Genomic DNA, 57,225 nt, shown 5'->3' with positions numbered 1-57,225 from the left:
GTCGCTGAGGCGCCAAAGATGTCTGCATTTAGCAAGTTCATGATGAAGGATTCAACCTTCATTCTGCTGGTTATGGGAGCTGCGGCGGCGATTTTCGCTGGCACCTTCATGTACCTCAAGTTCCACACTGGAGCCTTCAACGAGGTGTCGATTGTTGCCATGCTCCAGGGCGGTATCGACACCGGTGACTTCACAGCCGCTGCAGGCTTTGCCGCAGGATTTCTAATCGCCCGCATCCTTGAGGGCCCGCTGGTCGGCCTGATGGATATCGGTGGCTCGCTCATGACAGGCGTAGGCATCGGTCTTCCAGGTCTCTTCCTCTCTATGGGATGGGAGTTTCCGTTCTCGAACTTCTTTATTGCCCTGATTACCGGTGCGATTATCGGTGCTGCGATTGGCGCCGTGGTCATTCTGATTCGTAAGTTCATGCCTGAGGGAGTTGCGGTTGGTGGAACCGGAATCATGATGGGCGCAGGCAACACAACCGGTCGTTACCTCGCTCCCCTCATCATGATCTCTGCTGCTTCTTACAACGTGTATGCGGGCATTGGCGCAATTATTGGTGCTGCAATCTTCTACAAGATGGGCAAGGAAATGACCGGTGGTGCCATTCTCGGTGCGATGATTCTGGGCGCTTTGCTCGGTTAGGAGGTTTGATTTGGGAATCTACCAGGACCTCGGTCTTAGGCGCGTTGTCAACGCGTCCGGCAGGGTGACGGTGCTCGGTGTCTCGGCCTTCAGTGACCGGGTCGCCGAGGCAGCAAAGGAGGGTGGCCAGTCCTACGTGGTCATCGAGGACCTTATGAAGCGCGCCGGCGAGTTCATATCCCGGCATACCGGCGCGGAGGATTCCTGTCCCACGTCATGTGCCTCGGCCGCGATAGCACTAACGGTCGCAGCGCTCGTTACGCGCGGCCGTTGGTCGGACATGATGCGCCTGCCCGATTCGTCGGGCCTACCAAACGAGGTCATCCTCCAGAAGGGCCACTCAATCAACTACGGCGCCCCCATGACGACGATGATCAGGCTCGGTGGAGGCGTGCCCGTGGAGGCTGGCCAGGCCAATGAGGTGAGGCCGGAGGACATAGAGGAGGCCATCTGCGAAAGGACCGTGGCGCTCCTCTACGTGAAGAGCCACCACTGTGTGCAGAAGGGCATGGTTGCCCCTGAGGTCATGCGTGACATCGCCCACGCCCACGGACTCCCTTTCGTGATGGACTGCGCCGCAGAGGAGGACCTCCGGAAGTACATCGCACTCGGGGCGGACGCCGTGACGTACAGCGGCGCCAAGGCCATCGAGGCGACGACGTCCGGATTCGTGACCGGGCGGGCAGACATCATGGCCAACGTCCGGAAGCAGTACACGGGCATCGGTCGCGCGATGAAGGTCGGCAAGGAGCAGATTGTCGGCCTCCTCGCAGCCCTCGACCAGTACGACGCCCGTGACCACGAGACAGAGGCTGCAGCCAATGAGGAGAAGGTAGACTGGCTTGTCAGCGCGGTCAACGGGATTCCCGGCCTGAGGGCCGAGAAGGTTCGGGACGAGGCGGGCCGAGCGATTTACCGCTGCCGCGTGTCCCTCGGAGAGGGGGCTCCCGCCGGGATCACCATGCAGGCGGTCAACGAGAAGTTGCGTGCGGGGGACCCGATCGTCTGGGCGCGCACCGAGTTCCTCAACCTCGGGCTCCTGGACCTCGACCCGCGCCCGATGCTCGAAGGCGACAAGGAGCTTGTTGCGGAGCGACTGAGAGAGATCATGGAGGGATAAATCATGGCAATCAACTACTATAACGACCGCGTCTGCCTGAACGTCCTGGGCGGGAGCCTGGAGAATGCTCGGGAGATATACGAGGCCGCGGAGCACCACGTTGAGGTCGGTGTGCTCACCGCGGACTACCCGGACGTCCCCACGTGCGTCGAGGACATGGGGCGCTATATGGAGGTTCTCGATGGCAACCTCTCGGTAGGCCTAGGTGGCGGCAACCCCAAGCAGTGCTACATGGTCGCCGAGGTCGCGAAGAGCGTCAAGGCGAACCACTTCAACCAGGCGTTCTGTCAGGTCAGCGCGACCCGCACGAACGTTGGAAATGACGAGTGCCATATCAATGCGATGTGCGCGCCGTCTGGCGTCCCCGGCCTCGTGAAGGTCTCGACAGGCCCCATCTCCAAGGACTCCAAGGCGCCGGCACTCGTTCCCGCCGACACGGCCATTGACATCGTCCGCGAGATGGGCGGCAACTCCATCAAATTCTTCCCGATGGGCGGTCTCCGCTGCGAGGACGAGCTGAGGGCGCTCGCGGAGGCATGCGCGCGGAAGGACTTCGTGCTCGAGCCCACGGGTGGTATAACCCTTGACAACTTCGACGAGATCATGCACGTCGTGTTGGATGCCGGCGTGAGGAGGGTCATCCCTCACGTCTACAGCTCGATCATCGACAAGGAGACCGGCCTCACCAGGACCGACGACGTCCGCGCCCTGCTTGGGAAGGTCAAGGCGCTGGTGTAGGAAGCTCTAGATTTCGTTACGAGCATTCATAGAGCGCGGGAGGGGGTGAGGCCATTGCGGCCTCGCCCCCCCGCGCGCGATATTGGCACCTGGAACGCGTCTCCTACGCCCCGGCCTCAAGCTCCTCGCGAATGGCGAGGATGAAGTCGCGCGTGTTGAGTTTGGTGGGGTTCTCAAGCGTAGTGATGCGCGCAAGGTCGCCCGTCATGCGGCCATCCTCGATGGTCTTGACGGTTGCGCGCTCCAGGCGCTTCGCGAAGTCCACGAGCTCAGGGGTTCCGTCCAGCTCGCCGCGCTTCGCGAGCGCGCCGGTCCACGCGAAGATTGTGGCCACCGAGTTGGTCGACGTCTCCTCACCGCGCAGGTACTTGTAGTAGTGGCGCTGAACGGTGCCGTGCGCGGCCTCGTACTCGTACTGGCCGTGGGGCGAGACCAGCACCGAGGTCATCATGGCGAGCGATCCAAACGCCGATGAGAGCATGTCGCTCATCACGTCGCCGTCGTAGTTCTTGCATGCCCAGATAAAGCCACCCTCGCTCTTCATGATGCGCGCCACGGCATCATCGATGAGGGTGTAGAAGTAGGTGAGGCCGGCAGCCTCGAAACGCTCGCGGTACTCTGCCTCGTACATGTCGGCAAAGATGTCCTTGAAGCGGTGGTCGTAGATCTTCGAGATGGTGTCCTTCGAGGCAAACCACAGGTCCTGGTGCGTGGAGAGCGCGTACTCGAAGCAGCTGCGCGCAAAGCCCTCGATGGAGGAGTCGATGTTGTGCATGCCCTGGATGACGCCGGGCTGGTCGAAGTCGTGGATCAGGCGGCGCTCCTCGTGGCCCTCGCCGTCGGTGAAGACCAGCTCCGCCTTGCCGGCGCCCGGCACGCGGTACTCGACGTTCTTGTAGACGTCGCCGTATCCGTGACGCGCGATGGTGATGGGGCGCTTCCAGCACTTCACGACGGGCTCGATGCCTTTGACCACGATTGGCGCGCGGAAGATGGTGCCGTCGAGCATCGAGCGAATGGTGCCGTTGGGGCTCTTCCACATCTGGTGCAGGTGGTACTCCTCCACGCGCTGAGCGTTGGGGGTGATGGTTGCGCACTTGACCGCTACCCCCAGGCGCTTGGTGGCCTCGGCGGAGTCGATGGTCACCTGGTCGCCCGTCTCGTCCCTGTGCTTGAGGCCCAGGTCAAAGTACTCGGTCTTGAGGTCGACATACGGGCAGATGAGCTCGTCCTTGATGATCTGCCAGATGATGCGGGTCATCTCGTCGCCGTCCATCTCGACGAGCGGGGTCTTCATTTCGATCTTCGACATGCATACCTCCAGCGGGGTGTCGTTGCGAACCTTCGGTACTCTGTGGCTCCAGTCTAGCCGTCCAAGGCTACAGGACGGTTTCGGGGGAGAGCCACGCGGGCTGGTCACGGCTCACCACGCGCGCACAGGCATACGCGCGAGACAGCGAGAGGACTGCCGCCCCGCGGTACGCGCCCGACGGCATGAGCTCGAGCGACACGGCGCAATCGGCCACACCATCGTCTACCAGGCAGAGCGGGAGTAGGAGCCGCATCGTGCCGGTGGCTGGATCATATGCTGGCACCACCATGCGATAGCTTGCCCGTGCAAGGTGAAGCGAGAGGGACGTTGCATCCTGGAGCGCCCTTGCCATGCGCCGATAGAGGCTGGGATCCGCCTTGATGGCGCGCGCCAGGTTCCTGCAAGCATTGCGTCCCAGGCGACCATCGCCGGCGTTCATGCCACCACGAAGCAGGCGCGATGCCTCGGGGTTGTCGGCCAGCTGCTCGGCGAGAAACGCCCGTGGCAGGCGGCCGACCTTCTCCCCAAGAAGCGCCTCGGTGTCGAGGATGAGCATGCGTCCCGGCTGGCAGGCAACGTCCTCGACGCGCTTGAGGTAGCTCGCGGGTTCCGGCAGCTCGGGGAGCGTTGCCACAAGTCGGGCGCCAAGCTCGCCCGAGCCAGCGGCGGCAAAGCCGTCGAGCTTCCAGGGGATGTCGCCTGCGTTGGGCGAGAAGATCGCGTAGACGTCCTCGCCAAAGGGGGTGAGCAGCCCCGTGTTGAAGGCTGCCAGCGTGCCGTCTGCCGAGATGGTGACACGTCCCTGCTCAACGGCTCTGTGGAAGGTCACGGTGAGGTACTCGCGCAGGATGCCGTAGCGAGAGGGGCTGCCAACGCCCTCGCCAGGGAAGTTCCAGCGCTCCGGCGCCGCCATTGTGGCAAGCGTTCCCAGCACGCGCTCCCAAGAACCGATGACCGCAAACTGGGCGAACTCGCGGAGGGGGCTTACGGTTGGGGCTCCCGCGTTCTGCAGCGGAGTGCCGGCAAGGTCGCTCCAGGCGCCCTCGTCTGCGGCCGGCAGGCCCTCGAGGCCAACCTGCTCGTGGACCGCCCCGGTCCCGTCATCGCCGTCCACCAGCGCGAGGCTCCACTGCTTGCCGGACGAAGGCCGCGACGTGCGACGAATCGTGACTTCGACCGGGCCGGAGCCGTCCTCGTGAAGGTAGCGAAGCGGGAAGGTGACGCGGCTTCTTGTGCCCGAGAGGGCGCCCGTCGAGCGGGCCACGCGCCAATCCTCGTCAAGCGTGCGCGTGACGTCGGCGTCGATGGGAAGCTTCTGGTAGAGCAGGCGGAGAAGCTCGTCCTTGCAGTGGACTTCTGCCGAGAAGAGTTCGGGGAGGTTTTGATGGGCGAGGGGCTGTGGAGCCGGGGCAGGTGCCGGTGCGGGCGTCGCGGCGGGCTCCGGTGCCGGTGACACGGCGGGCGTTGGCGCGTTGGGTTGCGGCTGGGCAGCCGCCGCAAGGTCCGCCTCCATGTCCGCGTAGGGGTCGTAGGTGATGGTGAGACTGATGCCAGGGTTGGCGGTTGTCTCGGGCTTCTCAGCTTCCTCGGCTTCTACCTGCGGTGTATTGGCCTTATCGGATGATTCGTCGGCAGGTGCGGGCTCGGGCTCGGGTGCGACCTCGGCCTCAACCTCGGGCTCGGCTGCCGGTGTGGGCGCGGGCTCAGGTGCCGATTCCTGCTCAGCTACGGTTTCCGCCTCCACCACGGGCGACGGCACCGGCGTGGACTGCTCAACATGACGCGGCTTAGTTGGCTTGGGGTCGTGCGAGCCCTTACGACGCTTCCACGGCTTCCCCTTACCGCCCTTCTCAGCTGTGTTGTCGGAGCTAGACTGGCCCGCGCGCTCGAGGTAGCCGTCGTACTCCTCGTTGGGCATCACCGTCGCGTAGACGCGCCCCTTCTTGAAGACGGTGAGCCTCACGAACTCGGGGAGCGCCTCCATAAGACTTTGGACGTCGTTCTGCCCAAGGTCCTGCGGCGCGATGCCGTCCTCCTCGAGAACCTCTTCGACGTGCGAGAGCAGCGCCTGACGGTTGGTGCCAAGGGTGGACGAGAGAAGCCTGTACAGGTAAAGCCTGTTTCCTGGTGTGATTTTGGGCATCGTTTGTGGCCTTCCTTTTGCGAGTCCCGCAGTGGGGTCCCTCTGCTGCAGGGCTGAGTTTGCAAGCTTCTACAGTATCACCCGCTGGCGTCCGGTGGATTCGGCGCTAAGGGTAGCGTGCCAGTGCTGCCTTCTCGCCCGACTCGCTGCTCCACCGTTGCATCCCAAGCCGCCTGCCAGACCGCCGACGGCCAACGCCGCTATCAGCCACGGCCCCGGCTAGCATCAAGGATGCATGGCAGCACCGGCGCGAGGAGGAACCCCGTGAAACTCAATGTGCGCAGGACCGTCCTTATAGGCTTCGCGTTCTTCTCCATCTGCGCGTTTTGGCAGATGTACAACAGCGTGGTCCCCCTCATGCTCACGAACACGTTCCATCTGGACGAGACGTTCTCGGGCATGATAATGGCCGCCGACAACGTCCTCGCCCTCTTCCTCCTGCCGTTCTTCGGCTCGCTCTCGGACCGGTGTCACAGCCGCCTTGGCCGTCGCATGCCCTTCATCCTAGTGGGCACGGCGCTTGCCGTGGTGGGCATGATCTTCCTGCCTATCATTGACAACGCATACTACGCGGACGGCTCAGGTGCACTCCTCGCAGCGTTCATTGGCGTGCTGCTCTTTGTGCTCGTCGCCATGGGCACGTACCGCAGCCCGGCCGTGGCGCTCATGCCGGACTGCACGCCCAAGCCGCTGCGCTCACCCGCAAACGCGATCATCAACCTCATGGGCGCCGTGGGCGGCATCATCTACCTGGGAATCGCCTCCGTGCTCTACAACAAGAGCCGCACCGCCGGCCTCGACCACGTAGACTACCTGCCGCTCTTTGTGATCGTGGCGGCCATCATGGTGGCTTCGGTGGCCATCGTGTTTCTCACCGTGAAGGAGCCCAAGCTCGAGGCCGAGGTCGCGGCCTACGAGGCCAAGCACCCCGAGGAGAACCTCGTCGAGACGGACGCCTCCACGGGCAAGGAGGTGCTCCCCGCGCCGGTCAGGCGCTCGCTGGGCTTCCTTCTCGCGTCCATTGCTCTGTGGTTCATTGGCTACAACGCCATGGAGACCTGGTTCACAACGTATGCGCAGGCAGAGTGGGGTATGGCACTGGGCGAGGCCAGCCGCTGCCTCATCGTGGCCAACGTGGGTGCCATCGTCTCGTACATCCCCGTGGGCGCCATCGCAAGCCGTGTGGGGCGCAAGCGCACCATCCAGGGAGGTATTGTGCTTCTCGCCGGCGGCTTTGCGTTCTGTGCCGCCTGGACCTTCGTGGGCATGGGATTCTCGCCCGCGCTCTACGTGGTGATGATCGTCCTCGGCATGGGTTGGGCGGGCATCAACGTGAACTCGCTGCCCATGGTGGTCGAGATGTGCAAGGGTTCCGATACCGGCAAGTTCACGGGCCTCTACTACACCTTCTCAATGGCGGCACAGACGGTTACGCCCGTCGCCGCGGGTTGGCTCATGCATAACGTAAGCTATCGCTCGCTCTTCATCTACGCAACGGTGTTTGTTGCGGCAAGCTTCATTACAATGCTGTTCGTGCACCATGGAGACTCAAAGTTGGTCGAGAAGAGAGGACTTGAGTCGTTCGACGTCGACTAGCGCGCCGCCGGTGCGGCAAGTTTGTCCCGTCGACGCCTGGATGGAGGATTGTCGATGGCAAACTGCATGATTCGCAAGCATCCGGCGCTCTTCGCAGCCGGTATGGTCGTGGGGCTGGGAGCTGCTACCGTGTGTGGCATGGCCCCTCGCGCAGGCAACAAGACCGTCGACGAGCGCTGGGAGGAGTTCCTGCGCTACCGCTATGCGCACCGAGGCCTCCACGATGACTCCCTGGGCGCGCCGGAGAACTCGCTGGCCGCCTTCAGGCGCGCTCGCGAGTACGGCTTTGGCGTGGAGCTTGACGTGCACCTAACGGCGGACGATCGTCTGGTTGTCATTCACGACTCCGACCTCAAGCGCATGACGGGCAAAGAGGGCATCGTCGAGGAGCTCACGCGTCCACAGCTTGAGGAGTACCGTCTCAACGGGACCGACCAGGGCATCCCTACGCTTGGCGAGGTCCTTCGCATCTTCGAGTGGGACGGCAGGGGATCCATGCCCGCACCTCTCATCATTGAGATCAAGACCTACTGCGAGAACGCCGACCTCCTCACCAGCCGCGTGATGGAGTGCCTGGACACCTTCGACGTGCGCTACTGCATCGAGAGTTTCGACCCCGCCGTGCTGGTGTGGCTGCGCCGCAACCGTCCCGAGGTCATTCGCGGGCAGCTCTCGATGAACTTCCTCGCCGAAGATGCCGGCGCCAGCGCCAAGGCCCTGCCGCTGCCGTTGCGCGTGGGGGCAACCGCCCTTCTCGGCAATGTGGCTGCCAAGCCCGACTTTATTGCGTACAAGTTTGACGACCGCGAGCAGCCTGCGGTGCGCCTGGTGTGTGGGGTTCTTGGCGGCAAGTTGGTCACGTGGACCATCCGCAGCGAGCAAGACATGCTGGCCTCCGAGTCGGAGGGTGCGCCGGTGATCTTCGAGGGCTTTGTGCCTGCTCCGCAGTCCTGCGTTGTGGCGCATGGCGGCGATGCCACCGCGTAGGGGTTCGAGAAATACCGCCTGCTATCTGCGCCGCCTTGTCTGTTGCAAGGCGGCGCATTTTGTTGCTAGCTGGTCTTCTCGTTATTATCGGCACGCCCCGTGCCCTTGTGGCCCTTTGCCCAGAGCTTTGCCTCGCGGTTTCGCATGTTCCAAACCGTGGCCTCCATGCCCAGGGGGACGTAGTCCAGCTTCTCAAGATCCTGGGGGAGATACTCCACCAGGCCGCGCTGTGGCGTGGGCGAGAAGTGCGCGGGTGCGGGCCCCGGGGTCGCTTCCAGTGCGAAGACCTTGGCGCCGTTGGCGGCAAGACGCTCCTCGTAGCCGCTTGTTGGGTCGTCGGGGAAGTCCGCGCGGGCGTCCTCGCTGGTCCAGAGCACCGTGTAGCCTGCCGCTGCAAGCTCCTCGAGCGTGAAAAGGTAGAGGGGCCGGCTGTCCGTCTTGAGGCGGACGGTGCCATTTGGCGTGAGAATGCGGCGGTACTCCATGAGGCACGTGGCGTCGGTAAGGCGACGGCGCGCCTGACGCTTGCGCGGGAATGGCGTGGGGAAGTTGAGGTAGATGCGCGAGAGTTCGCCCGGGGCAAACGCCTCGGTCACGCGGTGGCCGTCCCAGGCGAGAAAGACGACGTTCTCAAGGCCGCTCTTGGCTGCGAGACCGCCGGCGTAGGCCATGCAGAGCGGCTCGCCGTCCATGCCGAGGAAGAGCACGTCCGGCTCGCGGCGGGCGGCCTCCACCGTGAAGGCACCCTTGCCGCAGCCAAGGTCGAGGCGGACCTCGCGGAAGCGTCCGGTGCGCGCGGCGGCGCCCGCCTGGGCACCGGCGCCTGCTGGGGTGGTGGGGCCGCCCAGGGGGTAGCAGGCCTCCGCCCAGCGGCCAGCGTAGTCCTGCGGCGCAGGCTCGATGAAGTCCGCGTAGCGCTCAAGGCGCTCCTCGAGGACAAAGTGCTTGGGGGTGCGTGCGTGCATGGGACCTCGGCTACTCTTTGTTCGTCTCGGTGCTAGTTCCTGGTGCGGCGCTTGCGCTTCTCCCGCCACCCAGCGTGAAGGTGGTGGCGGCGTGCAACATGTTGACCTCCGCAAGCTCGAGCTTGCCGTCAATGTAGGGCTGGTACATGGCGTCGATGGAGCCCACGCCCATCGAGCAGCCGCTGCACTGCTCGCATGAGCCGTCGCCGCAGAAGTTGAGTCCGCGACGCACGATCTCCTCGCGCTCTTCTCGCGTGGTGTCCTTGATGAGGACGCTCTGTGACATACGTTGCTCCCTCTAACGAGTGATTTCCCTTGGGAGTATAGGCCGCAGAGGTCGGGTCGGTGCGTCGCGAGATGGCTTAAGATAGAAAGGTCGTGTTAGTTGTCCTCATTCGTCGAAGGAGCCAAGATGGCCGATGACGCTAAGCAGCACGCACTTGACGCGCACAAGGAGTGGCACGGCAAGATCGAGGTCGTGAGCAGGGCCCAGATTAGCACGCCGGAGGAGCTTGCCGTGGCATACACGCCGGGCGTCGCCGTACCGTGCCTGGAGATTCAGAAGGACCCGAGCCTCTCGTATGAGTACACCCGTCGCTGGAACCTCGTCGCCGTGGTGACCGATGGCTCCGCTGTTCTCGGCCTTGGCAACATTGGTCCCGAGGCGGGCATGCCCGTCATGGAGGGCAAGTGCGCCCTCTTCAAGACCTTCGCCGATGTGGACGCCTTCCCCCTGTGCATCCGCTCCAACGACGTGGACGAGATCGTGCGCACCGTGCAGCTGCTTGCCGGTAGCTTTGGCGGCGTGAACCTCGAGGACATCTCTGCGCCGCGCTGCTTCGAGATTGAGCGTCGCCTCAAGGAGACCTGCGACATCCCCGTCTTCCACGACGACCAGCACGGTACTGCTGTCGTGACCTGCGCCGCGCTCATCAACGCGTGCCGACTCACCGGCCGCGATCTCGGCGACGTCAAGGTGGTCTTCTCGGGCGCGGGCGCTGCTGGCATCTCTATTGCTCGCCTCATGAAGCGCATGGGCGTGAAGAACATCATCATCTGCGACCACACGGGTGCCATCTACGAGGGCCGCGACGGCCTGAACCCGGTGAAGCAGGAGGTCGCTACTTGGACCAACGCCGAGAAGGCCCAGGGTTCGCTCGCCGACGTCCTCAAGGGTGCGGACGTCTTCGTGGGCGTCTCGAAGCCCAACCTGGTCTCGCAGGACATGGTGCGCTCGATGGCAAAGGACCCCATCATCTTTGCCTGCGCAAACCCCGTGCCCGAGATCATGCCCGACGAGGCGCTGGCCGCCGGCGCGGCCGTTGCGGCGACGGGCCGCTCGGACTTCCCCAACCAGATCAACAACGTGCTGGCCTTCCCGGGCATCTTCCGCGGTGCGCTCGACGTGCGCGCGAGCGACATCAACGATGACATGATGGAGGCCGCGGCCTATGCCATCGCCGGCCTGGTAGATGACGAGCACCGTGCCGCGGACTACATCATTCCTGGCGCCTTCGACAAGCGCGTTGCCGCAGCCGTCGCCGCAGCCGTTGCCGATGCCGCGCGCAAGAGTGGGGTCGCAAGGGCGTAGCGCTGAGTCAGGGCGAAGCGCAGGCCCGGAAAAGAGCAAAAGAGGGGGCAGGCCAGCGGCCTGCCCCCTCTTTTAGGTTACGCTCGCACGTTACTTGGACCGGGCTGCCACCTTACGTGCCGCAAATTGGAGTACAAAGCTCACTCGCTGCATCGAACTCGCCTTCGTTACACATCGAGGCACCCTCGTGCATCGAACTGCCCTTCGTTACATGTGTTTTTGGGAACCCCTCAAGTAGCAAAGGGGTGGTCGAAGGAGAAAACCGCAGGTAGAGCTAATAATAAACCATGCAATCAATTTCGGATTTTTCTAGCCTGCCCAAATTGGCATGTAACGAAGGCGAGTTCGATGCAATCGGTGTCCTATCTAGTGTAACGAAGGCCGTTTCGATGCACCCGACGAGTGCCAGATGACGCTCGGCTCTCTGACGATCCCGTTATTGAATCCTTTGGGCGCTTAGACCGCGAGTGATTCCCTAGGAAAATGTGGGGTGCTCGCACGTTTTTCCAACGAATAATGTGGGAGCAAGTCACATTTTTCCAACGAATAGCGTGTAAGTTGCGTATCATGGGCCGTACCAGCGATGAATGGGGAGAGCCAATGCAAAGAACTCTCATGAATGATTTGTTTGCGTGGAAGGCCCGCGAGAATCGAAAGCCCCTGGTTCTAAAGGGGGTTCGCCAGACCGGCAAGACTTGGCTCATCGATGAGTTTGGTCGCTCTCAGTTCAAGGATGTTGTGCGTATCGACTTCATGCAGGATGAGGGTGCTCGTACCATCTTTGACGGTGACTTGAATCCGCGTCGCATTGTTCGAGATGTGGAGCTTAGAGTTGGGCGCCAAATTGAACCTTCGACGACCCTTCTCGCCTTTGACGAGATTCAGGAAGCCCCTCGTGCCTTGACCTCACTCAAGTACTTCTGCGAACAAGCGCGTGAGTATCACGTAATCGCCGCGGGCTCGTACATGGGGCTGGCACTGAGAAGAGCTGGCGAGTCCTATCCCGTTGGCAAAGTCGACGAACTCACGTTGCGTCCCCTCTCTTTCGAAGAGTTTCTCAGGGCAACAAATGGAGACCCTATTACAGACGTGCTTGAGGCGCATGACCTGAGGGCGCTAGAGAGCCTGCATGATGTGCTTTCCTCTCGCCTGAGAGATTACCTTGCTGTTGGCGGTATGCCCGAGGTTGCCCAGGCATTTGTGCAGAGCCGGGATTACGTCGAGTGTCGGCGACTACAGCGGCAGATTATCGACGGGTATGAGGCGGACTTCTCAAAACATGCTCCAGCACGTATTCTCGAGAGGATGCGTCTGGTCTGGAAATCGCTCCCCGGTCAGCTCGCGCACGAGAACAAGCGCTTCGTGTACGGGACGGTGCGGCCCGGAGCGCGTGCCCGCGACTTCGAGGAGTGCATTCAGTGGCTGGTTGACTACGGAGTAGCGAGTAAGGTTCCCCGCGTCGACGCGTTGAGGTATCCCCTCGTGGGCTATGAAGACGTGTCAAGCTTCAAGCTCTTCTGCGTGGATGTGGGGCTGTTGGGTGCACTGGCTGGGCTGGATCAGAAAGTCGTTCTCGATGGATCAAGGCTCTTCACGGGGTTCAAGGGTTCGCTTACCGAGCAGTACGTAGACCAGCAGCTGCTGGCGCATGGGCACTCGCCCGTATACTGGTCTTCGTCGAATGGCACTGCAGAGACGGACTTCGCCATCGAGAAAGACGGCGCTCTGCTCCCCATAGAAGTGAAGGCAGCCGAGAATCTCAAGTCGAAGAGCCTCAAGGTGGCATGCGAGAAGTTCGGCCTGTCTCGTGCCGTACGCACGTCCCTCTCGCTATACCGCGATGAGGGATGGCTCGTGAACATCCCGCTTTGGGCTATAGGGCAGATTGACGGACTGGCGTAGGGGTTTGCACGGCGCCTACTCCACCTGCGTCAGAACACCCGCAAACAGTGGCGTCAGAGTCATGTTGTCGATGATGAAGTAGACAAAGGGTCGGTCTAGGATGACCTCCCGGACCTCGGGCTCATCTGGCGTTGCAGTTGAACCGGCCTCGCCTATTGCGGTAACCGCTGCCGCCTTTGTGCCTGCCTCATTTACGTCAATGAAGGTCTTTTGGAGCACGGCGCTAATGGCAAGGTTGCCGTCCTTGAGGGTGGCCATGCGCGAGAAGTTGGCGAGGTTTGCGTCGAAGGCATCGCGCACGCCCATGGCTATCAGCTGGTCGTTGAGCGTGGTCTGGTAGTCAAGCGAGAACTTGGGGAGACCGGCTGATACCTCGATGTTGGGGACGGGGTTGGTGATCATGCCGTGCAAGGATGATCCGTCTAGCGATGCCACAAGGTCTGCGAGCCGCACATCCTGCTTGGGGAGCAGCGCGACAAAGGCAAAGTTGTGGTTCTCAGAGGGCTTCAGGAAGCCCTCTGCAAGGCTGTTCTCGAGGTAGGCAGTCTCGTGCGAATGCATCATGCGGACGCTCTGCTCGTCTCCTTTCTCGGTGGCGAAGGTGTCGCCCTGCACGTCGCTTTCCTCGTACGGTTCTTGCCAAACATCATCAAAAGCAAGGGCGTTAATGAGAAAGAGCTGATCATCTGCGGCGATACGGTCCACAAGCTGGTCGATCATGCCATCGGTCTTGGAACTGACCCAAGAATTGATGTCTTCGGCGGTCGTTGGGTCGAACGGCGCCGAGAACGCCTGCGCGTCAAAGGAGTCTTTGCAGGCGGCGAGGTAATCCTCCGAGACGCTGAGGTCATCTGACGACCTCAGCCAAATGGAGTTTGCGCACTTGAGGGCAAGGGCGTCACCCTTCTGCTGCGTGTCGTAGAGGTCCTCGCCAGAGATGCGACGGACGCAAGCGCCCAGGTAGGTCGCAAGCGAGTCGATATCCATGCCCGTTGCGGTCCCTAGCTGGGAAAGCGTATCGCCTGCGGCACCGGCTCCCGCTAGGGCCAGGGCAAAGAGCGCCGAGAGGGGAGAGACAAGCACGTTTGTCTGCTGGATTGTGGGATATGTGCCCTGAAGCAGACGAACAGCAAAGTCAAACGGCGCGTGCGTTGCCGTCTGGCCTGCAAGGGTGTCAGCGATGGATTCTTGCTTAAGTGCAGCTCCCTCGACGCCTGCGGTAAGCTCCGTGGCAGAGATGTCTGGGGCATTATCCTGCGCATTATTGCTGCCGCAGCCCGTAAGCGCCGTACCAAGCGAGAGCGCTGCAGGCATACCGAGGAGCGCAAGGGCAGTGCGTCGTCCAACGAGGCGTTCCATGGGGACCTCCTTCGCATTGCGTAACGCAATTATACGTAGAGGAGTCCCCGGGTTTTGCCTGTGAGCCGGCGAATGAGTGTCTTTGCACGTAGATTGGAGTTGCCAGCTAGTGAGCTAGCGCTTGCGGGCATCGAGACGGTGTTGGTTGAACCGTGCAGATCATAGCTGCGGTGCAGCGGTCGATTCCTATTTCTGCTCGAGCTCAGTTAAAACGAACAGGTCAGGTGGCTGGCTGTAGATGTATTGGATACGCTCTTGTGCAGCGGCATAGTCATCCGCATGGTCTGGGTCATCACGGTAGCAATTGATGGCTGCTGTGGGCTTGACCTGAGAATCCAGCCATTCGTCCAAAACGTCGTCAAAATCCTCTCGCAGAGAGATGGAATACGCGTGACTCTGCGCGCCACCCTCTTGGAGGTGTGCTGTCATGGTAAGAGTGGTTGACGCCAACAAATCTGCACTTCGTTTTTCGAGGAGCCTATGAAGCGCATTGTCGGCTTTGGCTTGCTGGACAGCGTCTTCCCAGGTTGATGCTCCAGAATGGCCCATTTCGGATAGTTGCTGAGAGAGCGCCTCCGCCGCATCGAGAGCATCGTCTGTAGGAAACATAGCATACAGAGTTCTGTTAAAGGCCCGCTCATCTGCTGCTTGCCCATCATAAGCCACTACGTAGCTTGTGGCGGTACCATTATCCTCTGGAAGCGGTTCGTTCTCGCCTGTCTCCCCATTATACAGTGCATCGAACCTTACGATAGCTTGCCCAGTCGCTTCTTGATCAGCCACACGACTTACGTTTGGCCCAGAGAGTGAATACTCAATTGATGTGATTCCATCTCCCATGCAGGTAAGGTCGATATCTCTCGAGGCATACCACGTTCCGGTATCTGTGGTGCCCGCTGATCCAAGGGTGCTAATGAATCTCGTGGTAAGCACGCTTCCGTCCTCCTGGGGCATGCCTTCGGCGTATGCACGCAGCACAAAAGGATTACTCGGGCTCTCTGTAGGAGAATCCTGGTCGTTCTGCTGATTTCTACCGAGAATCGCCAAACCCAACAGAGAAGCGGCAACGCCTGCTGATACGGCGCTACCCCACAGGAGATTTCGTCTTGTGACGGATCGACCAGTTCCGGTCCGAACGATTGCGGCGTTATCCGTTTGCCGAGCCTTGCGTTCAACCCCTTCTCGCACCTTATTGGGAAGCCGTACCTCCTTGGCCAGTGCTTTGAGCTCCCTCTCTAGCCGCTCGTCACTCATAATTACCCTCCATTCCCATGGATTCGAGATACCTCTTCATCTGCAATCTTGCTCTGTGGAGTCGTGTACGCACAGTGGCAGGTTGACAGCCCACAATCCTGGCGATTGTCCCGGTTGGGTATTCCTCAACGTAGTGAAGAAGAGCGACCACCCGCAGCTTCTCGGGCAGGGCCTTGAGCGCCGCCCAGACAGGATTCTGCGCAAGGGCATTTACCGCTGCTTCCGCAGGATCGAGATCTGCAGAGGGGATTGCAGCGATCATCTCATCGGATGGGGCAATACGCTTGCGCCAAGGAGACCTATACAGCTCACGGCAACGATTGATGGTTACGCGCAATAGCCAGGCATGGAGGTGCTCTTCATCGGCAAATTCCGTTTCGCTCGTAAGAAGGCGCAGGAATACGTCCTGAGAGACGTCTTGAGCATCGGTACGAGAGCGAGTCTGACTAAGGGCAACAAGATAGACGGCGTCTCCATGGAGGTCCATTGCATGACGCATGAAGTTTTCGCTTCTGCAGCCCGAAGTGTGATGCTTACCACCTCGCATTTGTAATCTCCGCTTCGTCTCGTGGCTGTATACTTTCTACACGCTTCAATAGAGTCGGATGTTCCCTAAAAAAGAGAAAAATCGGTGACCGCGTCTGATGGCTCTGCTTGGCTTTTTCCAACGCGTCCGAGCTTTTCTCGTGGGGTATATGGCGCTCTGCGCAAGATGATTGGCCTAAACTACGTGCAAAAACTGAGATATGTGGGTTATTTTCCCGTCGCGGAGCTTATCCGGAAGTCGCGGATGAGCCGTGGACAGAGAGATATCAGAGTTATCCCTGTTGCCAATCTTTACGAGCATGTCCAGAGGGAATCGTGGGTCGTGTGCTGGCCCTTGTTCCCAGCCCGACTTATACAGAACCTCGCTTTTGCGCGCAGATCGGGGGCGTTCTCTAACGCGCCTCGCTCCTCGAGGCGTCCTTTGCGCCCCCAGCCCTCGTGCCCACCCGGTTCACCACCACAATGCCGGCGCTCACCAGCACCAACGCGCAGATGGAGCGCACGGGGTCAACCTGCTGGTACTCGCCGAGGAGCACTGCAGAAAGCACGAAGCCAAACACCGGGTTCATGAACCCATAGACAGAGATGCGCGAGACCGAGTTCACAGAGAGCAGCAGCGACCACACGCTGTATGCCGCAGCCGAGATGAAGGCCATGTATGCCAGCAGCGCAATGGCACTCGGCCCAGTGGGCGAGAGGACCCCGCCGCCGGCCACGCCCATCGCCATGAGACCAAGCCCACCCAGCACGAATTGCCATCCGCTGAGAAGCACTGGGTCGTGTCGCGCGGAGAGCTGCTGGATAAGACAAGATGACGTGGCCGAGCACAGCGTGCTCAGAAGGATCATCCCCTCGCCGTCTGGCGAGAAGGAAAACGAGAGGCTGCCCAGACTGCCGCCAAGGTTGATGAGAACCACACCTGCAAAACCCAGAAGGCAACCCACGACCTTCCTGCTGGTTAGCCGCTCCTGGCGAAACGCCAGCGCCGAAAGCAGGATGGCAAAGAAGTTGGCGCTTGCCTCGATGACTGAGCTTGTGGTTCCCGCGGCATGCGCAAGTCCCAGGTAGAAGAAGGCGTACTGCCCAAAGGTCTGGAAGAGCGCGAGCAGGCAAATGGCGCCCAGGTCGGAGCGCTGAGGCACAAGCGCCATCTTGCTGGTGGCGCTCACAAAGAGGATGACCATGACCCCGGCGAGAAGGAAGCGCGTTCCCGCGAAGAGCATCTGGGACGCTGTGTCGGCACCCGCGATGCCAAACAGCCCGTAGCCAATCTTGATGCAGGGGAACGCCGACCCCCAGAGCAGGCAACAGAACGCGGCGGCGAGAAGGGCGCCCCACGTGCTCGTGAGGAAGCGCTCGCGTCGCTCGCTCATGTGGAACTCTGCGCTGTCTTCTCGTGCCATGTTGCTCCTCTCGCGTAGCCGGCGAACCAGTATACGCGGGCGGATCGCCTCGCGCAGGCTTCCGCAAGATGGTGACAACACCGGCATCCTCGCAGCAACGTCAGCCGGTAAGAAAGCGACCCCCAGGGAGGGCCTCAGCCCTTGTCCCCCCAGGGGTCGTGGGTTTGATGCACTTCGACGCCTGGGGGACAAGGGCTGAGGCCCAGCCTCCCTAGCTGCGCTTACGCGAAGTAGCTCACACCGCCCTCGAACAGCGGCTGGTACGCGTTGCCGGGCACGTTCTTGTAGAGGCCCTCTCCGCTGCGCTCGGTGTGACCCATCTTACCCAGCACGCGGCCGTCGGGCGAGGTGATGCCCTCGACCGCCATGAAGGACCCGTTGGGGTTGGAGCGCAGGTTCATGGACGGCAGTCGGTCGGCGTTCACGTACTGCGTGGCAATCTGCCCCGCAGCCTCCAGGCGCTCCAACTCGTCGGCGGTGCAGACGAAGCGTCCCTCTCCGTGGCTGATCGCGATGTTGTGCACGTCGCCAACCTTGCACTTGGAGAGCCACGGCGAGATGGTCGACGCCACGCGCGTGCGCACGAGGCGGCTCTGGTGGCGCCCAATGGGGTTGAAGGTGAGGGTGGGGGAGTCCTCGCGCGCGTCCACGATGTCACCGTAGGGAACAAGCCCCAGCTTGATGAGGGCCTGGAAGCCGTTGCAGACGCCCAGCATGAGGCCGTCGCGCGCCTGGAGCAGGTCGCGTACCGCCTCGGTGACGGCAGGGTTGCGGAAGAAGGCCACGATGAACTTGGCCGAGCCGTCGGGCTCGTCGCCGCCGGAGAAGCCACCGGGGATGAAGACGATCTGGCTCTCGCGGATGGCGCGCACCATGGCGTCGACGCTCTCGGAGACCGCCTGCGGCGTGAGGTTGTTCACGACGACCGTCTTTGCCACGGCCCCCACGCGCTCGAACGCACGCGCGGAGTCGTACTCGCAGTTGGTGCCGGGGAACACGGGAATCACCACGCGCGGCTTGGCGAAGCTGGCACCTGCCGTGTGGCGCGTGGGCGTGATGCCGGCCTTCTCGGGATCAAACGAGATGGGCGCGCACGCCGGACCCTCGGCCTTGCCCAGGTACGGGTACACGCCAGAGAGCGCGTTCTCCCAGGGCTTTTGCAGGTCGTTCTGGATGGACATGCGCTCGCCGCAGGCATAGAGCGCGTACTCCGCGAGCGTCTGGCCAAACGCCGCAACGGTCACGCCCTTCGGTGCCTCCGGCAGGCTGGCGCCCTGCGCAAGCTCAATCACAAAGCTGCCGTACGCGGGGTTGAGCAGGGCCTCCTCGGTGAACTCGGGGCGCACGCGCAGGCCAATGAAGTTGCCCACGCACATCTTGAACATGGCCTCGGCCATGCAGCCGTAACCCGGCGTGCTCACCGCGCGCGCGGCGCCGGAGCCAATGAGCTTCTCGACGTAGTCAAACGCGGCGAGAAGGGACTCCGCCGTGGGCGTGATGCCGTCGTCGGCGTACTCCGGCACCACAACAATCACCTGGTCGTCGGCGTGCTTGAACTCCGGCGAGGTCACGCGGTCGACCTTGCCCAGGCCGGTGGCAAACGAGACCAGCGTGGGCGGCACGTCGAGGTCCTCGAACGAGCCGGACATGGAGTCCTTGCCGCCAATGGAGCCAATGCCCAGGTCGAGCTGAGCCATGAGCGCGCCGAGAAGAGCGGCCGTGGGCCTGCCCCAGCGCTTGGGGTCGTCGCGGAGCTTCTCGAAGTACTCCTGGAACGTGAGATAGAAGTTCTTGTGCTCGAAGCCCATGGCAACGAGCTTGGAGACGGACTCAACAACGGCCAGGTAGGCACCCGTGTACTCGTCCTCGCTCATGAGGTAGGGGTTGTAGCCCCACGCCATGCCCGAGCACGTGGTGGTCTCGCCGTCCACGGGGAGCTTTGCCGCCATGCCAAGCGCCGGCGTGAGCTGCGTTGTGCCACCAAACGGCATGAGGACGGTCGCGGCGCCAATGGTTGAGTCGAACCTCTCTGCCAGGCCCTTGTTGGACGCCACGTTGAGGTCGCTCACCAGCGAGACCATCTTCTGCGCAAAGGTGTCGCCGGCCCACTCGTGGTGGTACTCGTGCGGTGCGCAAACGCGCACCGAGGTCGACTTTGGCGCGCCATTGGACGAGAGGAACTCGCGGCTCACGTCCACGATGGTCTTGCCGCGCCAGGTCATGCGCAGGCGGGGCTCCTCAGTGACCTCGGCGACCACCGTGGCCTCGAGGTTCTCCTCGCGCGCGTAGCCCAGGAACTCGTCCACGTCCTCGGGGGCCAGCGCCACGGCCATGCGCTCCTGCGACTCGGAGATGGCAAGCTCGGTGCCGTCAAGGCCGTCGTACTTCTTGGGCACGCGGTCAAGGTCGATGAGAAGGCCGTCGGCAAGCTCGCCGATGGCAACCGAGACGCCGCCGGCGCCAAAGTCGTTGCAGCGCTTGATGAGGCGGCACGCGTCGCCGCGGCGGAAGAGGCGCTGCAGCTTGCGCTCGGTGGGGGCGTTGCCCTTCTGGACCTCGGCGCCGTCCTTCTCGAGCGACTCAACGTTGTGTGCCTTGGAGCTGCCCGTGGCACCGCCGATGCCGTCACGGCCGGTACGGCCGCCGAGAAGCACGATCTTGTCGCCCGGGGCGGGGCACTCGCGACGCACGTGGCTGGCGGGCGTGGCGCCCACCACGGCGCCGATCTCCATGCGCTTGGCCACGTAGCCGGGGTGGTAGAGCTCGGAGACCTGGCCGGTGGCAAGGCCGATCTGGTTGCCGTAGGAGGAGTAGCCGGCCGCCGCCGTGCGGCAGATCTTGCGCTGCGGGAGCTTGCCGGGAAGCGTGCTCGACACGGGTGCCGTGGGGTCGGCGGCGCCGGTCACGCGCATGGCCTGGTACACGTAGCTGCGGCCCGAGAGCGGGTCGCGGATGGCGCCGCCGATGCAGGTGGCTGCGCCACCAAAGGGCTCAATCTCGGTGGGGTGGTTGTGCGTCTCGTTCTTGAAGAGGTAGAGCCAGTCCTCGTCGTGGCCGTTGACGTCGACCTTGGCCTTCGCGGTGCAGGCGTTGATTTCCTCGGACTCGTCCAGGCCGGTGAGCTGGCCCGTGTGCTTGAGCCACTTGGCGCCAATGGTGCCCATGTCCATGAGGCAGACGGGCTTGTCGTCGCGGCCGAGCTGGTGACGGATGTCCATGTAGCGACGGAACGCGGCCGCGACCTGTGGGTTGTCGAACTGGATGTCCGAAAGGCCGGTACCAAAGGTGGTGTGGCGGCAGTGGTCGGACCAGTAGGTGTCGATCATGCGGATCTCGGTGATGGTGGGCACGCGTCCCTCGCGCGCAAAGTAGCCCTGGCAGAACTTGGCGTCCGCCACGTCCATTGCCATGCCGCGATCGCGCACGAAGTCTTCGATGCCCTTCTCGTCCAGGTCGAGGAAGCCGCTCAGGACCTCGACGTCCGCCGGCTCCGGGTAGGCGGTGGAGAGGGTCTCGCGCGGCGCGAGCGACGCCTCGCGCGCTTCGACCGGGTTGATCACGTAGTGCTTGATGGCCTCGAGGTCGTCATCGGTGAGCGCGCCCTCCAGCACGTAGACCTTTGCGTTTCTCACCGTGGGGCGCTCGCCCTGCGAGACGAGCTGGATGCACTCGGCCGCCGAGGCGTCGCGCATGTCAAACTGGCCGGGCAGGGACTCAACGGCAAAGACACGCGCCCCCTCCGCCACCTCGGGCATCTCGCGCGTGGCGCGGTCGGTCTGGGGCTCGGAGAAGACAACCGGCACGCACTGCTCGAAGAGCTCCTCGGAGATGCCCTCGACGTCGTAGCGGTTGATGATGCGCAGGCCGGTGAGCGACGAGATGCCCAGCATGTGCCGCAGCTCGTGGCTGAGCGCCCGCGCCTCCCCGTCGAATCCGTCCCTTTTCTCAACGTAGATGCGCGAGACCATCGAGGCCACCTTTCCTGCTGGGTGTTGGCAGAGTGCGCCGCGGGTGCGACGCCGAGAAGGATCGCCCACCATTCTACGGCAGCTGTGTCGTCGGCGTCGGAAGGCGGCGAGCGCGCCACACATTCGTTGCCGAGCAGCTTGTGGCTCTGCGGTCGTGGCGGGTTCGCCTCTCGGGCCCTGCCGAGAAAAACAACCGCCCCGATCGCGGCGCGACCGGGGCGGCAACAAGCTCGGGCGAGAAGGGCTAGTCGTCCTCGTCGATCTTCTGGAGCGTTGCCATGATGGGCGGGATGATCTGCTTCTTGCGGCTCACCACGCCCTTGAGCAGCGCCATGCCATCTTTGGGCGTGACGTCGAAGGCCTGCGCCACCACGTCCTCGGCGCCGTTGCCATAGATCATGAGATCGGTGCTCTGCGACTTAACGTCGGTGAACATGTAGAAGATCATTGGCAGCTCCTCGGCCTTGGCGGCCTCGGCGAGGAACGGCCGCACGAGGTTCTCGGCAGCCACGCGGCTGTTCTTTGTCATGTAGCTGCCCTGGCCCACGCCAAACTTGGCGTTGCCGCGGCTGAAGACCTTGAAGTCCTGGTGGAAGACCTCCTCGGCGGTGCGGCCCGTGAGGTCGGCGCCGGCCTCGAACATGGAGTCGGCGTACGTCTCGATGTCCTCGCCGCAGATCTTTGCCAGCTCCTCGGCCGCATGGCGATCCTTTGCCGTGCAGGTGGGGGAGCGGAACGTCAGCGTGTCGGAGAGAATGGCGGAGAGCATGAGGCCCGCGATCTTGGGCGGAATCTCCACGCCGGCCTCGGCGTAGGCACTGTAGATGATCGTGCAGGTGCAGCCCACGGGTTCCGCGCGGTAGTAGACCGGCGCGTTCGTCTCGATGGTGCCAATGCGGTGGTGGTCGAGGATCTCCATGATCTCGGCCTGGTCAAGGCCGTCAACCGCCTGGGAGCGCTCGGAGTGGTCGACGAGAATGACGTGCTTGCGCTTGATGTTGATGAGGTTGGGCGAGCTCACCAGGCCAAAGTAGGCGCCGTTCTCATCGATGACGGGGAAGAAGCGGTGACGCGACTTTGCCATGATCTTGCGCGCGTCGTCTACGGACGTGTTGACCGAGAACTGAAGGATTCCCTTGCGGAGCATCTTGGCGCGCACCGGCACGGACATGCCGATGAGACGGGCGGCGGCAAAGGTGTCGTACGGCGTGGTGATGATGGTGCAGCCGTGGCGCTCGGCCGAGGAGATGACGCGCTTGGATACATTGGCGCCGCAGCAAATGACCAGGCAGCCGGCGTCGCACTCGACGGCAAACTGCTGCGTCTCGTAGCGGTTGGTGACAAGCACGATGTCGCCGGCCTTGATGGTGTCCTCCATCATCTCGGGAGTGGTGCCCACGCGCACGTTGCCCTTGGTGACGCGGCCGTTGGGATCGCCCAGGAGCAGCTTGCCGTTAAGGGTTTCGATGATGTTCTTGTAGGAGGTCTGGGCCTCGGAGAGCATGGCGGTGTCGAAGATGTCCATGTTCGCGTTGGCGACATCCTTCACCGCGATGAGGCCCTCGAGGTGCTTGTCCTCATCGGTGATGCAGAGCGTGTCCACCTTGGTGTCCTGCATCATGTTCCAGGCGGCGAAGAGGCTCATCTCGGCGTCGATGCCGGGCTGCTTCTGCACCACGATGTCCTTGATCTGCGGCGTCACCGAGGTGATGAGCGCCGGCTCGTCAAAGCCAAAGTGCTTGAGCACAAACGCGGTCTCGCGGTTGAGAGACCCCGCGCGCCTGGCCTCGTAGATCGGTTCGTCAATCTGGTTCTTGAGGTACGCGTATGAGATGGCGGCACAGATGCTGTCCGTGTCCGGATGCAAGTGGCCTATAACGTTGACCTTGCGGATTGCCTCTGGCATGTATCCCCCTCAATTCTCTGTGCATCATGCCTGCCGCCGGGGCGGTCGCGGCCGTACAGGTGTATCCCATCCACCCCGATTGTGCCACCGCTAGTAACAAAATAGATGCACGCATGGGCGAAACCGCAGGTTTTGGGCACGCAGTGGCACTCGATTGTGCATAAACGTTGAAGGGTGCGGCGCCTCGTGCCGCCGCTCGCGTGGTCGCCCGCTCGCCCTCCCGTAGAATGGTGGCAAACATGCGCCCGCAGCGAGCCCTTCTCGCAGCATGCGGCAACCCCATGCAAGGGCACCAAACGCCCCAGACAGGAGCAGCAATGGCAGAGTTCGTGTACCAGATGTACAAGGCCCGCAAGGTCGTGGGCGAGAAGGTCATCCTCGACGACGTGACGGTGGGCGTCTATCCCGGAGCCAAGATCGGCGTGGTGGGACCCAACGGTATGGGCAAGTCCACGCTCCTCAAGGTCATGGCCGGCCTCGAGGACGTCTCTAACGGTGAGGCGCGTCTTACGCCGGGCTATACGGTGGGGCTCCTGCAGCAGGAGCCGCCCCTCGACGAGGACAAGACCGTGCGCGAGAACATCGAGATGGCCTTCTCGGACGTGATCGCCAAGGTCAACCGCTTCAACCAGATCGGCGAGGAGATGGCAAGCCCCGACGCGGACTTCGACGCCCTCATGGCCGAGATGGGCCGTCTTCAGGACGAGATCGACGCCGCCAACGGTTGGGACCTGGACTCCCAGCTCTCACAGGCCATGGACGCCCTGCAGTGCCCAGACCCGGACGCCCCGGTGACCCAGCTCTCCGGAGGCGAGCGACGCCGCGTGGCGCTGTGCCGCCTGCTGCTCGAGGCGCCTGACCTGCTTCTTCTCGACGAGCCAACCAACCACCTGGATGCCGAGAGCGTGCTATGGCTCGAGCAGTTCCTGCACAACTACCCCGGCGCCGTCATGGCCGTCACGCACGACCGCTACTTCCTGAACGACGTTGCCGGCTGGATCTGCGAGGTTGACCGCGGCCAGCTCTACCCGTACGAGGGCAACTACTCCACGTACCTCGAGAAGAAGGCCGCCCGCCTGGAGGCGGAGGGCCGCGAGAACGCCAAGCGCGCCAAGAAGATGCGCTCCGAGCTCGAGTGGGTGCGCCAGAGCCCCAAGGCACGCCAGGCCAAGAACCGTGCGCGTCTGGAGCGCTACGAGCAGATGGAGGCCGAGGCCAGGGCAACCAAGAAGCTCGACTTCTCCGAGATTCAGATTCCCGTGGGCCCGCGTCTGGGCGCCAAGGTCCTCACGGTCGAGCACCTCACCAAGTCGTTTGGCGACCGCGTCCTTATCGACGACCTCTCCTTCGACCTGCCGCGCAACGGCATCGTGGGCGTCATTGGCCCCAACGGCGTGGGCAAGACCACGCTCTTCAAGATGATCGTGGGACAGGAGCAGCCCACCTCCGGAACGCTCGAGTTGGGCGAGACGGTCAAGCTCTCCTACGTCGACCAGATGCGCGCCGGCATCGACCCCAAGAAGAGCGTCTGGGAGGTCGTCTCCGACGGCAACGACTACATCACCGTGGGTGACACGGAGATTCCCAGCCGTGCTTATGTGGCAACCTTTGGCTTCAAGGGTACCGACCAGCAGAAGCCTTCCGGTGTGCTCTCCGGTGGCGAGAGGAACCGCCTGAACCTTGCCCTGACCCTTCGCCAGGGCGGAAACCTCCTGCTTTTGGACGAGCCCACCAACGACCTCGACACCGAGACGAGCGAAAGCCTGGAGGACGCCCTCGAGCGCTTCCCGGGCTGCTCGGTGGTCACGAGCCACGACCGCTGGTTCCTCGACCGCGTGGCCACGCACATCCTGGCCTGGGAGGGTACGGACGAGAACCCCGGCTGCTGGCACTGGTTCGAGGGCAACTTCGAGGCCTACCAGGCCGACCGTGAGCGCCGCCTGGGCCCGGAGGCGTCCAAGCCCCACCGCCTGCACCGCAAGCTCACACGCGACTGAGACATGAGACAAAGGGACAGTCCCTTTGTCTCATCAGATAGAGAGACTGTCGCGCCTTCTCGCTACCGGTCGGCGAGTGGGTGGCCGTGTGGCCGCCCGCTCGCTTGTGCGTGTCGTATTATTTCCCCTTGGTGAGCAGTTGCACAGTAGTTGTCCGTTCATCAAGGAGGAAACAATGCCCATTGAGAAGCCATACCAGACCCGCAAGGTGGTCATCATCGGCGCTGGTCGCGTTGGCAGCCACGTTGCGCTGTGCCTGATGTTCCGCCACCTGGTAAACGAGATCGTGTTTCTCGACGTTAACCGCGAGGCCGCTGAGGCCCAGGTCATGGACCTCGAGGACCTTGCCTCCGGCATGGGCGACTCGTTCAACATCCACGTTGGCGACTACGCCGACTGCGCGGACGCCCACTTCATCGTCCTCACCGCGGGCCGCAGCCGCAGGCCGGGCGAGACTCGCCTCGACATGCTCGGCGGCACCATGAAGGTGCTCGAGGGCATCGTGGGCCCCGTGCGCGACTCCGGCTTCAACGGCATCGTGCTCAGCGTCTCCAACCCCGCCGACATCGTGACCGAGTACCTGTACCGCAACCTCGGCCTGCCGCGCGAGCACGTCTTTGGCACCGGCACCGCGCTCGACTCCGTGCGTCTGCGCCGCATCCTCTCGGGCATCATCGACGTTGACGCCAAGCAGATCCAGGCCTTCTGCATGGGCGAGCACGGCGACTCCTCGTTCATCCCCACCTCGCACGTGACCGTTGGCTCCATCACGCTCCGCGAGTACCTCGCGATGAACCACCACTCCAACTCCAACATCGACTTCGACGACGTCAAGCGCATGGTCAAGGAGTCCGGCAGCAAGATCGTGGGCGGCAAGGGCTGCACCGAGTTTGGCATTGCCTCGGTTGTCTCCGAGATCATCACCGCCATCCTGCACAACGAGAAGCGCCTGCTGCCGCTCTCGGTGCACCTTGAGGGCGAGTACGGCGAGAGCGGAATCTCCGCTGGTACGCCCTGCATCGTGGGCGCCAACGGCATCGACTCGGTGCTCGAGATCGACCTCTCCTACGACGAGCGCCGCGCGATGCGCAACTCCTGCTCGATCATTCGTGGATACGTCGACCAGGTAATGCCCGAAACACCGGCCGAGTAGGGAAGTGCCTCTCGGCGCCTGTCGCAGTGACGGGTGCCGAGAGGGGGCCGGTGCCGTTACAGCGGCGCGTGCCGAGAAATGCCGGCCACCCTACGCCAGGGTGCGCCGAATGCTCTCGAGAGCCTTCTTGCGGTCGCTCCGATAGCGGTTTGCCTCGTCCTCGTCCATCGACGAGCAGCGCACGCGGTCGCAGTCGCGAAGCGCCTCGGCAATGGCCTCCATCACGGTCTGCGCCTGCTCGGTCGGCGTGACTACGAGGAGCTTGGTTTTTGTCGTCCCCGTTGCCGCAGCGCTTCCTGGTGCCACGGTGGCCACCGCCTCGTCGACCGCCTCTGTGCGCTCGACGCGCGTCTCCACGGTGATCAGGCGCTTTGCCTGCAGCCGTTGCAGGGTGCGCGCCAGCTGCAGGACAGAGAAGCCGCAGTAGTCCGCCAGCTCGTCTCGACCCGAGAAGACCGTCCCCAGCCGTACAAAGGCAAGGAGCCGCACGTCGCGTGGGGTGAGGTCAAACCGCGCGGCCACAAGCTCGAGGTTCCTCTCGACAAGCTTTTCCTCAAAGTACAGGCCGAGAAGCGCATCGGGCTCCATCTTGGGGTTCACGTAGACGGGCACGCGCTCCTCGCCCAGCTTGGCCGAGCGCTGCCACGGCATGATGTCGCCGTCCCCGGCGGACTCGATGTAGAAGCGATAGATGTCGGGGCGGCGCGCGCGGTAGTCCTCCTCGTCAAAGACCTGCTTGTAGAAGTCGTTGTAGTACTCGATCACGTTGAGCTTCATCTGCACGACCTTGGCGGGATTGGCGCCCTGGCTGGCCAGCGATCCCCTGGTTCGCACGTAGTAGTACACGGGGACCTGCAGCGGGTAGATGCGCTTGCAGTGCAGCTCGTACTCCATGTTGAAGATGAAGTCCTCGCACCAGCTGAGCGTGACGTCCATGCGAAGCTGGTACTTCTCGATGATGTCGCGGCGGTAGAGCTTGTTCCACACCACGCCAAAGTAGAAGTCCGAGGGGTTCTGGATCATGTAGTCGCCAAACTCCTCGCGCGAGAGGACGCCCTCGGCGTCGATGTCGCCCTTGCGCGAGACCTTGCTGCCAATCACTCGGTAGAAGTCCGCGATGACCATGTCGCAGCTGTTCTCCTCCATGGCGCGCACGAGAAGTCGCGTGGCCTCGGGCGCAATCCAGTCATCGGAGTCGAGAAACTGCACGTAGTCGCCGTGTGCGGCGTCAAGCGCCTTGTTGCGCGTGTCCGAGACCCCGGAGTTTTCCTTGTGGAGCACGCGCACACGGCTGTCCTTCTCGGCGTACTCGTCGCAGAGGGCGGGCGAGCCGTCCGTGCTGCCGTCGTCGGCGAGGATAAGCTCGAAGTCTCGGTACTCCTGCCCCAGGATGCTGTCGACGCACCTGCGCAGCGTCTCTTGGGCGTTGTAGACGGGAACGATGATGCTTACCTTGGGCATGGTGTCCCTCTCGACGAGGCCGTTGGATGGTCGCGCGCCGTGGTCGAGCACGCATGCCCAATTGTAGTCCACGGCCTTTGCTATCCTTTAAGGTCAAGAAGGCCGAGTTGGGCGGCCCTGGCTGGATTGGTGATGGCTCATGGTGCACAGGGAGAACAACTACAGGGGACGTGCTGGGCGAGACGACATTCGCGTCTCGCGATACGTGCCGGAGGAGCCTGGCGAGAAGGTCGCCAGCTCTGCGGATGGCACTCGCCAGCATGCGCAGCAGCACGGCACACACCGTCGCCGCCAGGGGGCGAGCGACGTGCGCGTGCTTCGACCTGCGGAGCCCTTGCACTCGCAGCCTCCTGCTAGGGCCGAGCAGGCTCGCTCGTACGCCGAGCGCCATCGCAAGGAGCGGCGCTCGCGGGCCGTGCGCATGGGGGTTCTTATCGCCGTTGCCTGCCTGGTTGCACTTGTCGCGGGCATCATTGCCGCCCGCGGTGGGGTGGGGCTCTCCCTGCCAGACGTCGGGGGCTCCGGGAGCGGGGACGCAAGCGCCTCTCAGGGCGAGCAGGGCACGGGCTCCCAGGGTACGGAACAGGTCGCACAGGCCGCGGGCGTCCAGAACGATGGCAGCATCGTGATGACGCTGGGCGGCAGCGCCGACACCTACGTCAAACGCGGCGAGGGCTACGTGGACGGCGGCTGCTACGCGCACGACCGCGCGGACGGGATGATCACGGACAAAGTCACCGCCTCGGGCGAGGTCGACACCACGACGCTTGGAGACTACACCGTTACGTATACGGTCGAGGACTCCGCCGGCATGGTGGCTACGGCCACGCGCACCGTGCATGTGGTGGACGACGTCGACGGCGGCTGGGATGAGGACGGCATCTCGGTCTTCATGTATCACGACGTCTACGACGCGGCCAACCCGCCCGAGGGTGCGTCGAGTGACCAGAACCTCATCTCGACAACGCTGCTCGATCAGCAGCTTTCCTGGCTCAACGAGAATGGCTACTACTTCCCCTCGTGGGCCGAGGTGCGCGCCTACATCGAGGGAGGCCACTCGCTGCCGGCAAAGTCAGTAGTGCTCACCTTTGACGATGGCTCCGAGGGATTCCTCACCTATGCAATTCCCCTGCTCGAGAGTCATAAGATTCCTGCCACCTCGTTTGTCATCTGCAGTGACGCCGACATCCAGGACAAGCTGAACTATGCTAGCCCGTATGTAGACTTCCAGTCGCACTCGTACGACTTGCACCGGGCGGGAACCTCGGGCAAGGGGCACGGCGGCCGCATCTACGACCTCACCTCCGACGAGGTCGCGAAGGACCTTGAGCAGTCTGCAGACGTCCTCAAGACCAGCGACGCCTTTGCGTACCCGTTTGGCGACGTCTCCGACGCGGCGCCCTCGGGGGTGGAGCAGGCGGGCTTTCTGCTTGCGTTTACCACGCAGTACGGGCAGGTGCATCCGGGTGATGACCCCATGCAGCTCAAGCGCATGCGCATCTTTGGCACCTATGAGCTGGGAAGCTTCGAGTATCAGGCGGCGCATGGAGTAGGGTAGGGCGCTGGCTCGCTTGTTCGTAGGCGCTTCAAGCTGCGTGTCAGTGTGCCGGAGCTTACGTGGCGTCGGGTTGCCTTGTTGGCGCGTGTCGGTATCATCGAAGTGCAGGCGGCGCGTCTTTCTCGGCGCGTCGTATCGTAAGGGGCCAGCTGCCCCAATGGGGGCGGAGGTCTCATGGCATTGTTTGGCAAATCTAAGGGTACGCGCGCGGCCTCCGGAGCCGTGCGCGTGCCTCCAACTGCGTCGCGGCATGACGGCAACACGGCAGGTCGCGATGGGAGAAGGCGCGCGCCGAGCGCATCGCCCGCTGCACCTGCGGTGCGTGGGGCCGCTCCTGCGCGGCGCGTTCCAGCTGCTTCTACGTATGGGACGGGTAATTACGGCGCGGCCGACGCGCGCGATGCCGAGGCGCTGGTGTATGCGCACCGTCGCCGCGAGCAGGCGCGGCGTGACACGCTGCGGGTTGTGGCAGTTGTCGCAGTGGCCGCGGCTGTGCTTGTTGTCGTGCTTGTTGTTGCGGGGGTGCTTGGGTAGCCGGGCGCTTGCCGGAAGTACTGCTCGACTAGCGGGGTCTGGCGATTGAGCTTGCTGCAGAGGGCGACGAGATAAGCATCTGTGCCATCGCGGAGATGGCAACTATGGCCAAGGCACAGGCCACGATGATGAGCAGCACGTAGGCAAGGGTGCGACCATCGATGCGTCCAAGGTTTGCTACCAGGTGGGCGAGACGCGACGGCTTGTGCGTTGGCGCAGGGGCCGGCGCTGCGCCCTTGCCCTGGTCAGCATGCATCTGACCTTTTGTCTCAAGCCCCATCGTGACGTCCTCATCTCTATAACCTGTTCGCTTGCATGCAAGTATGCGACAACTTTGCTTTCAGCTGCCTTGCCCTTTCAAGTTCTCTTGGGATTCCCACGGAGCCCAAGGTGCGGGTGATTGCCGACCTGGTCATGCGCCCCTCAGGTTTGGCGAGCACCCCGCAAGCCCGGCGAGCAATCGAAATTATTGAGCGTCGTGCACCACGCAAGCCCGGCGAGCAATCGAAATTATTGCGCGAAAATTCTTGTCAAGAGATAGTTTCCGCAGTTGATGAAAAAATAAGCAGGAATATCGTTCAATAATTGTGGGCGAGAACGGCCCCACAGTCGAGAACGGCCCCACAGGCGAGAACGGCCCCACAGGCGGGAACGGCCCCACATCATCGTTAAATGGCAACGAGGCAGATGCCGGTGCCCCGAAGGAGGGGCGAGCGTCCGCGAGAGGGGGGTATGGGCACTTCTCCAGCGGCTTCTACGCGGCGAGATTGCCGGCGGAGCGAGCGCTTGCAAGGCGGTGGCTGGTCTCCGTGGCACCATGGCGCTTGCCGGCGGCCTCGCAGAAGATCGCACCGCCCAGGATAAGTACCGTGCCCGCGACGTTTGCGGGCGTGAGCGCCTCGCCCAGGATGAGTGCCGAGAAGATCACGGCAGAGAGCGGCTCGAGGTAGCCCCAGACCGAGACACGCTGCACGGGCAGTTGCCCCATGGCGGAGAAGTACAGGTAGCAGCCAAAACCGGTGTTCACGAGGCCCAGGCAGAGAATGGCGGGCCAGTTTGCCGAGAAGGGCACGGCCAGCTCGGAGCCGTGGGCGACAAGCGCAAACACGGCAACGGCGGCAAAGCTCGCCACCAGCTGGATGGCCGATGCCTCGATGCCCGCCACGGCGTTGGACGCGCGCTTGCTGCAGATGACCATCACCGCGTACATCACGGCAGACATGCCGCCACACGCAAGGCCCCACGGCGAGAGCGCCGCGCCCTGTCCCTGAGCAACCACGAGAAACGCCCCGCAGATCACGGCCGCGAACCCTAGGAGCTTGGCGGGGGTGAGTCGCTCGTGGAAGAGGACGGGCGAGAGCGCCATCACGATGACTGGCCCGCAGTAGTAGGCGAGCGACGCAATGCCCACGCCAATGAGTCGGTATGCCTCAAAGAGGAAGATCCAGCCCACGCCCAGGGCGGCGCCGGACGCAGCAAGAAAGGCGGCGTCGCGCGGATGGTCGAGAAAAGCCGGGCGCTTGCGGGCACCTAGCACGATAAGTGCGAGCAGCGTGCCCCCAAGAAGGGTGCGGAGCAGGACAATCTGCCAGCTGGGAAGCGAGATCTGGCTAGCGATGATGCCGTTCGAGCCAAAGACGAGCAGTGACAGCAGGTACTTTCTCGACGCGCGCGACATGCATGACCTCCCACGGCACCCTAATTTCCTCAAACACTTTCGCAGAGTGTGTATGCTGAGAAAAGCGAATGTTTATCATGTAATACATGACGATTTGTTATGAAATTGCCAAGGCCGTCGGCAACGGTAGCGCTGCGCTCGAAGAAGGGGTCCCATGGACGCAAACATCCAGAAGTACCAAGCGTTTGTCGAGACCGTGCGTACGGGCAGCTTCACGCGGGCAGCGCGTTCGCTCTCCTACACGCAGTCCGGCGTGAGCCGCATGATCGCCGACCTCGAGCGCGATTGGGGCATGACGCTTCTCGAGCGCAGCCGAGCGGGAGTGACGCTCACCAGTGAGGGGCGCGCGGTGCTGCCCTTCGTGGAGGGCGTGTGCGACGATTATCGTCGCCTGGAGTCGCAGATAGATGACCTCAACGGGCTTGCCGCGGGCAGCATCCGCATAGGGACCTTCTCGTCTGTGGCCACGCATATCCTGCCCAAGGTCATTGGCCGTTTCCAGAAGGACTACCCGGCCATCGAGTACGAGCTGCTCATGGGCGACTACACCGAGATTGACGGGTGGGTGGCGTCTGGCCGCGTGGACTTTGGTTTTCTGCCGCGGGCGCCGCGCTACTCCGGCCTTGCCGAGCGCGTGGTGGAGCGAGACGAGCTCATGGCCGTGCTCCCAGCTGGGCATCGTCTGGCGGACGAGGCGGCCGTGCCCGTCTCGGCGCTTTGCGAGGAACCGTTCATCGTGCTAGAGCGCGGTCAAGACGACGAGATAACCCCCATCTTCGAGCGTGCGGGCCTCTCGCCCAACGCGCGCTTCTCCACCTGGGATGACTACGCCATCATGTCGATGGTCGAAAGTGGCCTGGGGCTCTCGATCCTTCCGGCGCTCATCCTGCGGAGGAACCCCTACGCCATTGCGGTCAAGCCGCTCGATCCGGCCACATACCGGGACATTCGCGTGGTGTACCGCGACGGCGCGCTGCCTCGAGCCGCGCGCCGCTTCCTCGAGTACCTGTGAGAAGCTGCTGCTGGCAGGTCTCCAAACGCGGCGGCCTCCCAGCAGCGTTGTCTTATGCCCCTCTTGACAGCCGTCTAACGACAAACATCAGCAATAAGAGACCAATGGCCACCAGGACTATCGTGCCGCCCGGCCTAAGTCCCAGATAATAGGAGGCGACAAGGCCGAGCGCCGTAGACGCCACGCCCGCAAGGCTCGAGAGGGCGCATGCCTGCCGCCAGCTATGCGCCACTTGCAGCCCGCAGGCAACGGGGACAACCATCATCGATGAGACGATGAGCGAGCCCACGGTGCGTGACGCCACGGCCACCACAAGGGCGACCACTACCATGAACGCAAGGTTAACTGCCTCGACGGCAACCCCCGCGGTGCGTGCCTGCCGCTCGTCGAAGGACATGAGAAATAAGCTTCTTCTCAAGGCAGCGCAGGCTACTGCGGCCACGACGCATACCGCAACGATAGTGACCACCTCGTTGTTCGACATGGTGAGAATGCTGCCAAAGAGGTAGCTGTTAAGGCTCGAGGCGTTGGAAATAAAGCCCGAGAGCACGCCTGCGGTGCCCACACCCACAGCCAGGATGACGGCCACGGCCAGCTCCGCCTGGCCTCTCAGGGCCCGCCGCGTGCCCTCTATGCAGAGGGCGCCCACAAGACACGCCACGATCGCCCCGGCTATGGGGCTCGCCCCGCCTACGAGGCCCGCGGCGACGCCTGCGAGCGATGCGTGCGAGAGAGCGTCGCCAATCATCGAGAGCCTCCGCTGCACGACGGTCATGCCTACGAGGGGGATCACGACGCCCAAGAGCAGGCCAGCGAGAAGCCCGCGCTGCATGAACGCATATTCGAGCATCGCCTAGCTCTCCCTTCTCGAAACCAGACCGTTCTCGACAACAAGGACGCTTCCCCCGAGGCCCCCAATGACCTCCTGGTCATGCGTGACGAGAAGCACTGCCAGCCCGCTGCTCGAGTGCGCGGCAGCAACCAGTGCGCAGAGCTCCTCGCGGCTCTCTCGATCGAGTCCCGTCGTGGGTTCGTCGAGGACGAGAAGCCTTGGACCGTTAGCCAGGGCGCAGGCAAGGCGGACGCGCTGGAGCTGGCCGCCCGAGAGCTCCCGTATCATCCGTGCGGCGTGTCCGGCCATTCCCACCCGCTCAAGGGCATGCAGGCTCCACTCGCGGCGCTGCGTGCGTGACGACCGGCGCCGCCTCGCGCCTGCGCCCTGGAAGGCACTGACAAGCTCGAGTGCCGTGGCCGGGAAGCGCGACACGGCCTCCGGGGGAAGCTGGGGGAGGTATCCCACAAGGTCCCACCTGCCAAAGCTCGAGGGGCTCTCGCCAAAGAGGCGGACGACGCCCGCCGTGGGCCTCAGCTCCCCAATGGCGAGACGGGCTATGGTCGACTTTCCCGCCCCGTTATCGCCCATAAGGGAGCAGACCTCGCCTGGCCCAAGCGACAGGTCCACCCCGCGGAGAACCTCTTCGCGGCCGTAGGAGAAGCGCACGCCCAAGAGCTCCACCGGAGGCACGCGTGGCTCGGGCACCTGGGACGCCACGGCCGTCATGCCAGCGCCTCCCTCAGCGCCGCGAGGTTTTCGCGCATGACGGAGAAGTAGTCCTCACCGTTGGCTAGCTCCTCGTCGGAGAGGCCCTCGAGCGGGTTGAGCACCTTGACCGTGGCGCCGGTCTCGCTGGCGATGGCCTGCGCGACCTTTGGACTTACAAGCTCCTCGGAGAAGATCGTCTTTACGTTGTTCTCGCGTACGAACTGGGCGATATCTGCCATCTGCTGGGCGTTTGGCTCGCCCTCGGCGTCGATGCCTGCAATCGCGAGCTGCGTGAGGCCGTAGGCGTCGCAGAGGTAGCCAAACGCCTCGTGAGATACCACGAGGTCCCTGTTCGAGAGGTTCGAGAGACCGTCCGCAAACTCGGCGTCGAGATCCTCGAACTCTGTCGCCCACCGTTCGTAGTTCGCGTCATACGTCTCGCGTCCGCTGGGGTCGAGCGCCACGAGGGCGTCGCGGATGGTCTCAAACTCGTGCTTGGCGGTTCTCGGAGAGAGCCAGACGTGCGGATCGGTGCCGGAGTCGCTCTCCTCCGCCTCGCTTTCGGGCAGCTCGCGCAGGTCGAGGCCGTCGCTTGCGCATACGAAGACGGGCTTCTCGTCCGAGAGGCCGTCCGCTACGTCAGAGACCCAGTGCTCCATGCCTGCGCCGTTGTAGACGAGCATGTCGCAGTCGATGATGGTGCGGATGTCCGCAGCCGAGGGCTCCCAATCGTGCGGCTCGGTCCCGGCGGGCACAAGGCAGGTGACGGTTGCCCGGTCACCGGCAACCTTGCTCGCGAAGTCGTACATGGGATAGAAGCTCGCGCAGATTGAGAGTGCGTCGGTGTCCTTGTCGCCTTCCTGCGCCGAGGTGCCGTTGCCGGCGTTCGAGCAGCCCACAAGGGCCGTCCCGGTCGAGATGGCGAGAAGGCCGAGAAGGGTACGCCGACCCATCGTTGGGTTGAGGCGTGAGCTTATGCGGTTGTTCATTCGGATGTCTCCAGTCTCATGGCTGATGGCAGTTGCGAATTGCGTTATGAGGCAGTCCGCACCCATCAGATGTCGAGTCGGACCCCCAGGAGGACGGGGGAGAGTACGACAAGGACAACGCCGACAAGAGACGTGGGATGCGAAAGGACCAGGCGCGCAGAGGGGACGCGTGGCGGCTGGGGCACCGGTGTGGCGCTGCGGCCAACCACTCTGGCGGCACCAGCCATGAGCTGGCAAATCGGGCAGTCCTCGCCCGTACACCGGTGGTGCACTTCTTTGCCAAGCGCTTCCGCCGAGAGGAACGTGCCCACAGCGAGAAGGACTGCGAGTGCGAGCGCGAATGTGCGGATGGCGACCGTACGATGGGCGTTGCCGTGGATAGCCTCACTGCCGAGGAAAGACTCACGCATGGGTTACGACCTGTTTTTTTGCGCAGAGGGGGCAGCGTCCGTAGAGCACGGTCCGAGAGAGGTCGATGGTAAAGCCGTGTACCGTGCTCACATGGTGGGAGAACTCCTGGAAGGCATCGCAGTCAATGGTTGAGACGTGGCCGCACTCTACGCACACCAGCTGACCTGCGTCCTCTTCGCCCTGGTTTACCAGGCGATAGAGGGCGACTTCTCCGTGAGGGGCAACGATTTTTGTCGCCATCCCCTCGCCGACGAGTGTCTCAAGGGTTCGGTATATGGTCGAACGGCCAATCTCGACTCCCTGGGATCTCAGCATATCGAAGGCCCCGTCGACGCTTACGTAGCGGTCGGTGTGTGCGGCGAGGTAGTCGAGGACGGCCTGGCGCTGGCGCGTGTTGTAGGTGCCCCTGGTTGCCACGCGTGTCTCCTGTTCCGAGGCGCCGCCGCAGTCGGTGGCGGTTAACAATATAAATTGAAATTGAGAACCAATTTCAATTCTAAGGTACAAGGAGGAGTCCAGTCCGTCAAGTCCCAGTCCGCTACTCTCCGGTGGCGTCGCGGTATTCCTGCGAGCCGGCATCAGACCACGAGGTCTTCCCGGACGCGATAACCTGGCCCGTCTCGTGCACGTACGCATACTCGTCGAGCAGGGAGGCGTTGTCGATTGACCAGCTGCCGTAGTCCTCGACGGGGCAGCTCTCTAGCGCAAAGAGCGCGCATGCGCCGTTGGCAGACTCGCGGTCGTAGATGAGCAGGACGACCTTCTCGCTGTCCTTGGAGAGAATGATCTGCTCGTCTCCCTTAGCGTTGTTGGTCACTTGAAAGCCATAGCCCTGCGGCTTGAGCACCGCATCGTAGACAGCCCTGTAACCGGTGTCGATTTCCTCGGCTTCTTCCTGCGCCAGCCCGGAGGACATGGCGTCGTCCCCGGTGGGCGCCTGCGGCGCGGAGGTCTCATCCGTCGTGGCGTTCGGAAGGTCACCCAGGCTCTCGTCCGCAACCGCCCTGCCCCTGGATACGCTTCCGTCAAATCCCATGGTCACGAGCTCGTCGCTTTGCTCCGAACCCCTGAGCCGCACCTCGGCGCCGGTATCCTCCCAGCTTACCTGCCAGTTTGATGGGCGTGCCCGCGCACCGTCGTCTGCGATGCTCGTGTCCACGCGCGAGACCTCGTAGCGGCCAAACTTGAGGAGGAGACGGACGTTTGCCGAGGAGAAGAACAGGGGCTCTCCAACAGATTGCAGCTCAAGCGTGTACCTGCCGTCTGGGGAGGTTGACGTGTCGACGGTGCTCACGGCGTAGGAAAGCTCGTACACCAGCGCCGCCACGAGAAGCACGGTAACTACGGTGATGCCGCCAATGACGGCAAGCACGGTTTTGGCCATCTGTCCCATGCGGTGCTTCTTGCCCTGTTCGCCGGCCATGCCGTATCCTCCCGTTGCGATGCGTAATTACGTCGGATTCATCTTCTTCGTCGAGGCTCACAATCTTGAGCTTTATCAGGCTGCAACAACTCTCTTGTTTCAGAGATGAGAAAAAGGTGAACTCTGCCCGCGAATTAGACGTACGAAAAGCAGAGCCTATCGTAAATAAAGAGCGTTCCTAGCAGTAGAAACGCTCTGAGTTGTTTCACGAGTAGGCGTAATGCCCCTAGCAAGAGAAGAATAATGATCGAGGCCCTCACGCACGTCTTCTCCTGCCGTTTACGATGGGTGGAAGCATCTCTGGATCGGATTTTGTCCGCTTTGAGACTTCGACCATAAGGATGCTGCAGAATGCAAGCATGGATGTCATGGGTTCGATGTATACAGGGTATCGCTCGGTCTGCCAGGTGGGGAGGAGAATGAACTCATCTGCCATCTTGCGAAGGGGATGCGCTGCCGCGTGGGAAACCATGACGGTATGGGGTCGTTTCTGCGGCGACATCTCTTGAATGACGTTGAGGAGCACACGCTGTGTGTCGTTTTTCGACGAGAAGATCACAATCAAATCGTCGGGGCTTGCTACGTGCATGTAAATCATCTCTTGCCCGCTTTGCATGTAGTAGCAGGGTATTTTGTACTTAAGCAATTCCATCGAAAGCATGAGGGCAGGAGGCGAGCTCAATCCTGCTCCGGCTGTATAGATGGCCTTGGATGAGAGTATTCGGTCCGTTAGTCCAGAGACAGTGTCTTTGTCCAGGGCTTCGTTTGTTGCCCTCATCATGTCACAAAGATAGTCTATCGGTTCTTGATCTTCTTTCGAGTTTGATGTGGGCGTGCTACTCGAAAGCGAGAGCATGAGGTTCATCCGGAAGTCACCAAAGTTGTCGTAGCCGACTTTCTGACAAAAACGACTCACGGCACTCTGCGAGACGCCGATTTGCTGAGCTGCCATGGTCGTTGTGCTTTGAAGGATCCCTTCAGGATTGTCCATGACGGCATTCAGGACCTTCAGTTCCGTAGGGGTTAAGTCTTCTGCGTGAAGTCTCATCTGTTCAAAAGCGTCCATGTCGTACTCCTGAATTATGAATGAACTATCCATTCAAAATACTAGTACAAGCCACAAGTATCAGGAAGCATAGGAAGGATATGAACAGAAAGATGCTGCAGAAAAATCTGCGCTTGCCGTTGCAATTCAACCGTTTGCGGTGAATCATCCATACAACAAAGAATGGATGGCCCCACCAATTTAGAATGATTCATGCAGAAGGTAAACATTGGCTGGGTGGCGCGAATGGAACGCGCGAAGTCGGACAGGAGGCACCATGGACGTTGTTGCAACGAGAGTCGACGAACGCCTGATACATGGACAAGTCATGGCATCTTGGTCAAAGAGACTGCAGCTCACGCATATCGTTGTTGTAGATGACCAGATTGCCAAAGACGATTTCATGAAGACTGTTCTCTCAATGTCTGCTCCCGCTGGAATGCAGATCGATATTTTGTCGGTCAAAGCTGCTGCGGATGCTCTAAAGACGGACGAGAGTCCCGCTCATACCATGCTGTTGTTTAAGAAGATTTCCGCTGCTCTGGAGCTTGCGCGCGAGCTTAAAGGTGGCTCTGCAGAGATGACCGAACTAAACCTTGGAAACCTTGGTTCCGTACCCGGTCGTGTTCAAGTGACAAAGAACATCTTCCTATCTGAAGAAGAGCGGACGCAGATTCGTGAGCTGCAGGGTCTGGGGGTGAGCGTGTTCCTGCAGATGCTCTACACCGATCCCAAGGTGCCAATTGATGACGTCCTTTAGAAAATGCGCTACTGACTTAGGAGTGTGAAAGTATGTTGGCATTGCAGGCGCTTATCATCGCGCTTTGCACGTGGTATGCAGCTACCGCATGCCCAATGTGGCTGCGGTGGTCCGTGTATTTTGGCGCGCCTCTTGTAGCGGGTTTGGTCAACGGTCTGCTTCTGGGTAATCTGACCTACGGGCTGGCAGTTGGCTCTAACGTGATGATGGCTTATATCGGGATGGTCGCCATCGGAGGGTCTCTCCCAAGTGACTATGCACTCGCGGGCTATCTTGGTGTAGCCATGACGATGCTCGCTGGGGCTGACCCTTCAGTTGGTCTTACGATTGCGGTGCCCCTTGGTCTTCTTGGCCTGCTGAGCTTTAATGTCAAGATGTCGCTCAACTCGGTCTGGGTACATAAGGCAGACCAGTATGCCGAGCAGGGTAATGCCCGCGGCGTGGTCGTCATGAACCTATTTGCTTCGCAGATTTTCCCGTTCATTACGTATGCAATCCCTTCATTCCTTTGCGTGCTTTTTGGATCATCAGCTCTCGAATCGCTCATGTCAGTGATTCCGTCTCAGGTAACCTCAATTCTCTCCCTTGCTGGCCACCTGATTCCTGCTCTTGGCTTGGCAATGCTCATGAGCGTTCTCTTCAAGGCTTCTCTTCTTCCGTTTTTTGCAATCGGATTTGCCCTTGCCGCCTATCTCCAACTCGGTACAATGCCTATCGCCATCATTGGCGCTGCGGCAGGCGTATTGCACCTCATTTACACCTCGAAGGAAGGCGTTAATGTCTTCGAGGGCTTTTCCTTTGGCCCCGAAGAGGCTACGGAAATTGCAGAAGAGGCTGCTGACGGACAGAAACATCTGAGCAAGAAGACCCTCCGTAAGTCTTGGTTCATCTGGCAGAGCTGGGGCCAAATTTGTTACAACTACGAGCGCATGATGGGGCTGGGCTTCTGTCACTGCATGGTGCCCGTCCTTGAAGAGCTCTATGGCGACGACCGCGAAGCAATCGCGGCAGGCCTCAAGCGACACCTTGCCTACTTCAACACCGAGAATACCTGGGGCTCCATTATTCCGGGCATCACTGCGGCAATGGAGGAAGAGCGCGCGAACGGTGCGGACATCGACGATGATATGGAGAACAACCTCAAGACTGCACTCATGGGACCCATGGCAGGTATTGGTGACTCCGTTACTCAGAGCCTAGTAAAGGTGGTTCTCCTTTCTATTGCCATTGGCCTTGCATCTCAGGGGAGCGCCCTCGGGCCAATTCTTCTGGTTGTGCTTTTCAGCATCTATGCACTTGGTGTGGGCTATTTTTGCTACAACGCTGGGTACCGTTTTGGAAAGAACGCTGTGACCAAGCTGCTTGCCGGTGGTCTTGTAAAGCAGCTTACCGAGGGTCTTGGCGCCATGGGAATGATGGTGCTTGGCTGCCTGGTCGCTACCGTGATTCCCATCTCCTGCCCGCTTACTTTTGAATTGGCTACAGGAACCATCGAGATTCAGTCGATCCTCGATACTATTCTCCCCAAGTTGCTGCCGCTCATCTCGTTCTTGGTTACCTATCACTTTATCAAGAAGGGAACCAAGCCTACGACCATCATCATCGCGATGTTTGTGATTGCCATCGTTCTCTCTCCGCTCGGCATTCTCTCGTAGAAGCAAGCACAAGCGTGAGTAAGAAAAACGCTTACCAATTAAGGAGTAAAGTATGCCTTCACTGATGGAGAAGCACTTAGAGACTTTTGGAGTTCCCAAACCCGTTATTGGGTGTCTACACATGCAGGCGCTGCCTGGTACCCCCTTTGCCGATGACAGTATCACGCTTGAGGAGCAGATTCTTCGTCTTAAGCAGGACGCAGAAGTCCTGCAGGATGCAGGGTTTGACGCTCTTGTTTTCGCAAACGAGGGAGATAGGCCTTACCTCACACCCGTCGGTCCCGAGACAGTGGCGAACTATGTACGAATCGCTACGGAAGTTGCATCCGACATTCATGTACCATTTGGATGCGGAGTGCTGATTGATCCGATTGCAACGCTTGCTGTTGCAAAAGCAATTGGTGCCAAGTTCGTAAGAACCTATGTGAGCGGCTCGTACGAGGGGCTGTTTGGCTCTCAGAAGTTTAATCCAGGCGAGATATTCCGCTATCAGCGTCGCATAGGTGCCGATGATGTCCGAGTCTATACGTACTTTGAGGCCCATGCGGGGACATGTCTCGACACGCGTTCGAGTGAAGAAATGCTTGACGCGGGAGTAGCCAATATGCCGATTGCAGGCGCACTCTTTGGCGGCGCCCATGCTGGACTTCCGCCAGAGGAATCACACATTGCCCATCTGAAGGAGCGTTTTCCGGAAGTGCCTATCATCATTGGCAGTGGAGGAAGGGTTGACAACATCGGCAGCCTTCTTCCACATGCTGATGGCGTTATTGTTGGCACGAGTATTAAGTACGAGGGCATACTTTGGAACAATGTGGATCCAAGCCGCGCCCAGGCGTTCATCAAGGCAGCTAAGGGCTAGCTGCGGCGTCATTACCCCCGGAGCCCCGTACTCTCGGATCACCCTTGGTGGTCTTGGGAGCGCGGGGCTTTCTATTGCGAGCGGTTTCGGTAGGCAACTAGAGGCCGCAAGGTCTTTACTTGTGGCATCAAAGAATGGCTAGGTGTGCCAATCTGATCGCGAGGCTTCCGAAGAATATGACATTACCCATGGCAGGCACGTTGACGCGCCTGCTGCAGGAGTATCTTCTCGATAGAGTGGCAGGTGTGACTGCCTTTCTGGGGCTAGAGTGCCATCGAGAGGAGGCGTGCCATGGAGGACAAGTTGCTCAAGCTTGCCGGGGGAGCCTTTGCGGTGTTCATTGGCATGGCGGTTGCCTTCCAGATTGCGGAGCAGCTGGGAACCTTTGCCCGAGCCATCGCGTGCGCCGCTGGAATCGGCGTGATGGTGGGCCTCCCCATCTGCGTGCTGCGCACGTTCTTTGGCGCCGACGCGCATCCCCGGCCTGGGACCTGGGGCGGTCTTGTTACGGTGGTTGCCGTCTTCGCCTTCTCGCTTCTCTTCTATGGGATGTCTGGCCAGCTCGACGGCAGTGCCGCCGCGGCGATGGTGCTTCTCCCCGGCTTTGTGACGCTCCTGGGAATCTTGCGGGGCTGAGAAGGCCCACCCGACGGGGCTGAGAAGACCCCGCACGATTCGTGGCGCCGCTGTGCCCTGAACACAGAATTTTGACTGAATATGACTGAAGTTGATTGATATTGATTGGATTTGCGAGACAATGACCTCATGCGCGGGGCCCGTACGGCGGTTCATTGGGGGAGCGTGCGGGTCTCGCGCCTAGACTGCGGTACCATCTTGGCTAGAGCGTCTCTGTGTCGAAAATCCCTCTTAGCCGGTTGACAACGGAGGTGGCGCGCATGCTTGCGCGTGAGCGTCAGGACATCATTGTTCGGCTCGTGCGCGAGCGCGGCTCCGTCACCATGCCCGAACTCATCGCGGCGCTCGGCGCCTCGGAGTCGACCATCCGGCGCGATCTTGCGGTTCTCGATGAGCAGCACCAGCTCCTCCGTGTGCGCGGTGGGGCTACGGATGTGACCTCCCGTGCCCGTCTCGTCCTCCACGATGCCTCCGTGGCACAGAAGCGCGACGTCAACGCTGCTGCCAAGCGTGCTATTGGCGTGCGGGCGGCATCGCTTGTAGGCCCGGATGACTTCGTCTACATCGATGCGGGTACCTCGACCATGCAGCTTGCCGAGTCAATCACCCAGACGGAGGCCACGTACTTCACCAACTCGATTCCCCATGCGCAGCTTCTTCTTGCCAAGGGATGCAGGACCTACCTCCCCGGTGGAATGGTTAAGCCGCTCACGGAGGCGCTGGTAGGGGAGGCAACCATCGCGTCGCTCGAGAACCTCCACTTCACGTTGGGCTTCTGGGGCACCAACGGCATCTCGCGCGAGGCTGGGTTCACTACTCCCGAGTACAGCGAGGCTAAGGTCAAGGAGGTCAGCATGGTGCACACGCTCCGGCGCTACGTGCTTGCCGACCAGAGCAAGTTCGCCCAAGTCTCTCTCGTTACCTTCGCGTCCTATGGGGACGCGACCATACTCACCGACCGGCTTCCGGAGGACGGAAGCTTTGATGATGCAGACAATGTCGTGGAAGTAGGGAGCAGCTCATGATTTACACCGTAACGTTCAACCCGTCGCTCGACTACATCGTTCGCCTCGACGACCTTCGCCTGGGCGAGATTAACCGCGTGAACTACGAGCAGGTCCTACCTGGAGGCAAGGGCATCAACGTCTCCATCGTGCTCTCCAACCTTGGGCATGCCTCCACGGCGCTGGGCTTCATCGCCGGCTTCACCGGAAAAGAGATAGAGGCACGCATGAGCGCCTACGGTGCCACCTGCGACTTCATCGAGGTCAAGGAGGGTATGAGCCGCATCAACGTGAAGGCAAAGGCCAAGGAGGAGACGGCCATCAACGGCCTTGGCCCCAAGATCACGGAAGCCGACATCGATGCCCTCTACGCAAAGCTGGATGCCCTCAAGGCCGGCGACCTGCTCGTTATTGCTGGAAACGTTCCCTCGATGCTCCCTGCCGACATCTACGAGCGCATCATGAGCCGCCTCGACGGGCGCGGCATCGACATTGTGGTCGACGCCGAGCGCGACCTTCTCGTGAACGTTCTTCCGTTCCATCCGTTCCTGGTGAAGCCCAACAACCACGAGCTGGGCGACATTGTGGGCGCCACCATCACGCACCGCGAGGAGGTTGAGCCCTACGCGCGCATGCTCCAGGAGCGTGGTGCCAGAAACGTGCTGGTCTCCATGGGTGGCGAGGGGGCGGTGCTTGTTCCCGAGAAGGGCGACGTGATCATGAGTGAGGCGCCCAAGGGGACCATGGTCAACACCGTTGGCGCGGGCGACTCGATGGTCGCCGGCTTCCTTACCGGCTGGATCGAGAGTAAGGGCGACTACGAGACGGCGTTCAAGATGGGTGTTTGCACGGGCTCGGCGAGCGCGTTTTCGGACAACCTGGCCACGAGGCCGGAGGTCGAGGCGCTTCTCGCAAAGATGTAGGCGTGGGGAGACTTGCCTAGTAGACGGTGCGTGCCGGGGGTTTACCATTGGTGAGCACTCGTGTTTGATCCCCGCTCGCCAAATAGTCCAAATAGTTACTGTTGGCGTGATGCTGTCGGTATAACATCGACTTTACATGAATTTGTTTACTTTCGAGCACATTCTTGTGGAAGGTGAGTACTGTGGACAAGAACTCCAGCATCTGCATTGTTGGCGGTGGCCCTGCGGGACTTTCGCTGGCCATGTACCTCGAGAAGAACGGGTATGACAACTACCGCATCTTCGAACGGGCAGACCACGTGGGAGGCAAGGCGTTCTCGCCGCTCATGAAGGTCAAGAACTCCAACGGTGAGTGGGAGGACCGCACCATCGAGATGGGCGCGGTCATGGGCTGCGACACCTACTTTGCCGTGCACGAGTGCGAGGAGTTTGGCGGCACAACGCACGAGGACGGCCCCAAGATGGGTCGCAAGTTCATGAACACCGACGGCACGCCGCTCAAGTCCAGGAAGATCGACCTTCTCAAGAAGGTCATGAAGATGAACAAGCTGTCGCGCCTGCTCGAAAAGAAGTACAAGGGCTACGACGTCAACGGCCACCGCGGCGTGGCGCAGGGTCGCTACGAGGGGCCGTGCCCCTCGCCGGAGCTCAAGCTCGCGCACATCGAGGGCGAGAACCCCAACCTCAAGGACCTCTCGATGCCTTTCTCCGAGTTCCTCAAGAAGAACGGCTGCGAGGATGCCGAGCTGGTGTGGAAGGGCCCCTTCACGTCGTTTGGCTACGGCTACTTCGACGAGATCCCCGCAGCCTACGTGCTCAAGTACCTCGATGCCTTCACCGTGAGGCAGTTCCTCTCCACTGGCAAGCTCTGGACCTGGAAGAACGGCACGCAGTCCATCTGGAAGGGCGTGAACGACCACCTCAAGCACCCGGCCGAGCTCAACAGCACCATCACGTCGATTCGCCGCACGCCCGAGAAGGTTTACGTCACCGTGAACGGCGGCGAGGAGCAGGCCTTCGACAAGCTGGTCATCTGCACGCCGCTGGAGCTCTTCCTCGAATACGGTGACGCCAACCAGGCCGAGCGCGAGCTCTTCTCCAAGATCGTGCACAAGGAGTACTTCACGATGGCCGTGCGCACGGATGAGGACAAGGCGCCGGAGATCTCGTACTACTACTTTGACAACATGACGCCCGAGACTCGCGGACACCTCATGGTCTTCTATCACCGCTGGCCGGATGCCGGTCCGCAGCCGCTGGTCACCTTCACGCTGCGCAACCATGAGGGCATGGAGGACGTGCCGTTCGAGGAGGCGCGCGACACCACGATTGCCGACATGGCCAAGTCCGGCCTGCCGGTGACCAAGACCGAGCGCATCGACGACTGGTACTACTTCCCGCATGTGAGCTCGAAGGACTATGCGGACGGCTGGTACGACAAAGTCGAAGCCATGCAGGGCGAAAACAACACCTTCTATGCCGGCGAGGTCATGGCCTTTGGCGACATGGAGGAGACGGCCGAGTACTCACGTGACCTGGTGAGAAGGTTCTTCTCGTAGGGCACACGTTGGGAGAATGCGCGTTGTGGCGGCGCCGGGGTCCGTTGGGGCCTCGGCGCCGCTTTTGCGCGGAGTTCTCGCTGCGCGGCCCTACCCAAGCCGCTCCTCATTGCTGTCACGCCAGGTGGCGTAGGTCACCGCGGCCGCAACGCCCATCGCGAGCAGGTCGGATATCCCGGCGTTCAGCGTGTTGAGCGCACCTCCGCCCACGTAATCCAGAATCGAGAGGAAGCTCGACGAGCCCATGATGTAGGCCGTCACATGCGTGGCGCCGCCCCAAATGCCGCCAACAAACCCGCTGGCGGCAAGGCCGATGAGCGGCCTACGGTACCGAAGGCCCAGGCCGTAGAGCGCCGGCTCGGTGACACCACCCACGATGCCCGAGACAAAGTAGCCCAGGGTCTCGCCTCCCTACGCCGTCTCGCGTTGCCGCAGGAAGCCGCCGAGTGCCATGCCAAACGCAGCCCAGATGGCAACGCCAGCTCCAACCAGCACAAACGAGTCGGTTCCCACGGCAAGCATGTTAGCGAGGCCCAGCATGGAGGGGCCAATGAGTGTCTGTGCGGTCTTGAACATGCCGCAGACGAGAAGCACGGGAATCATCTTCACCATGGCGCCAGAGAGGTAGTCCAGTGCCGCAGTGAGCGCGGTGCGAACCGGCCCGCGCGCGGGGGTTGCGGGAGAGGTGGTCTCGGCCTTCTCGGCGTGGCTCATGTTTGCTCACAATCGTCATGAAACGTTAGATAACGAACATACTATACGCGTGCTGTGTGACTTTACGGCCCTGCTTGCAGGGCTCCGTCTGCAACCCCGCGCGGCTGTACCATGGTTCTGAAATGCAGCTGACAAGGGAGGGGGGACCGCAGTGTCTCTCGGCAAAACCGCCCCACGCGCCATCGAGGTGCGTGGCGCTCGCGTGCACAACCTCAAGAACGTCGACGTATCCGTGCCGCTGGGCGAGCTCGTGGGCATTGCGGGCGTCTCCGGCTCCGGCAAGTCGAGCCTTGCTTTGGGCGTGCTCTACGCCGAGGGCAGCCGCCGCTACCTCGAGGCGCTCTCGACCTACACGCGTCGTCGCCTCACGCAGTCTGCCCGTGCCGACGTCGACCTGGTCGAGCACGTGCCTGCCGCCCTTGCGCTGCGGCAGCGTCCCGGCGTGCCCGGCGTGCGCTCAACCTTTGGCACCTCGACCGAGCTTCTGAACGGCCTGCGACTGCTCTTCTCGCGCGTGGGCTCCTACACCTGCCCCAATGGCCACCGCTGCCCGCCCTCCATGAGCGTGGCGCTTGAGCAGCCCATTGTCTGCCCCGTGTGTGGTGAGAAGTTCTACGGCCGCGGTGCCGAGGAGCTGGCCTTCAACTCTACGGGCGCCTGCCCCACCTGCGGTGGCACCGGCGTGTCTCGCGTGGTTGACGAGTCTACGCTCGTGCCGGACGAGAGCCTGACCATCGACGAGGGCGCGGTTAAGCCCTGGGGCAGCCTCATGTGGAGCCTCATGGCCGACATTGCGCGCGACTCGGGCGTGCGCACGGATGTCCCCTTCCGCGACCTCACGCCAAAGGAGCGGGAGTTCGTCCTGCATGGGCCAGCCGAGAAGCACCACCTTCTCTACCACAACGAGAAGACAAACACCGCCGGCGAGATGGACTTCACGTACTACAGCGCGGTCTACTCCGTCGAGAACGCCCTGGCGCGCGTGAAGGACGAGAAGGGCATGAAGCGCGTTGCCAGGTTCCTGCGTGAGGGTCCGTGCCCGGACTGCCACGGCACGCGCCTCTCGGCCGCGGCGAGAGACCCGCAGGTACGTGGCATCAACCTGGCCGAGGCAACGGCGATGACGCTCGACGAGCTGGCGGAGTGGCTTCCTGGCGTCTCGGCGACGCTGCCGCCGGAGGTTGCCGCCATGGCCGACCAGATTGTGTCTACCATGGCCGAGCCCATCGCCCGACTGCGTCAGCTGGGCCTGGGCTATCTTGCCCTTGACCGCGCAAGCTCCACGCTCTCCAACGGCGAGCGCCAGCGCGTGCAGCTCGCCCGCGCCGTGCGCAACCGCACCACGGGCGTGCTCTACGTGCTCGACGAGCCCTCGATTGGGCTGCACCCCTCGAACGTGGAGGGGCTTCTCGGCGTGGTGGACGACCTTCTCGCCGACGGGAACTCCGTCGTGCTGGTCGACCACGACGTGCGGGTGCTGCGCCATGCGGACCACCTCATCGAGGTGGGGCCGGGGTCTGGCAAGAATGGCGGCACAATCATCTGCCAGGGGAGTGTTGAGCAGGTCGAGAAGGACGAGGCCTCTCGCATTGCGCCCTTCCTCTCGGGCGAGCGCAGGATTCGCACGCGCCGCCGAGCCGAGGGAAGCGCGATGTTTGACCTGGGCCGCATTCACCTGGAGACCAACCAGGTCCACACCGTGCAGCCCCTCGGTCTGGATGTGCCGCAGGGACGCATGGTCGCGGTGACCGGAGTCTCGGGCTCGGGCAAGACCACGCTGGTGCTTGAGAGCCTGGTGCCCGCGCTTGAGGCGCGCATTGCCGGCACCGCGCTGCCCGAGACCGTGCGCGCCTGCGATGCGCCGGGCATCCGCCGCGTGTGCCTCATCGACTCCACGCCCATCGGTGCGAACGTGCGCTCCACGGTGGCCACGTACTCCGGCGTGATGGACGACCTGCGTCGCGCCTTTGCCCAGACCACCGACGCAAAGGCCCGCGGGCTGCATGCGGGGGACTTCTCGTACAACACGGGCTCGCTTCGGTGCCCCACGTGCGACGGGACGGGGACCATCTCACTTGACGTGCAGTTTCTTCCCGACGTCGAGATAGATTGCCCAGATTGCCACGGCTCGCGCTACGCGCCTGCGGCATGGGAGGTGCGCCGCCACACCACGCGCGGTGCGGGCGGCGAGAAGGGCGGCTACGTGAGCCTGCCCGAGCTCATGGAGATGACCGTGGACGAGGCACTCGGGCGGCTCGGGCGCCTGCGCCGCGTGGCCGCCAAGCTGCAGACGCTCTCGGACATCGGGTTGGGCTACCTCACGCTGGGCGAAGCCACGCCGGCGCTCTCTGGCGGCGAGGCGCAGCGGCTCAAACTCTCAAGTGAGATTGGCCGCAGCCAGGAGGGCACCCTCTTTGTCTTCGACGAGCCAACGATTGGCCTGCACCCGCTTGACGTGGAGGTGCTTCTCGGCGTGCTGCAGGGGCTGGTAGAGCATGGCGCGACGGTTGTGGTGATCGAGCACGACTTGGACATGATTGCCAACGCTGACTACGTGATCGATATGGGGCCAGGTGGCGGCGAGGCTGGCGGGCGCATAGTCTGCGTGGGCACGCCCGAGGGCGTAGCGGCGTGCGGGGCGTCGGTTACCGGGCGCTACCTGGCCGAGGAGTTGGCCCAGGGGTAGGACCGCGGCGCGCAAGGAGCCTGGCGGTCGCACGGTGTTCCGTTTGGGGCGCCTGCGCGCAAGCGGAAATCAAATAATTACGTGCAAAAGTCAAGTTGTGTGTAAGCGGCGGTGGCGCACTGAGGCGCAAGCCACCCAAATTGGCACTTACGTCGATAGCTTGGCTGCTGTTTTAGGCAAAATGACGATGGTTTGTGGCCTCTGGGCGCCGCAGTCCGTCGTCCGATTACCCATTTGCTGCCATGCGTCAAGAAAATAATCCACTTATCTTGATTTTTGCACGTAGTTTTGGACTTTTCTCCTGCGCAGAGTGGTTTGAGTATCCGTTATGGCGCTCGATAGGCTTGGCGGCACATGAGGTTGCGTGCCCCTCAGACTGGTTTCCCGTCGGTCACGGCTGGTGTCGCCGGAATACACGACGTTGCTGCTAAACTCTCCGCAGGTACGATGCGGGTTCGATTGGTAGCCATTTGGGAACGGAGGCGCTATGGACATCCGGCGCATGCTTGCGGGCAGGCTTCGCACGCACGAGCGGCAAGATCCGTTGCCCCTCTGGACGCCTTGGGGAGAAGCGCTGAAAACCGGTGACGCGCGGCCGCAGCTTACCCATCCGCACCCCCAGTTTGCCCGCGAGTCGTGGGGGAGCCTCAACGGGTGGTGGGACTGCGCCTTCGTGCCCAGCCCCGGCGGTGCCGCGCCGGAGTGCACGGCTGCTGCGCCCACGACGTTTTCCCAGCGCATCCGCGTGCCCTTCTCGCCGGAAGCGCTGCTCTCGGGCGTGGGGCGACAACTCAAGCCGGACGAGCTGCTGTGGTATCGGCGCGCGTTCGATGCGCCGTCGCTTGAACCCGGAGAGCGGCTGCTCCTTCACTTTGACGCTGTCGACTACGCCTGCGCCTGCTACGCGAACGGGCGTCTTGCCGGCACTCACGCCGGCGGCTACCTGCCGTTCTCGTTTGACGTAACGGACCTGCTTGCACCAGGCGAGAAGAACGAACTCGCGCTCTGTGTACGCGATCCCAGCGACACCGAGCCGCATCCCCGCGGCAAGCAGCTCCTCCAATGCGGGACCATCTGGTATACCGCGCAGAGCGGCATTTGGCAGGACGTGTGGTGGGAGCGCGTGCCCGAGAACCGCGTCGAGGAGCTGCTCGTCGACGCAAACCCAGATGCCGGCGACGTGTCGGTTGCCGTGCGGGTCTCGCGGCCGGGCGAGGAGCTGCGCGTGTCGCTCCTCTCGTCAGACGGAGCGGTTGTTGCCCGTGGCGTGGCCACGGCAACCGAGACCAGCGTGTCCGTGCGAATCCCCGTTGCGGAGCCGCACCTGTGGTCCCCGGAGGACCCCTACCTCTACGGTCTGCGCATCGAGTATGGTACGGACGAGGTGACAAGCTATTGCGCATTCCGCACCGTGTCGATAGAGCCGGACTCCGCTGGCGTGCCGCGCTTTTGCCTCAATCACCAGCCGCTATTTCTGCGCGGCGTCCTGGACCAGGGCTATTGGTCCGACGGTCTTCTCAGCGCGCCCTCGGTGGACGCACTGGCGGCAGATATCGGGGCCGCAAGGGACCTTGGCTTCAACATGCTGCGCAAGCATATCAAGATTGAGCAGGACCGCTGGTACTGGCTCTGCGACCGCTTGGGCATGCTCGTCTGGCAGGACATGGTGAGCGGCGGCACGGCACCCTACGACATGTGGCAGGTCAACCAGAAGCCCACGCTCTCACGCTTTGCCTGCGAGCACTTCCGCGACGATATCCCGTCTCACCAGGTGCGCCTCTCGTCGGCAGATCCCGCCTTCCAGCAGGAGTGGACGCGTGACTGCGAGGACGCAGTGCGCTACCTGCGCAACCACCCCTGCATCGTGACGTGGGGCCTCTTCAACGAGGGCTGGGGCCAGTTCAACGCGCGCGATGCCGTGAACCGCGTGCGCGCGATTGACCCCACGCGACCCATCGACGCCACAAGCGGGTGGTACGACCAGGGCTGCGGTGACTACGCAAGCGAACACAACTACTTCCGGAGGCTTCGCGTGCCGCAGGGGCTGCGGGGATCCTCGCGGGCGTTTGTGATATCGGAGTTTGGCGGACTTACCTGGCACGTTGAGGGCCACAGCTCCTTTTTGGAGCCGTACGGCTACGCGGGCTTCGAAAGCCTGGAGGAGTGGCGCCGTGCGGTGCGGTCGCTTCTCGACGAAGCGGCGGCGCTTGAGGCCAAGGGGCTTGCCGGCTACGTGTATACGCAGCTCTCGGACGTGGAGGAGGAGACCAACGGTCTTCTCAGCTTCGATCGCCGGGTGAACAAGCTGTTGCCGTAGATGACCACGGCGTGTCCTGTGTGCGTCGCGGACGCTTCCGAGAGGGGGGGGAGAGGTAACCATGGCAGACAAGACCAGACCTGCCGCATCGCGTGCCACCAGACCCACAATCTCTCGAACCACTTGGCTGGTTATCGTGCTTCTCGCCTTTGTGGGTCAGGTTGCCTGGGCTGTTGAGAACAACTTCCTCAACCTGTTTGTCCAGGACTCCTTTGGCGCCTCGCTGCAGGACGTGGCGCTCATGGTCTCCGCCTCGGCGCTTACGGCTACGCTGACCACGCTGTTTGTGGGCGCGTGGTCGGACCGCGTGCGCCGTCGCAAGGCCTTTGTGGTGGCGGGCGCAGCTCTGTGGGGCGTCTCGATCATTGGGTTTGCGGCCATCCAGGTGATCTCGGACACGCTTTCGCCGGACGCTGCCCAGGCGGCACGCATGGGCGTCACCCTCACGATTGCCTTCGACTGCGTGATGACGTTCTTTGGAAGCCTATCCAATGATGCGGCATTTAACGCATGGCTCACCGACGTGACGGACGAGACAAACCGCGGGCGCGTTGAGGGCGTTAACTCCGCGATGCCGCTCATTACGATGCTGGCTGTCTTTGGCGGAGCGATGGCCCTCATGCGCGTGGGCGATGACGGGTCCGTGACGTACGACTACCCGGCGCTCTTTGTGACCGTTGGCGCGCTGGTAGGGGCGGCCACCGTGGTGGCCGGTACCCTCATGCGCGATTCACATCCGGTGTCTTCGGTCGAGAAGGGCTGGCTGCGCGGGGTGGCGCGGGGGTTCTCGCCTGCGACGATGCGTGCAAACCCAGTGCTCTACCTGGTGCTTCTCGGCTATTGCATCTTCTCGATGGCGCTTCAAGTCTTTATGCCATACTACGTGCTCTACCTGCGGCTTCCCTATGTGCTTGGTGAGGGCTACGTGTTTGTGATGGCCCCGGGCATTGTGATTGCGGCCGTCTTCACCATCTTCTACGGCCGGCGCCTGGACAAGCTTGGCTTTGAGCGCGCCGTGCGCCTGCCGCTGGCGCTGTTTGTGGCGGGGTGCCTGGCGCTCACGCTGCTCACGAGCGTGGCGGGTGTCTTTGTGGGCTCGGTCCTCATGCTGTGCGGGTACCTAGGAGCCGTGGCCTGCTTTGCCGCCGAGGTGCGCAACAACACGCTGGCCGACCGTGCAGGCGCTCTCCAGGGCGTGCGCATGTTCATGGTGGTGCTGGTCCCCATGCTCGTGGGGCCGTGGATTGGGTCGGCGGTGAGCTCTGGGTCTGGAGCCATCGGAGGCTTTGGCGTAGTTGGGGGTGGGTTTACGCCCTCGTCGCTCATCTTCCTTGCAGGTGCGCTGGTGTCGCTTGCGGTTGTTCCCACGCTTGTGGCGGTGGGACGACGACGGCATGCGGTGGAGTAGCGATGCCGTTTGGCCTCCTGACTGCCTGGCGCTGTTGAGAAGAAATTCGCCAGAATGGTGCCTCCGCTCGGCTCAAAACGTCGAATTAGTTCTCAGCAACACCGGTCGGAAAGCACGATAAGAACTCTCAGCCCAGGACTATTGACTCAGCGATTGTTTCGGGAGCCATAACTCGTTTCGCTTGTGCTGCGGCTATGTTGCAGGTGGGTATAAACGCGCAGTTCCATCACGTCTCCTGCCACGAAAGTGGCAGGAGACGTGATGGAATGCTTCTTGTCGACTTTTTAATATGCAAAACCAAGGAGGGAAGATGCGAACCATCGAGCTCATACAAACACTGCTTGATGACGGGGGTGATTCCCTTGAGACGCTCATGGAACGTTTCAAAGTGAGTGCCCGTACAGTGCGTTCGCATGTCCATGCGGCAAACCAAATGCTTGAAGATATCGCTCTCATTCGGTTCTCGAGAAAATACAATGTATATGAACTCGAGGTCCTTAATGAAGATGCATTTCAAACTTGGCTTGATCGGGGCAATAAAGTCGAACAGGAGCAGGCTGGTTCGGTCAGGCGCGTGCCCCGTATCCTCAATTACCTTCTACTTACCGATGGCTGGGTGCGAGTTCCCGATTTGGCCGATCGCCTCTTCGTTTCGTTCCAAAGCATCTCTATGGACTTGCATGAGGTTGAAGCTGAACTCTCTAAGTTTGGGCTTTCGCTTGTAAAGCGTCCGCGGTACGGGATTCGTGTCGAGGGACCAGAAATCAACAGACGCACATGTCTTGCTTCGGTAATCTCAGCCTCTCTTGTTGGTGGCACCGGAAAAAATGAGGCGCTATCCAATCGTGCCAAGACAATAGGGAAGACAGTCGAGCGGGTACTCGGTGAGAATAACTTTTCTATTAGCTCTATTGCATTTCAGAATCTTGTGGTGCATCTCGTGGTTGCAGCCGAGCGAATAGAGCAGGGTCGCTATGTTCCCATGGATGTCGAGCAGAGGGAACGCCTGATGACACTGCCGGAAAGCATTACTGCCCAACAACTTGCGCAGGCCATCGGGAATGATCTTGGGATTTACCTTCCAAGCTCGGAGGTTGCTTTCATTACTATTCACCTTGCGGGGAAGCATTCTATCGATGCCCTTTCCCAAGAGGTCGATGCAGATGGGACCGTAATCAGCGGTAGCGTCTGGGATATCGTTGGCGAAATCCTTGATGCTGCTCGTCTTGCTATGCGGATAGACCTTAGAAGCGATCTTGAGCTGCGAATGAACCTTGCTCGTCACATCGTGCCACTCTCAGTGCGGCTTCGATATGGAATGCCTGCAAAGAACCCATTACTCGAAGCGACAAAGCTGCGCTATCCGCTTGCATGGTCAATGGCGCTCGAGGCGGGGAAAGTGCTTGAGCGCCACTATGGTGCCAGGCCAAATGAGGACGAGACTGGTTTTCTCGCTCTTTCATTTGCGCTTTCGCTGGAACGTCGGCGAACGCCGGCTCGAAAAATGCGTGTGCTTGTGGTGTGCGCCTCTGGAATGGGGAGTGCGCGCTTGCTTCGCCAGCGCTTTATTTCAGAGTTTGGTGGATTGCTCGAGCGGTGCGACACATGTGACGCCGCAAGCGTAGCCGGAAAAGATCTTTCCGATGTCGATTACGTCTTCTCTACGGTCCCACTGCTCGATCTTCCAGTGCCAGTTTGCCAGATTAGTTACTTCTTCGACAGAGATGCTGGGGACGACATACGTCGCATTTTGGAGAGCGCGGACGCAAGAGATGCTACATCCATGTTCTCCCGTGAGCTTTTCTTTCCCCATGTGAAAGCAAAGGACAAGAACTCGCTGTTGGACATGATGTGCTCATCGATCGTCTCTGCAGGATTTGCAGATTTGACGCTACGTAAGTCGGTGGATTTGCGAGAGCAGGTGGCACCTACGTGCTTTGGGAACCAGGTGGCTCTTCCACATCCCGTCGAGGCAAAGGGAAGCACAACGGCAGTGGCAGTCGCTCTTCTTGATGAGCCTCTGTCTTGGGATGAGTTCAATCACGATGTTCGTGCTGTTTTTCTCGTTTCTTATGCACGAAGTGGCAATGACGTAGCAGACGCATTTGCGTCTCTAGCCGAATTGTTTGTGAGCAAAGAAGCGATTTCCGAACTAGTTAAAACGCAGACATGGGAGTGTCTCATCGATTGTCTTAGGAAGGGGAACCAATCATGCAGGGGATGAGTGATGTGCCGGAAGCACCTGGGTCTTCAGAAGAAGTATCGTTCGAAATCATCGCGTCCGCAGGTCAGGCTCGCAGTTTAGCTTTTGAAGCTCTCGGATATGCGCGAGACAATAATTTTGTAAAGGCTCGCGAACTTATTGAAGAATCCAAGAAAGAAAGTCTGCTTGCACACAGGTGCCAGACGCGCCTTTTGACTCAAGAGGCATCTGGTGATCATGTTGACGTTGACGTGCTGCTCGTTCATGCCCAAGACCATTTGATGACAGCGCAGTTGGCAAGGGAATTAATTGAGGAAATTATCAATTTGTATGAAATCAAGGCGGACAAAGAGATTGATTCGCGAGGACGGTGTTCCAAGTAGATTGAGGTGAATGGGAGATGAACGGGAAAATGCTTTGGGGATCGGCAACGGCTTCCTATCAGTGTGAAGGCGCATGGAACGAAGACGGAAAAGTCGAATCGATGTGGGATCACTATCTTCACCAGGAAAACCTTGAGAATGGAGATGTCGCTTCCGACCACTACCACAGGTTTCGTGAGGACATTAGACAGATGGCTGAGGGCGGCCAGAATGCCTATCGCTTCTCACTCTCCTGGCCAAGGATCATTAAGAATGAATCCGGGGAAATTAACGAGAAGGGCTTGGACTTCTATCGTCAGATGATCGACGCCTGCCACGAGAATGGAATTGAACCGTTCGTTACCTGCTATCACTGGGATCTTCCGCAATACCTAGAGGAGAAGGGAGGCTGGCTCAACAAGGCGCCAGCGGCTGCTTTTCAGCATTACTGTGAAGTTGTATTCAAGGCGTTTAACGGCCTTGTCGATCACTGGACAACCTTCAACGAGCCTAAGTGGTTCGTATTCTCGGGATACATGTCGGGCAATTACCCTCCTTGTCACAAGAATCCACAGGAAGTAGTAAATGCCGCATACAACGTCATGTATGCCAATGCTCTTGCAGTTAAATCCTTTAAAGAGCTTGGTATTCTGGGTTCGATTGGCATTGTGACCTCATATCAAACGATTTATGGAATTGATGACAGCGAAGCGTGCCAGCTGGCGTTCCGCAACGCTGATAACTACTGCAATAACTGGATTATCGATACCGCCTGCTCTGGGGCATTCCCTTCCGACATGGTTGCGAAACTGGCAGCTGAGGGCTTTGATCTCTCGATTGCTCAGCCCGAAGAGTTGCAGCTCATCAAAAACAATACGGTCCAATTTTTGGGCATGAACTACTATTCGCCTCAGTTTGTTAAGCCATATACGGGTGGTGAGACAGACGTCAAAGTTAACAATCTTGGCAAGAACTACAAAGGCAATATGAGAACCGTCGTAAAAAACTGGTTTGAGGTTGCCAACGATGACATGACGGAACTGCCTCGGAATGACTGGGGAATGATCGTATATCCTCAGGGGCTCCGCGAAGGTCTAAGACGCAATTCAGCAAAGTTCTCAGGACCAATCTATGTCACCGAGAATGGATTCGGGAACTACGAGGATGTCCATAACGGACCAGTTCATGACCAGTATCGGATTGAATACATCAGAGAGCATGTCCGCTACCTCTTGAAAGCTCAGTCAGACGGTGTTGACGTTCGCGGGTACTTTGTGTGGTCACCCTTTGACCTGTATTCATGGAAAAACGGTTGCGAGAAACGCTATGGGCTTGTTGCCGTTGATTTCGACCACGGGTGTAAACGCATTCCAAAGGACTCCTATTACTGGTATCGGGATGAAATAGCAAGCAACTGGCTGGACGTTCGCTAGAGGAGGTTTTGATGAAAAAGGTTGTGCTGGTGTGTAATGGCGGCCTATCCACATCAATTATGGCAAAGAAGCTAAACGATATGGGTGGTAATGATTACGACGTCTATGCATACGGAGAACAGGAATACGAGGAACATTTGGATGGGGTTGATTGCGTACTAATAGGTCCTCAGATTCGATATCTCCTTCCTGGAATACGAGCAAAGGTTGGCAATGATGTCCCGGTGGAGGTGATAGAGCCCCGGACATACGGCACCATGAACGCAGCAAAGGTCGTTGAACAACTCAACCGTATGACAACGAAATAGCTGGTTGGAGGAGGAGGTTCTTCTATGGAAGCTTTTATCGCATGGATTGAAAAGAACATCATGCCAGGCGCGAATAAGCTTGCAAGCGAAAGACATCTAAAGGCCATACGTGATACTTTTATGACCATACTGCCTCCAATTTTCTTTGGCGGC

General features: G+C 61.3%; 49 protein-coding genes (2 of these 49 only partly in view). 27 read left to right on the top strand and 22 right to left on the bottom strand.

Going from position 1 to position 57,225, the window contains the following annotated elements:
* The 3 genes in view from BMX94_RS02715 to dagF are tightly spaced (at most 10 nt apart) and all read left to right on the top strand, a layout consistent with a single transcriptional unit that may run on beyond the window.
* Nucleotides 1-648, top strand: the 3' portion of a protein-coding gene (locus BMX94_RS02715; RefSeq protein ID WP_218138447.1) for a DUF4310 family protein. Its footprint begins 27 nt before the window's first position; 648 of the gene's 675 nt are visible here — the last part of the coding sequence; its start codon lies beyond the left edge, outside the window; the stop codon is at nucleotides 646-648.
* Nucleotides 649-658: 10 nt separating this feature from the next.
* The gene (locus BMX94_RS02710) at nucleotides 659-1,768 is read left to right on the top strand and encodes a DgaE family pyridoxal phosphate-dependent ammonia lyase (RefSeq protein WP_091003151.1); all 1,110 of its coding nucleotides are present in this window, start codon (nucleotides 659-661) and stop codon (nucleotides 1,766-1,768) included.
* A gap of 3 nt (nucleotides 1,769-1,771) precedes the next feature.
* The gene (dagF, locus tag BMX94_RS02705) at nucleotides 1,772-2,506 is read left to right on the top strand and encodes a 2-dehydro-3-deoxy-phosphogluconate aldolase (protein ID WP_091003149.1); all 735 of its coding nucleotides are present in this window, start codon (nucleotides 1,772-1,774) and stop codon (nucleotides 2,504-2,506) included.
* Nucleotides 2,507-2,609: 103 nt separating this feature from the next.
* Here dagF and BMX94_RS02700 read toward each other — a convergent pair whose 3' ends face one another.
* Together BMX94_RS02700 and BMX94_RS02695 are read right to left on the bottom strand one after the other, a co-directional pair.
* Nucleotides 2,610-3,818, bottom strand: a complete 1,209-nt coding sequence (locus BMX94_RS02700; RefSeq protein ID WP_091003146.1) for an NADP-dependent isocitrate dehydrogenase — start codon at nucleotides 3,816-3,818, stop codon at nucleotides 2,610-2,612.
* Between the two features lie 67 nt (nucleotides 3,819-3,885).
* Nucleotides 3,886-5,961 (bottom strand): DUF3825 domain-containing protein, encoded by a 2,076-nt coding sequence (locus BMX94_RS02695; protein WP_091003145.1) that lies wholly within the window; start codon nucleotides 5,959-5,961, stop codon nucleotides 3,886-3,888.
* A gap of 264 nt (nucleotides 5,962-6,225) precedes the next feature.
* Between BMX94_RS02695 and BMX94_RS02690 the strand changes: the two genes are divergently transcribed.
* Together BMX94_RS02690 and BMX94_RS02685 are read left to right on the top strand one after the other, a co-directional pair.
* Nucleotides 6,226-7,557, top strand: a complete 1,332-nt coding sequence (locus tag BMX94_RS02690; RefSeq protein ID WP_091003142.1) for an MFS transporter — start codon at nucleotides 6,226-6,228, stop codon at nucleotides 7,555-7,557.
* Between the two features lie 54 nt (nucleotides 7,558-7,611).
* Complete coding sequence (locus tag BMX94_RS02685; protein ID WP_091003141.1) at nucleotides 7,612-8,544, top strand: glycerophosphodiester phosphodiesterase family protein; 933 nt, start codon at nucleotides 7,612-7,614, stop codon at nucleotides 8,542-8,544.
* 65 nt (nucleotides 8,545-8,609) lie between these two features.
* Here the strand turns inward: BMX94_RS02685 and trmB are convergent, their stop codons facing one another.
* Both trmB and BMX94_RS02675 read right to left on the bottom strand, forming a co-directional pair.
* Entirely contained in the window at nucleotides 8,610-9,509 is a 900-nt protein-coding gene (gene trmB, locus BMX94_RS02680; RefSeq protein ID WP_091003139.1) for a tRNA (guanine(46)-N(7))-methyltransferase TrmB, read from the bottom strand.
* 10 nt (nucleotides 9,510-9,519) lie between these two features.
* Nucleotides 9,520-9,795: an NADH-ubiquinone oxidoreductase-F iron-sulfur binding region domain-containing protein gene (locus BMX94_RS02675; protein ID WP_091003137.1), complete on the bottom strand. Its 276-nt coding sequence runs from the start codon at nucleotides 9,793-9,795 to the stop codon at nucleotides 9,520-9,522.
* 126 nt (nucleotides 9,796-9,921) lie between these two features.
* Between BMX94_RS02675 and BMX94_RS02670 the strand changes: the two genes are divergently transcribed.
* Nucleotides 9,922-11,100, top strand: a complete 1,179-nt coding sequence (locus BMX94_RS02670; protein WP_091003135.1) for an NAD(P)-dependent malic enzyme — start codon at nucleotides 9,922-9,924, stop codon at nucleotides 11,098-11,100.
* A 600-nt stretch (nucleotides 11,101-11,700) separates the two neighbouring features.
* A complete protein-coding gene (locus BMX94_RS02665) occupies nucleotides 11,701-13,002 on the top strand; it encodes an ATP-binding protein (RefSeq protein WP_091003133.1) in 1,302 nt (433 codons plus the stop codon).
* 15 nt (nucleotides 13,003-13,017) lie between these two features.
* On the opposite strand, the gene BMX94_RS02660 is transcribed toward BMX94_RS02665, so the two are convergent.
* The 6 genes from BMX94_RS02660 to BMX94_RS02635 all read right to left on the bottom strand — a co-directional run bounded on the left by BMX94_RS02660 (nucleotide 13,018) and on the right by BMX94_RS02635 (nucleotide 23,438).
* Nucleotides 13,018-14,361: a serpin family protein gene (locus tag BMX94_RS02660; protein WP_091003131.1), complete on the bottom strand. Its 1,344-nt coding sequence runs from the start codon at nucleotides 14,359-14,361 to the stop codon at nucleotides 13,018-13,020.
* A gap of 186 nt (nucleotides 14,362-14,547) precedes the next feature.
* Nucleotides 14,548-15,615 (bottom strand): hypothetical protein, encoded by a 1,068-nt coding sequence (locus BMX94_RS02655; protein ID WP_091003129.1) that lies wholly within the window; start codon nucleotides 15,613-15,615, stop codon nucleotides 14,548-14,550.
* Nucleotides 15,608-16,114, bottom strand: a complete 507-nt coding sequence (locus BMX94_RS02650) for an RNA polymerase sigma factor (protein WP_218138446.1) — start codon at nucleotides 16,112-16,114, stop codon at nucleotides 15,608-15,610. The genes BMX94_RS02655 and BMX94_RS02650 overlap by 8 nt, the downstream gene beginning before the upstream one ends.
* 439 nt (nucleotides 16,115-16,553) lie before the next feature.
* Nucleotides 16,554-17,564, bottom strand: a complete 1,011-nt coding sequence (locus BMX94_RS02645; protein WP_218138445.1) for a DMT family transporter — start codon at nucleotides 17,562-17,564, stop codon at nucleotides 16,554-16,556.
* Between the two features lie 221 nt (nucleotides 17,565-17,785).
* The gene (locus BMX94_RS02640) at nucleotides 17,786-21,532 is read right to left on the bottom strand and encodes a phosphoribosylformylglycinamidine synthase (RefSeq protein WP_091003125.1); all 3,747 of its coding nucleotides are present in this window, start codon (nucleotides 21,530-21,532) and stop codon (nucleotides 17,786-17,788) included.
* A 244-nt stretch (nucleotides 21,533-21,776) separates the two neighbouring features.
* On the bottom strand, nucleotides 21,777-23,438 hold the full coding sequence (locus BMX94_RS02635) for a putative manganese-dependent inorganic diphosphatase (RefSeq protein ID WP_091003123.1): 1,662 nt from the start codon (nucleotides 23,436-23,438) through the stop codon (nucleotides 21,777-21,779).
* A gap of 317 nt (nucleotides 23,439-23,755) precedes the next feature.
* Between BMX94_RS02635 and ettA the strand changes: the two genes are divergently transcribed.
* Nucleotides 23,756-25,435 (top strand): energy-dependent translational throttle protein EttA, encoded by a 1,680-nt coding sequence (ettA, locus tag BMX94_RS02630; protein WP_091003120.1) that lies wholly within the window; start codon nucleotides 23,756-23,758, stop codon nucleotides 25,433-25,435.
* Nucleotides 25,436-25,610: 175 nt separating this feature from the next.
* Complete coding sequence (locus BMX94_RS02625; protein WP_091003118.1) at nucleotides 25,611-26,588, top strand: L-lactate dehydrogenase; 978 nt, start codon at nucleotides 25,611-25,613, stop codon at nucleotides 26,586-26,588.
* Nucleotides 26,589-26,678: 90 nt separating this feature from the next.
* Here BMX94_RS02625 and BMX94_RS02620 read toward each other — a convergent pair whose 3' ends face one another.
* Entirely contained in the window at nucleotides 26,679-28,121 is a 1,443-nt protein-coding gene (locus tag BMX94_RS02620; protein WP_091003117.1) for a glycosyltransferase family 2 protein, read from the bottom strand.
* Between the two features lie 67 nt (nucleotides 28,122-28,188).
* Here BMX94_RS02620 and BMX94_RS02615 point away from each other — a divergent pair, with 67 nt between their 5' ends.
* On the top strand, nucleotides 28,189-29,607 hold the full coding sequence (locus BMX94_RS02615) for a polysaccharide deacetylase family protein (protein WP_218138444.1): 1,419 nt from the start codon (nucleotides 28,189-28,191) through the stop codon (nucleotides 29,605-29,607).
* A gap of 174 nt (nucleotides 29,608-29,781) precedes the next feature.
* A complete protein-coding gene (locus BMX94_RS10495) occupies nucleotides 29,782-30,141 on the top strand; it encodes a hypothetical protein (RefSeq protein WP_143052250.1) in 360 nt (119 codons plus the stop codon).
* 28 nt (nucleotides 30,142-30,169) lie between these two features.
* Here BMX94_RS10495 and BMX94_RS02605 read toward each other — a convergent pair whose 3' ends face one another.
* A complete protein-coding gene (locus BMX94_RS02605) occupies nucleotides 30,170-30,421 on the bottom strand; it encodes a hypothetical protein (protein WP_143052249.1) in 252 nt (83 codons plus the stop codon).
* 474 nt (nucleotides 30,422-30,895) lie between these two features.
* Complete coding sequence (locus BMX94_RS02600) at nucleotides 30,896-31,819, bottom strand: DMT family transporter (RefSeq protein ID WP_091003112.1); 924 nt, start codon at nucleotides 31,817-31,819, stop codon at nucleotides 30,896-30,898.
* 154 nt (nucleotides 31,820-31,973) lie between these two features.
* Here BMX94_RS02600 and BMX94_RS02595 point away from each other — a divergent pair, with 154 nt between their 5' ends.
* Nucleotides 31,974-32,831, top strand: a complete 858-nt coding sequence (locus BMX94_RS02595; RefSeq protein ID WP_091003111.1) for a LysR family transcriptional regulator — start codon at nucleotides 31,974-31,976, stop codon at nucleotides 32,829-32,831.
* A 52-nt stretch (nucleotides 32,832-32,883) separates the two neighbouring features.
* On the opposite strand, the gene BMX94_RS02590 is transcribed toward BMX94_RS02595, so the two are convergent.
* The 7 genes from BMX94_RS02590 to BMX94_RS02560 all read right to left on the bottom strand — a co-directional run bounded on the left by BMX94_RS02590 (nucleotide 32,884) and on the right by BMX94_RS02560 (nucleotide 38,263).
* Nucleotides 32,884-33,681, bottom strand: a complete 798-nt coding sequence (locus tag BMX94_RS02590; protein ID WP_091003109.1) for a metal ABC transporter permease — start codon at nucleotides 33,679-33,681, stop codon at nucleotides 32,884-32,886.
* 3 nt (nucleotides 33,682-33,684) lie between these two features.
* Nucleotides 33,685-34,392: a metal ABC transporter ATP-binding protein gene (locus BMX94_RS02585; protein WP_091003107.1), complete on the bottom strand. Its 708-nt coding sequence runs from the start codon at nucleotides 34,390-34,392 to the stop codon at nucleotides 33,685-33,687.
* Complete coding sequence (locus BMX94_RS02580) at nucleotides 34,389-35,363, bottom strand: metal ABC transporter substrate-binding protein (protein ID WP_091003105.1); 975 nt, start codon at nucleotides 35,361-35,363, stop codon at nucleotides 34,389-34,391. The genes BMX94_RS02585 and BMX94_RS02580 overlap by 4 nt, the downstream gene beginning before the upstream one ends.
* Before the next feature lie 65 nt (nucleotides 35,364-35,428).
* Complete coding sequence (locus BMX94_RS02575; protein WP_091003103.1) at nucleotides 35,429-35,773, bottom strand: hypothetical protein; 345 nt, start codon at nucleotides 35,771-35,773, stop codon at nucleotides 35,429-35,431.
* Nucleotides 35,766-36,191, bottom strand: a complete 426-nt coding sequence (locus tag BMX94_RS02570; protein WP_286159991.1) for a Fur family transcriptional regulator — start codon at nucleotides 36,189-36,191, stop codon at nucleotides 35,766-35,768. The genes BMX94_RS02575 and BMX94_RS02570 overlap by 8 nt, the downstream gene beginning before the upstream one ends.
* Before the next feature lie 121 nt (nucleotides 36,192-36,312).
* Nucleotides 36,313-37,197, bottom strand: a complete 885-nt coding sequence (locus tag BMX94_RS02565) for a hypothetical protein (protein ID WP_091003099.1) — start codon at nucleotides 37,195-37,197, stop codon at nucleotides 36,313-36,315.
* Between the two features lie 256 nt (nucleotides 37,198-37,453).
* The gene (locus BMX94_RS02560) at nucleotides 37,454-38,263 is read right to left on the bottom strand and encodes a MurR/RpiR family transcriptional regulator (protein ID WP_177171298.1); all 810 of its coding nucleotides are present in this window, start codon (nucleotides 38,261-38,263) and stop codon (nucleotides 37,454-37,456) included.
* Between the two features lie 256 nt (nucleotides 38,264-38,519).
* Between BMX94_RS02560 and BMX94_RS02555 the strand changes: the two genes are divergently transcribed.
* The 7 genes from BMX94_RS02555 to BMX94_RS02525 all read left to right on the top strand — a co-directional run bounded on the left by BMX94_RS02555 (nucleotide 38,520) and on the right by BMX94_RS02525 (nucleotide 45,641).
* Nucleotides 38,520-39,002, top strand: a complete 483-nt coding sequence (locus BMX94_RS02555; RefSeq protein WP_091003096.1) for a PTS sugar transporter subunit IIB — start codon at nucleotides 38,520-38,522, stop codon at nucleotides 39,000-39,002.
* Nucleotides 39,003-39,034: 32 nt separating this feature from the next.
* Complete coding sequence (locus BMX94_RS02550; RefSeq protein WP_091003095.1) at nucleotides 39,035-40,657, top strand: PTS system mannose/fructose/sorbose family transporter subunit IID; 1,623 nt, start codon at nucleotides 39,035-39,037, stop codon at nucleotides 40,655-40,657.
* A 52-nt stretch (nucleotides 40,658-40,709) separates the two neighbouring features.
* Nucleotides 40,710-41,519: a BtpA/SgcQ family protein gene (locus BMX94_RS02545; protein ID WP_091003093.1), complete on the top strand. Its 810-nt coding sequence runs from the start codon at nucleotides 40,710-40,712 to the stop codon at nucleotides 41,517-41,519.
* Nucleotides 41,520-41,810: 291 nt separating this feature from the next.
* Nucleotides 41,811-42,155: a hypothetical protein gene (locus tag BMX94_RS02540; protein ID WP_091003091.1), complete on the top strand. Its 345-nt coding sequence runs from the start codon at nucleotides 41,811-41,813 to the stop codon at nucleotides 42,153-42,155.
* Nucleotides 42,156-42,415: 260 nt separating this feature from the next.
* Nucleotides 42,416-43,180, top strand: a complete 765-nt coding sequence (locus BMX94_RS02535) for a DeoR/GlpR family DNA-binding transcription regulator (RefSeq protein ID WP_091003088.1) — start codon at nucleotides 42,416-42,418, stop codon at nucleotides 43,178-43,180.
* Nucleotides 43,177-44,082, top strand: a complete 906-nt coding sequence (gene pfkB / locus BMX94_RS02530) for a 1-phosphofructokinase (protein WP_091003086.1) — start codon at nucleotides 43,177-43,179, stop codon at nucleotides 44,080-44,082. The genes BMX94_RS02535 and pfkB overlap by 4 nt, the downstream gene beginning before the upstream one ends.
* Nucleotides 44,083-44,264: 182 nt before the next feature.
* The gene (locus BMX94_RS02525) at nucleotides 44,265-45,641 is read left to right on the top strand and encodes an FAD-dependent oxidoreductase (protein WP_091003084.1); all 1,377 of its coding nucleotides are present in this window, start codon (nucleotides 44,265-44,267) and stop codon (nucleotides 45,639-45,641) included.
* A 90-nt stretch (nucleotides 45,642-45,731) separates the two neighbouring features.
* Here the strand turns inward: BMX94_RS02525 and BMX94_RS02520 are convergent, their stop codons facing one another.
* Both BMX94_RS02520 and BMX94_RS02515 read right to left on the bottom strand, forming a co-directional pair.
* Nucleotides 45,732-46,016: a hypothetical protein gene (locus BMX94_RS02520; protein WP_091003081.1), complete on the bottom strand. Its 285-nt coding sequence runs from the start codon at nucleotides 46,014-46,016 to the stop codon at nucleotides 45,732-45,734.
* Nucleotides 46,017-46,052: 36 nt separating this feature from the next.
* Complete coding sequence (locus BMX94_RS02515; protein ID WP_091003079.1) at nucleotides 46,053-46,355, bottom strand: hypothetical protein; 303 nt, start codon at nucleotides 46,353-46,355, stop codon at nucleotides 46,053-46,055.
* Between the two features lie 151 nt (nucleotides 46,356-46,506).
* Here BMX94_RS02515 and BMX94_RS02510 point away from each other — a divergent pair, with 151 nt between their 5' ends.
* The 8 genes from BMX94_RS02510 to BMX94_RS02475 all read left to right on the top strand — a co-directional run.
* A complete protein-coding gene (locus tag BMX94_RS02510) occupies nucleotides 46,507-49,041 on the top strand; it encodes an excinuclease ABC subunit UvrA (protein WP_091003077.1) in 2,535 nt (844 codons plus the stop codon).
* A 487-nt stretch (nucleotides 49,042-49,528) separates the two neighbouring features.
* Nucleotides 49,529-51,358, top strand: coding sequence for a glycoside hydrolase family 2 protein (locus BMX94_RS02505; RefSeq protein ID WP_091003075.1), 1,830 nt, complete (start codon nucleotides 49,529-49,531; stop codon nucleotides 51,356-51,358).
* A gap of 61 nt (nucleotides 51,359-51,419) precedes the next feature.
* A complete protein-coding gene (locus BMX94_RS02500) occupies nucleotides 51,420-52,766 on the top strand; it encodes an MFS transporter (RefSeq protein ID WP_091003073.1) in 1,347 nt (448 codons plus the stop codon).
* Nucleotides 52,767-53,076: 310 nt separating this feature from the next.
* Nucleotides 53,077-54,990, top strand: coding sequence for a BglG family transcription antiterminator (locus BMX94_RS02495; RefSeq protein ID WP_177171297.1), 1,914 nt, complete (start codon nucleotides 53,077-53,079; stop codon nucleotides 54,988-54,990).
* Nucleotides 54,978-55,352 carry a PTS lactose/cellobiose transporter subunit IIA gene (locus BMX94_RS02490; protein ID WP_286159990.1) on the top strand — a complete coding sequence of 125 codons (375 nt, stop codon included), beginning with the start codon at nucleotides 54,978-54,980 and terminating at the stop codon, nucleotides 55,350-55,352. The genes BMX94_RS02495 and BMX94_RS02490 overlap by 13 nt, the downstream gene beginning before the upstream one ends.
* Before the next feature lie 17 nt (nucleotides 55,353-55,369).
* A complete protein-coding gene (locus BMX94_RS02485; RefSeq protein ID WP_091003069.1) occupies nucleotides 55,370-56,764 on the top strand; it encodes a glycoside hydrolase family 1 protein in 1,395 nt (464 codons plus the stop codon).
* A gap of 11 nt (nucleotides 56,765-56,775) precedes the next feature.
* On the top strand, nucleotides 56,776-57,072 hold the full coding sequence (locus tag BMX94_RS02480) for a PTS sugar transporter subunit IIB (RefSeq protein WP_091003067.1): 297 nt from the start codon (nucleotides 56,776-56,778) through the stop codon (nucleotides 57,070-57,072).
* A gap of 24 nt (nucleotides 57,073-57,096) precedes the next feature.
* Nucleotides 57,097-57,225, top strand: partial view of a PTS sugar transporter subunit IIC gene (locus tag BMX94_RS02475; RefSeq protein WP_091003065.1) — the start only. Its footprint extends 1,170 nt past the window's final position; 129 of the gene's 1,299 nt are visible here — the first part of the coding sequence; the start codon lies at nucleotides 57,097-57,099; its stop codon lies beyond the right edge, outside the window.

Source organism: Olsenella sp. KH3B4 (assembly GCA_900111695.1).
Taxonomy (GTDB): domain Bacteria; phylum Actinomycetota; class Coriobacteriia; order Coriobacteriales; family Atopobiaceae; genus Tractidigestivibacter.
The sequence above is the reverse complement of the archived record's forward strand: the minus strand, read 5'-3'. Positions and strand labels throughout refer to the sequence as shown.

Excerpts from the sequence above, each read along its gene's own strand:
- BMX94_RS02565 (WP_091003099.1), bottom strand. The coding sequence starts at position 37,197 with ATGGCCGGCGAACAGGGCAAGAAGCACCGCATGGGACAGATGGCCAAA.
- BMX94_RS02540 (WP_091003091.1), top strand. The coding sequence starts at position 41,811 with ATGGAGGACAAGTTGCTCAAGCTTGCCGGGGGAGCCTTTGCGGTGTTC.
- BMX94_RS02535 (WP_091003088.1), top strand. The coding sequence starts at position 42,416 with ATGCTTGCGCGTGAGCGTCAGGACATCATTGTTCGGCTCGTGCGCGAG.
- BMX94_RS02665 (WP_091003133.1), top strand. The coding sequence starts at position 11,701 with ATGCAAAGAACTCTCATGAATGATTTGTTTGCGTGGAAGGCCCGCGAG.
- BMX94_RS02480 (WP_091003067.1), top strand. The coding sequence starts at position 56,776 with ATGAAAAAGGTTGTGCTGGTGTGTAATGGCGGCCTATCCACATCAATT.
- BMX94_RS02560 (WP_177171298.1), bottom strand. The coding sequence starts at position 38,263 with ATGGACGCTTTTGAACAGATGAGACTTCACGCAGAAGACTTAACCCCT.
- BMX94_RS02685 (WP_091003141.1), top strand. The coding sequence starts at position 7,612 with ATGGCAAACTGCATGATTCGCAAGCATCCGGCGCTCTTCGCAGCCGGT.
- BMX94_RS02670 (WP_091003135.1), top strand. The coding sequence starts at position 9,922 with ATGGCCGATGACGCTAAGCAGCACGCACTTGACGCGCACAAGGAGTGG.
- BMX94_RS02675 (WP_091003137.1), bottom strand. The coding sequence starts at position 9,795 with ATGTCACAGAGCGTCCTCATCAAGGACACCACGCGAGAAGAGCGCGAG.
- trmB (WP_091003139.1), bottom strand. The coding sequence starts at position 9,509 with ATGCACGCACGCACCCCCAAGCACTTTGTCCTCGAGGAGCGCCTTGAG.
- BMX94_RS02495 (WP_177171297.1), top strand. The coding sequence starts at position 53,077 with ATGCGAACCATCGAGCTCATACAAACACTGCTTGATGACGGGGGTGAT.
- BMX94_RS10495 (WP_143052250.1), top strand. The coding sequence starts at position 29,782 with ATGGCATTGTTTGGCAAATCTAAGGGTACGCGCGCGGCCTCCGGAGCC.
- BMX94_RS02580 (WP_091003105.1), bottom strand. The coding sequence starts at position 35,363 with ATGAACAACCGCATAAGCTCACGCCTCAACCCAACGATGGGTCGGCGT.
- BMX94_RS02615 (WP_218138444.1), top strand. The coding sequence starts at position 28,189 with ATGGTGCACAGGGAGAACAACTACAGGGGACGTGCTGGGCGAGACGAC.
- BMX94_RS02640 (WP_091003125.1), bottom strand. The coding sequence starts at position 21,532 with ATGGTCTCGCGCATCTACGTTGAGAAAAGGGACGGATTCGACGGGGAG.
- BMX94_RS02550 (WP_091003095.1), top strand. The coding sequence starts at position 39,035 with ATGTTGGCATTGCAGGCGCTTATCATCGCGCTTTGCACGTGGTATGCA.
- BMX94_RS02500 (WP_091003073.1), top strand. The coding sequence starts at position 51,420 with ATGGCAGACAAGACCAGACCTGCCGCATCGCGTGCCACCAGACCCACA.
- BMX94_RS02585 (WP_091003107.1), bottom strand. The coding sequence starts at position 34,392 with ATGACGGCCGTGGCGTCCCAGGTGCCCGAGCCACGCGTGCCTCCGGTG.
- BMX94_RS02545 (WP_091003093.1), top strand. The coding sequence starts at position 40,710 with ATGCCTTCACTGATGGAGAAGCACTTAGAGACTTTTGGAGTTCCCAAA.
- BMX94_RS02515 (WP_091003079.1), bottom strand. The coding sequence starts at position 46,355 with ATGAGCCACGCCGAGAAGGCCGAGACCACCTCTCCCGCAACCCCCGCG.
- BMX94_RS02575 (WP_091003103.1), bottom strand. The coding sequence starts at position 35,773 with ATGCGTGAGTCTTTCCTCGGCAGTGAGGCTATCCACGGCAACGCCCAT.
- BMX94_RS02605 (WP_143052249.1), bottom strand. The coding sequence starts at position 30,421 with ATGGGGCTTGAGACAAAAGGTCAGATGCATGCTGACCAGGGCAAGGGC.
- BMX94_RS02660 (WP_091003131.1), bottom strand. The coding sequence starts at position 14,361 with ATGGAACGCCTCGTTGGACGACGCACTGCCCTTGCGCTCCTCGGTATG.
- BMX94_RS02655 (WP_091003129.1), bottom strand. The coding sequence starts at position 15,615 with ATGAGTGACGAGCGGCTAGAGAGGGAGCTCAAAGCACTGGCCAAGGAG.
- BMX94_RS02635 (WP_091003123.1), bottom strand. The coding sequence starts at position 23,438 with ATGCCAGAGGCAATCCGCAAGGTCAACGTTATAGGCCACTTGCATCCG.
- BMX94_RS02625 (WP_091003118.1), top strand. The coding sequence starts at position 25,611 with ATGCCCATTGAGAAGCCATACCAGACCCGCAAGGTGGTCATCATCGGC.
- ettA (WP_091003120.1), top strand. The coding sequence starts at position 23,756 with ATGGCAGAGTTCGTGTACCAGATGTACAAGGCCCGCAAGGTCGTGGGC.
- BMX94_RS02700 (WP_091003146.1), bottom strand. The coding sequence starts at position 3,818 with ATGTCGAAGATCGAAATGAAGACCCCGCTCGTCGAGATGGACGGCGAC.
- BMX94_RS02505 (WP_091003075.1), top strand. The coding sequence starts at position 49,529 with ATGGACATCCGGCGCATGCTTGCGGGCAGGCTTCGCACGCACGAGCGG.
- pfkB (WP_091003086.1), top strand. The coding sequence starts at position 43,177 with ATGATTTACACCGTAACGTTCAACCCGTCGCTCGACTACATCGTTCGC.
- BMX94_RS02595 (WP_091003111.1), top strand. The coding sequence starts at position 31,974 with ATGGACGCAAACATCCAGAAGTACCAAGCGTTTGTCGAGACCGTGCGT.
- BMX94_RS02695 (WP_091003145.1), bottom strand. The coding sequence starts at position 5,961 with ATGCCCAAAATCACACCAGGAAACAGGCTTTACCTGTACAGGCTTCTC.
- BMX94_RS02490 (WP_286159990.1), top strand. The coding sequence starts at position 54,978 with ATGCAGGGGATGAGTGATGTGCCGGAAGCACCTGGGTCTTCAGAAGAA.
- BMX94_RS02555 (WP_091003096.1), top strand. The coding sequence starts at position 38,520 with ATGGACGTTGTTGCAACGAGAGTCGACGAACGCCTGATACATGGACAA.
- BMX94_RS02600 (WP_091003112.1), bottom strand. The coding sequence starts at position 31,819 with ATGTCGCGCGCGTCGAGAAAGTACCTGCTGTCACTGCTCGTCTTTGGC.
- BMX94_RS02650 (WP_218138446.1), bottom strand. The coding sequence starts at position 16,114 with ATGCGTCATGCAATGGACCTCCATGGAGACGCCGTCTATCTTGTTGCC.
- BMX94_RS02590 (WP_091003109.1), bottom strand. The coding sequence starts at position 33,681 with ATGCTCGAATATGCGTTCATGCAGCGCGGGCTTCTCGCTGGCCTGCTC.
- BMX94_RS02645 (WP_218138445.1), bottom strand. The coding sequence starts at position 17,564 with ATGGCACGAGAAGACAGCGCAGAGTTCCACATGAGCGAGCGACGCGAG.
- BMX94_RS02485 (WP_091003069.1), top strand. The coding sequence starts at position 55,370 with ATGAACGGGAAAATGCTTTGGGGATCGGCAACGGCTTCCTATCAGTGT.
- dagF (WP_091003149.1), top strand. The coding sequence starts at position 1,772 with ATGGCAATCAACTACTATAACGACCGCGTCTGCCTGAACGTCCTGGGC.